At 42.2% G+C, this 46158-nt stretch carries 48 protein-coding genes, 1 tRNA gene and 1 pseudogene (1 of these 50 cut by a window edge); 30 read left to right on the top strand and 20 right to left on the bottom strand.

Features of this window, described 5'->3' with window-relative positions; all coding sequences use genetic code 11:
• From ACLS0A_RS02855 to ACLS0A_RS02945, 19 genes and pseudogenes are all read left to right on the top strand, one after another.
• A protein-coding gene (locus ACLS0A_RS02855; protein ID WP_416082327.1) for an OmpH family outer membrane protein crosses the window boundary here: on the top strand, positions 1 to 511 show its 3' portion. It extends 74 nt beyond the left edge of the window; only the last 511 of its 585 coding nucleotides appear in the window; the start codon falls outside the window, past its left edge; the stop codon is at positions 509 to 511.
• The gene (gene lpxD, locus ACLS0A_RS02860; protein ID WP_416082328.1) at positions 511 to 1542 is read left to right on the top strand and encodes a UDP-3-O-(3-hydroxymyristoyl)glucosamine N-acyltransferase; all 1032 of its coding nucleotides are present in this window, start codon (positions 511 to 513) and stop codon (positions 1540 to 1542) included. Before ACLS0A_RS02855 ends, lpxD begins: the two co-directional genes overlap by 1 nt.
• A 119-nt stretch (positions 1543 to 1661) precedes the next feature.
• The gene (gene fabZ / locus ACLS0A_RS02865; RefSeq protein WP_416082362.1) at positions 1662 to 2114 is read left to right on the top strand and encodes a 3-hydroxyacyl-ACP dehydratase FabZ; all 453 of its coding nucleotides are present in this window, start codon (positions 1662 to 1664) and stop codon (positions 2112 to 2114) included.
• A gap of 28 nt (positions 2115 to 2142) precedes the next feature.
• Complete coding sequence (gene lpxA / locus ACLS0A_RS02870) at positions 2143 to 2931, top strand: acyl-ACP--UDP-N-acetylglucosamine O-acyltransferase (protein ID WP_194751313.1); 789 nt, start codon at positions 2143 to 2145, stop codon at positions 2929 to 2931.
• A 129-nt stretch (positions 2932 to 3060) separates the two neighbouring features.
• Complete coding sequence (lpxB, locus tag ACLS0A_RS02875) at positions 3061 to 4236, top strand: lipid-A-disaccharide synthase (protein ID WP_416082329.1); 1176 nt, start codon at positions 3061 to 3063, stop codon at positions 4234 to 4236.
• Positions 4233 to 4823 (top strand): ribonuclease HII, encoded by a 591-nt coding sequence (gene rnhB / locus ACLS0A_RS02880; protein WP_416082330.1) that lies wholly within the window; start codon positions 4233 to 4235, stop codon positions 4821 to 4823. Before lpxB ends, rnhB begins: the two co-directional genes overlap by 4 nt.
• A 362-nt stretch (positions 4824 to 5185) precedes the next feature.
• Positions 5186 to 7033 carry an SLC13 family permease gene (locus ACLS0A_RS02885; protein ID WP_416082331.1) on the top strand — a complete coding sequence of 616 codons (1848 nt, stop codon included), beginning with the start codon at positions 5186 to 5188 and terminating at the stop codon, positions 7031 to 7033.
• 9 nt (positions 7034 to 7042) lie between these two features.
• Positions 7043 to 7648 (top strand): annotated as a pseudogene (locus ACLS0A_RS02890) (CDP-alcohol phosphatidyltransferase family protein); the annotation flags it as partial.
• A gap of 118 nt (positions 7649 to 7766) precedes the next feature.
• Positions 7767 to 8396: a lysophospholipid acyltransferase family protein gene (locus ACLS0A_RS02895; protein WP_416082332.1), complete on the top strand. Its 630-nt coding sequence runs from the start codon at positions 7767 to 7769 to the stop codon at positions 8394 to 8396.
• 1 nt (position 8397) lies between these two features.
• Positions 8398 to 9327, top strand: a complete 930-nt coding sequence (locus tag ACLS0A_RS02900; RefSeq protein WP_416082333.1) for a phosphatidate cytidylyltransferase — start codon at positions 8398 to 8400, stop codon at positions 9325 to 9327.
• A gap of 18 nt (positions 9328 to 9345) precedes the next feature.
• Positions 9346 to 9930 (top strand): molybdopterin adenylyltransferase, encoded by a 585-nt coding sequence (gene mog, locus ACLS0A_RS02905; RefSeq protein WP_410687620.1) that lies wholly within the window; start codon positions 9346 to 9348, stop codon positions 9928 to 9930.
• Positions 9931 to 9949: 19 nt separating this feature from the next.
• On the top strand, positions 9950 to 10288 hold the full coding sequence (gene glnB, locus ACLS0A_RS02910) for a nitrogen regulatory protein P-II (protein WP_126371742.1): 339 nt from the start codon (positions 9950 to 9952) through the stop codon (positions 10286 to 10288).
• Positions 10288 to 11340: an AI-2E family transporter gene (locus ACLS0A_RS02915; RefSeq protein WP_416082334.1), complete on the top strand. Its 1053-nt coding sequence runs from the start codon at positions 10288 to 10290 to the stop codon at positions 11338 to 11340. Before glnB ends, ACLS0A_RS02915 begins: the two co-directional genes overlap by 1 nt.
• A gap of 371 nt (positions 11341 to 11711) precedes the next feature.
• A complete protein-coding gene (locus ACLS0A_RS02920; protein WP_115249936.1) occupies positions 11712 to 12881 on the top strand; it encodes a bifunctional tRNA (adenosine(37)-C2)-methyltransferase TrmG/ribosomal RNA large subunit methyltransferase RlmN in 1170 nt (389 codons plus the stop codon).
• Between the two features lie 29 nt (positions 12882 to 12910).
• Positions 12911 to 13462: a type IV pilus biogenesis/stability protein PilW gene (gene pilW / locus ACLS0A_RS02925; protein WP_416082335.1), complete on the top strand. Its 552-nt coding sequence runs from the start codon at positions 12911 to 12913 to the stop codon at positions 13460 to 13462.
• A gap of 227 nt (positions 13463 to 13689) precedes the next feature.
• Entirely contained in the window at positions 13690 to 14739 is a 1050-nt protein-coding gene (locus tag ACLS0A_RS02930) for a RodZ domain-containing protein (protein WP_416082336.1), read from the top strand.
• 14 nt (positions 14740 to 14753) lie between these two features.
• Positions 14754 to 15860, top strand: coding sequence for a flavodoxin-dependent (E)-4-hydroxy-3-methylbut-2-enyl-diphosphate synthase (gene ispG / locus ACLS0A_RS02935; RefSeq protein WP_103854016.1), 1107 nt, complete (start codon positions 14754 to 14756; stop codon positions 15858 to 15860).
• Between the two features lie 10 nt (positions 15861 to 15870).
• Entirely contained in the window at positions 15871 to 17142 is a 1272-nt protein-coding gene (gene hisS, locus ACLS0A_RS02940; RefSeq protein ID WP_416082337.1) for a histidine--tRNA ligase, read from the top strand.
• A gap of 9 nt (positions 17143 to 17151) precedes the next feature.
• On the top strand, positions 17152 to 17763 hold the full coding sequence (locus tag ACLS0A_RS02945; protein ID WP_416082338.1) for a YfgM family protein: 612 nt from the start codon (positions 17152 to 17154) through the stop codon (positions 17761 to 17763).
• Positions 17764 to 17847: 84 nt separating this feature from the next.
• Here ACLS0A_RS02945 and rlmKL read toward each other — a convergent pair whose 3' ends face one another.
• The 4 genes from rlmKL to mltA form a co-directional block, all read right to left on the bottom strand.
• Entirely contained in the window at positions 17848 to 19992 is a 2145-nt protein-coding gene (gene rlmKL / locus ACLS0A_RS02950; protein WP_416082339.1) for a bifunctional 23S rRNA (guanine(2069)-N(7))-methyltransferase RlmK/23S rRNA (guanine(2445)-N(2))-methyltransferase RlmL, read from the bottom strand.
• Positions 19993 to 20124: 132 nt separating this feature from the next.
• Complete coding sequence (gene znuA / locus ACLS0A_RS02955) at positions 20125 to 21102, bottom strand: zinc ABC transporter substrate-binding protein ZnuA (protein ID WP_423105256.1); 978 nt, start codon at positions 21100 to 21102, stop codon at positions 20125 to 20127.
• Between the two features lie 103 nt (positions 21103 to 21205).
• A complete protein-coding gene (tcdA, locus tag ACLS0A_RS02960) occupies positions 21206 to 21979 on the bottom strand; it encodes a tRNA cyclic N6-threonylcarbamoyladenosine(37) synthase TcdA (protein WP_416082341.1) in 774 nt (257 codons plus the stop codon).
• The gene (mltA, locus tag ACLS0A_RS02965; protein WP_416082342.1) at positions 21979 to 23088 is read right to left on the bottom strand and encodes a murein transglycosylase A; all 1110 of its coding nucleotides are present in this window, start codon (positions 23086 to 23088) and stop codon (positions 21979 to 21981) included. Before mltA ends, tcdA begins: the two co-directional genes overlap by 1 nt.
• Positions 23089 to 23329: 241 nt before the next feature.
• On the opposite strand from mltA, the gene ACLS0A_RS02970 reads away from it, so the two are divergent.
• Positions 23330 to 23406: transfer RNA gene (locus tag ACLS0A_RS02970), tRNA-Met, on the top strand.
• Positions 23407 to 23537: 131 nt separating this feature from the next.
• On the opposite strand, the gene ACLS0A_RS02975 is transcribed toward ACLS0A_RS02970, so the two are convergent.
• Complete coding sequence (locus ACLS0A_RS02975) at positions 23538 to 23747, bottom strand: cold-shock protein (protein ID WP_416082343.1); 210 nt, start codon at positions 23745 to 23747, stop codon at positions 23538 to 23540.
• Between the two features lie 180 nt (positions 23748 to 23927).
• The gene (gene mpl, locus ACLS0A_RS02980; RefSeq protein WP_416082344.1) at positions 23928 to 25292 is read right to left on the bottom strand and encodes a UDP-N-acetylmuramate:L-alanyl-gamma-D-glutamyl-meso-diaminopimelate ligase; all 1365 of its coding nucleotides are present in this window, start codon (positions 25290 to 25292) and stop codon (positions 23928 to 23930) included.
• A gap of 147 nt (positions 25293 to 25439) precedes the next feature.
• Between mpl and fbp the strand changes: the two genes are divergently transcribed.
• Positions 25440 to 26441, top strand: coding sequence for a class 1 fructose-bisphosphatase (gene fbp / locus ACLS0A_RS02985; protein WP_416082345.1), 1002 nt, complete (start codon positions 25440 to 25442; stop codon positions 26439 to 26441).
• Between the two features lie 210 nt (positions 26442 to 26651).
• The gene (gene ushA, locus ACLS0A_RS02990; RefSeq protein ID WP_416082346.1) at positions 26652 to 28310 is read left to right on the top strand and encodes a bifunctional UDP-sugar hydrolase/5'-nucleotidase UshA; all 1659 of its coding nucleotides are present in this window, start codon (positions 26652 to 26654) and stop codon (positions 28308 to 28310) included.
• Between the two features lie 96 nt (positions 28311 to 28406).
• Here the strand turns inward: ushA and murA are convergent, their stop codons facing one another.
• The 7 genes from murA to mlaF form a co-directional block, all read right to left on the bottom strand.
• Positions 28407 to 29684: a UDP-N-acetylglucosamine 1-carboxyvinyltransferase gene (gene murA / locus ACLS0A_RS02995; RefSeq protein ID WP_416082347.1), complete on the bottom strand. Its 1278-nt coding sequence runs from the start codon at positions 29682 to 29684 to the stop codon at positions 28407 to 28409.
• A gap of 16 nt (positions 29685 to 29700) precedes the next feature.
• The gene (locus ACLS0A_RS03000) at positions 29701 to 29958 is read right to left on the bottom strand and encodes a BolA family protein (protein ID WP_103853262.1); all 258 of its coding nucleotides are present in this window, start codon (positions 29956 to 29958) and stop codon (positions 29701 to 29703) included.
• Positions 29958 to 30320 carry an STAS domain-containing protein gene (locus ACLS0A_RS03005; RefSeq protein WP_103853263.1) on the bottom strand — a complete coding sequence of 121 codons (363 nt, stop codon included), beginning with the start codon at positions 30318 to 30320 and terminating at the stop codon, positions 29958 to 29960. Before ACLS0A_RS03005 ends, ACLS0A_RS03000 begins: the two co-directional genes overlap by 1 nt.
• A gap of 3 nt (positions 30321 to 30323) precedes the next feature.
• Positions 30324 to 30962: a phospholipid-binding protein MlaC gene (gene mlaC, locus ACLS0A_RS03010; protein WP_115249040.1), complete on the bottom strand. Its 639-nt coding sequence runs from the start codon at positions 30960 to 30962 to the stop codon at positions 30324 to 30326.
• A 28-nt stretch (positions 30963 to 30990) separates the two neighbouring features.
• Entirely contained in the window at positions 30991 to 31494 is a 504-nt protein-coding gene (gene mlaD / locus ACLS0A_RS03015) for an outer membrane lipid asymmetry maintenance protein MlaD (RefSeq protein ID WP_416082348.1), read from the bottom strand.
• Positions 31495 to 31572: 78 nt separating this feature from the next.
• The gene (mlaE, locus tag ACLS0A_RS03020; RefSeq protein WP_115249038.1) at positions 31573 to 32358 is read right to left on the bottom strand and encodes a lipid asymmetry maintenance ABC transporter permease subunit MlaE; all 786 of its coding nucleotides are present in this window, start codon (positions 32356 to 32358) and stop codon (positions 31573 to 31575) included.
• Positions 32348 to 33148, bottom strand: coding sequence for a phospholipid ABC transporter ATP-binding protein MlaF (gene mlaF, locus ACLS0A_RS03025; RefSeq protein WP_103855856.1), 801 nt, complete (start codon positions 33146 to 33148; stop codon positions 32348 to 32350). The genes mlaE and mlaF overlap by 11 nt, the downstream gene beginning before the upstream one ends.
• A 295-nt stretch (positions 33149 to 33443) precedes the next feature.
• On the opposite strand from mlaF, the gene lptC reads away from it, so the two are divergent.
• The 5 genes from lptC to rapZ are packed head-to-tail and all read left to right on the top strand — an operon-like array spanning position 33444 to position 36695.
• Entirely contained in the window at positions 33444 to 34019 is a 576-nt protein-coding gene (gene lptC, locus ACLS0A_RS03030) for an LPS export ABC transporter periplasmic protein LptC (RefSeq protein WP_416082349.1), read from the top strand.
• Complete coding sequence (gene lptA, locus ACLS0A_RS03035) at positions 34003 to 34515, top strand: lipopolysaccharide transport periplasmic protein LptA (RefSeq protein ID WP_115249035.1); 513 nt, start codon at positions 34003 to 34005, stop codon at positions 34513 to 34515. The genes lptC and lptA overlap by 17 nt, the downstream gene beginning before the upstream one ends.
• Positions 34516 to 34524: 9 nt before the next feature.
• Complete coding sequence (gene lptB, locus ACLS0A_RS03040) at positions 34525 to 35250, top strand: LPS export ABC transporter ATP-binding protein (protein WP_416082350.1); 726 nt, start codon at positions 34525 to 34527, stop codon at positions 35248 to 35250.
• A gap of 3 nt (positions 35251 to 35253) precedes the next feature.
• Entirely contained in the window at positions 35254 to 35814 is a 561-nt protein-coding gene (gene ptsN, locus ACLS0A_RS03045; RefSeq protein ID WP_126373115.1) for a PTS IIA-like nitrogen regulatory protein PtsN, read from the top strand.
• Positions 35815 to 35837: 23 nt separating this feature from the next.
• Positions 35838 to 36695, top strand: coding sequence for an RNase adapter RapZ (gene rapZ / locus ACLS0A_RS03050; protein WP_416082351.1), 858 nt, complete (start codon positions 35838 to 35840; stop codon positions 36693 to 36695).
• 86 nt (positions 36696 to 36781) lie between these two features.
• Here rapZ and lysC read toward each other — a convergent pair whose 3' ends face one another.
• The 3 genes from lysC to ACLS0A_RS03065 form a co-directional block, all read right to left on the bottom strand.
• Positions 36782 to 38140 (bottom strand): lysine-sensitive aspartokinase 3, encoded by a 1359-nt coding sequence (gene lysC / locus ACLS0A_RS03055; protein ID WP_416082352.1) that lies wholly within the window; start codon positions 38138 to 38140, stop codon positions 36782 to 36784.
• Between the two features lie 185 nt (positions 38141 to 38325).
• Complete coding sequence (gene proA / locus ACLS0A_RS03060) at positions 38326 to 39582, bottom strand: glutamate-5-semialdehyde dehydrogenase (RefSeq protein WP_416082353.1); 1257 nt, start codon at positions 39580 to 39582, stop codon at positions 38326 to 38328.
• A gap of 21 nt (positions 39583 to 39603) precedes the next feature.
• Entirely contained in the window at positions 39604 to 40275 is a 672-nt protein-coding gene (locus ACLS0A_RS03065; RefSeq protein ID WP_416082354.1) for a trimeric intracellular cation channel family protein, read from the bottom strand.
• 145 nt (positions 40276 to 40420) lie between these two features.
• Between ACLS0A_RS03065 and ACLS0A_RS03070 the strand changes: the two genes are divergently transcribed.
• Positions 40421 to 41233, top strand: coding sequence for a hypothetical protein (locus ACLS0A_RS03070; protein ID WP_416082355.1), 813 nt, complete (start codon positions 40421 to 40423; stop codon positions 41231 to 41233).
• 36 nt (positions 41234 to 41269) lie between these two features.
• On the opposite strand, the gene cgtA is transcribed toward ACLS0A_RS03070, so the two are convergent.
• The 4 genes from cgtA to rplU all read right to left on the bottom strand — a co-directional run bounded on the left by cgtA (position 41270) and on the right by rplU (position 44151).
• Positions 41270 to 42442, bottom strand: a complete 1173-nt coding sequence (cgtA, locus tag ACLS0A_RS03075; RefSeq protein ID WP_416082356.1) for an Obg family GTPase CgtA — start codon at positions 42440 to 42442, stop codon at positions 41270 to 41272.
• A gap of 8 nt (positions 42443 to 42450) precedes the next feature.
• On the bottom strand, positions 42451 to 43371 hold the full coding sequence (locus ACLS0A_RS03080; protein WP_416082357.1) for a DMT family transporter: 921 nt from the start codon (positions 43369 to 43371) through the stop codon (positions 42451 to 42453).
• A 190-nt stretch (positions 43372 to 43561) separates the two neighbouring features.
• Entirely contained in the window at positions 43562 to 43819 is a 258-nt protein-coding gene (gene rpmA / locus ACLS0A_RS03085; protein WP_103853279.1) for a 50S ribosomal protein L27, read from the bottom strand.
• A gap of 20 nt (positions 43820 to 43839) precedes the next feature.
• Complete coding sequence (rplU, locus tag ACLS0A_RS03090) at positions 43840 to 44151, bottom strand: 50S ribosomal protein L21 (RefSeq protein WP_416082358.1); 312 nt, start codon at positions 44149 to 44151, stop codon at positions 43840 to 43842.
• Positions 44152 to 44389: 238 nt separating this feature from the next.
• Between rplU and ispB the strand changes: the two genes are divergently transcribed.
• Positions 44390 to 45361 (top strand): octaprenyl diphosphate synthase, encoded by a 972-nt coding sequence (gene ispB / locus ACLS0A_RS03095; RefSeq protein ID WP_416082359.1) that lies wholly within the window; start codon positions 44390 to 44392, stop codon positions 45359 to 45361.
• Between the two features lie 24 nt (positions 45362 to 45385).
• A complete protein-coding gene (locus ACLS0A_RS03100) occupies positions 45386 to 46129 on the top strand; it encodes an epoxyqueuosine reductase QueH (RefSeq protein WP_245872635.1) in 744 nt (247 codons plus the stop codon).
• Positions 46130 to 46158: the final 29 nt, after the last annotated feature.

Raw genomic sequence — 46158 nt, forward strand, 5'->3', positions numbered from 1 at the left:
TAATATTGCATTTGTAAATGTAGATTATTTATTTGCACATCACCCTGCGCGTCAAGTTGAATTTAAAAAATTAGATGATGAATTTAAAGCACCATCTGAAAAATTACAAGCGGCAGATAAAGCATTGCAAGATAAAAAATCCGCATTTGAGAAAGAAATTGATGCTAAAGTGAAAGCATTAGATAAAGATGCGCCGAAATTACGTCAAGCTGACATCAAAAAACGTCAAGATGAAATTGCAAAATTAGCGCAAAAACGTGATGAAGAATTTAAAAAATTAGTGCAAGAGCACCAAGAAAATATTGCTAAATTCCGCGAAGAAACACAGAAAGCAGAAATGGAAGTTGAGCGTAAATTATTAACTGACATTCAAACTGCAACTACAACAGTGGCAAAAGCGAAGAATTACAGCGCAGTGCTTGATGAGAAAGTTGCAGTTTATGCCGCTGATGGTAAAAACATTACAGAAGAAGTATTAAAAGCAATTCCAGCTCCAGCACAGGCTAAATAATGCGAAAGTCTTATTCTCTTAAAGAATTAGCACAACAAATTGGCGCTACCATTCGTGGTAACGCCAATGTGCTTATTGATAGTATCGCCCCGCTCGACAAAGCACAGTCAAACCAGCTCACCTTTATTTCAAACATTAAATTCCGTGATTTACTTGCACAATCCCAAGCAGGGATTTTAGTGGTAAGTGAAAATGATGTAGAATTTTGTTCACCTGAAAGCAACTTGCTTATTGTCAAAGATCCTTATGTGGCTTACGCCGTGCTAGCACAATATATGGATTCTACGCCAAAAGCGGCAGCAGGTATTGCACCAAGTGCGGTGATTTCTGCCTCTGCAAAATTAGGCGAAAATGTGTCTATTGGCGCAAATGCCGTGATTGAAGATGAGGTTGAACTTGGCGATAACGTGATTATTGGCGCAGGTTGTTTCATTGGCAAAGGCGCAAAAATTGGCGCCAATACTCAGCTTTGGGCAAATGTAAACATTTATCACCAAGTGCAAATTGGCGAACATTGCTTAATCCAATCTGGCGCTGTGATCGGTAGTGATGGCTTTGGTTATGCGAATGATAAAGGCCGTTGGATCAAGATCCCACAAACAGGCACCGCGATTATCGGCAATCACGTTGAAATCGGGGCTTGCACCTGTATTGACCGCGGTGCGTTAGACGCAACGGTGATTGAAGATAACGTCATCATCGACAACCTTTGCCAAATTGCCCATAACGTGCATATCGGTACGGGCACAGCGGTCGCTGGTGGTGTGATTATGGCAGGTAGCCTGAAAGTAGGGCGTTATTGCTTAATTGGTGGCGCAAGCGTGATCAATGGCCATATGGAAATTGCTGACAAAGTTACGGTTACGGGAATGGGAATGGTAATGCGACCAATCACCGAACCGGGCGTGTACTCTTCCGGTATTCCATTGCAGCCAAATAAAGAATGGCGCAAAACCGCCGCACTGACTTTAGACATTGATAAAATGAACAAGCGTCTAAAAGCGGTAGAAAAAAAGCTCAATAATGCGTAATTCGCTTAATTCCTTTCTCAAACGCGCCACTTTATGTGGTGCGTTTTGTATTAAACGATGAAATATCGTATAATTTGCATCAATTTTATTTTCTATTATTTTCAAATTAAAAAGGTACTATTGTGACAACAGAACAAACCACAAAAGTCATTGAAGCAAAAGAAATTATGACCTTACTTCCGCATCGATATCCCTTTTTATTAGTGGATCGTGTAACTGATTTTGAAGAAGGGAAATGGTTAAAAGCGATCAAAAACATCAGTGTTAATGAGCCTTGTTTTACTGGGCATTTCCCCGGTGAACCTATTTTACCTGGTGTGTTAATTTTAGAAGCACTAGCACAATCAATGGGCATTTTGGCATTTAAAACTCACGAATTGCAGGGCGGAGAATTGTTCTATTTCGCAGGTATTGATGATGCGCGTTTTAAACGTCCCGTATTACCAGGTGATCAAATGGAACTTTATGTCGAAGTGATCAAAGAGCGCCGTGGTATTACCGCATTCACAGGTATTGCTACCGTGAATGGTGAAGTGGCTTGTGAAGCAAAATTAATGTGCGCGCGCAGATAAACATTCATTACAAAAACAAGAGGTCAATATGATCCATTCAAGTGCAAAAATTCACCCTACAGCCATTGTAGAAGAAGGGGCAAAAATTGGCGAAAACGTGGTGATTGGCCCGTTTTGTATTATTGGTGCTGATGTAGAAATTGGCAAAGGCACCGTGTTGCACTCGCATATCGTGGTTAATGGCGTGACCAAAATTGGCGAAGACAATGAAATTTTCCAATTCGCCAGCATTGGTGAGAAAAACCAAGATCTGAAATACCAAAATGAGCCAACGAAAACCATTATCGGCAACCGTAACCGTATTCGTGAAAGTGTAACGATTCACCGAGGCACGGTGCAAGGTGGTGGCGTAACGCGCGTGGGTGATGATAACTTATTTATGATCAACGCGCATATTGCGCACGATTGTAAAATCAAGAATCGCTGTATTCTTGCCAATAACGCCACTCTGGCAGGACACGTTGAGCTAGATGATTTCGTGATTGTGGGCGGAATGTCGGCCATTCACCAATTTGTTATTGTGGGCGCACACGTTATGTTGGGCGGTGGTTCTATGGTGAGCCAAGATGTTCCTCCTTATGTTATGGCGCAAGGCAACCACGCGCAACCATTCGGTGTAAACATTGAGGGCTTGAAACGTCGCGGTTTTGATAAGCCAACATTGCACGCCATTCGCAACGTGTACAAATTAATTTATCGCAGTGGAAAAACCTTAGAAGAAGTGATGCCAGAAATTGAGCATTATGCCAAAACAGAAAGTGCAATTAGCTTTTTCCTTGATTTCTTCAAGCGTTCAACACGCGGGATTATTCGGTAACACCGGCTAAAAATATGACAATTTTTCACCGCACTTTATTTATTGCACAAAGCTAGCAATGATAAAGTGCGGTTCTTTTTATGAAAGAAAACGGTTTATGAGAGAAAACGGTTTATGAGAAAAAACGAAATGGAACAAACAAAACAATTTCCTACCATTGGCATTGTCGCAGGTGAAGTTTCTGGGGATATTCTCGGTGCAGGGCTAATGCGTAGCCTAAAAATCCGTTATCCTAACGCACGTTTTATCGGCATTGCTGGCAAGCAAATGTTGGCAGAAGGTTGCGAAACCTTGGTGGATATGGAAGAAATTGCCGTAATGGGGCTAGCCGAAGTGGTGAAACATTTGCCACGTTTGCTGAAAATTCGCCGTCAAGTGATTGACAAAATGCTACAAGAAAAACCTGATGTGTTTATCGGCATCGATGCACCTGATTTCAATCTTGACATTGAACTCAAACTCAAGGAACAAGGCATCAAAACCATTCATTACGTCAGCCCTTCCGTCTGGGCGTGGCGACAAAATCGCATTCACAAAATTGCACGCGCCACCAACCTTGTTCTCGCATTTTTACCTTTTGAAAAAGCCTTTTACGATCGTTTCAACGTGCCTTGCCGTTTTATCGGACACACAATGGCAGACGCCATTCCATTAAAACCTGATCGCCTTGCCGCTTGTCAAATGCTTAATATTGATCCACGACAACGCTATTTAGCGATGCTGGTTGGCAGCCGTGGCTCAGAAGTGGAATTCCTTGCCGAACCTTTCTTGCAAACTGCATTATTGCTGAAGGAACAGTATCCAGATGTGCAATTTCTCGTGCCTTTGGTGAATGAAAAACGCCGCCAACAGTTTGAACAAATCAAAGCGAAGATTGCCCCTGAGCTGGAAATGATCTTGCTAGATGGACAAGCACGCCCCGCAATGATCGCCGCCCAAGCCACCTTGCTGGCGTCAGGCACAGCGGCATTAGAATGTATGCTATGCAAATCGCCAATGGTCGTGGGCTACAAAATGAAGCCGTTCACTTATTTCCTAGCTAAACGCTTGGTGAAAACCCCTTATATTTCATTACCGAATTTACTGGCGAATGAAATGCTCGTGCCAGAAATGATCCAACAAGATTGCACGGCAGAAAAATTGGTAGAAAAGCTCACCCCTTATTTTTCCACAGAAGAAAGTGCGGTGCAAAATCGCCATCATTTAGTGCAACACTTTATTGATCTGCATAAAATGATCCAATGCGATGCAGATAAACAAGCCGCCGAAGCGGTGATTGAATTATTGCAAGGGGAAAAGCAATGAGCGAATTTGTCTATCCTGATTATGAATTGATCGCGGGCGTTGATGAAGTGGGACGCGGGCCTTTAGTGGGCGCAGTGGTAACGGCCGCAGTGATTTTAGATCCTAATAATCCCATTGAAGGCTTAACTGACAGTAAAAAGCTCTCGCACAAAAAACGCCTTGCTTTAGCGGAAGAAATTAAACAAAAAGCCAAAGCTTGGGCATTAGGGCGAGCTGAACCCGAAGAAATTGACGAACTCAATATTTTGCACGCCACAATGTTAGCGATGCAACGCGCAGTCAATCAGCTTAAAATCACACCGCACTTTGTGCTAGTGGACGGCAACCGCATTCCCCTATTGCCAATGCCCGCTCAAGCGGTGGTGAAAGGGGACAGCCTAGTGGCAGAAATCAGCGCCGCCTCCATTCTTGCCAAAGTCGCCCGTGATTTAGAAATGGAAGAGTTGGATAAACGCCACCCCCAATACGCCTTTGCCCAGCACAAAGGCTACCCAACAAAATTACATTTAGAAAAACTGGCAGAACACGGCGTTTTACCCCAACACCGCCGAAGTTTCGCCCCAGTAAGAAAACTTATTACAGAATAAAGTGCGGTCATTTTCCCAAAAAATTTAAAAAAATCCCACCGCACTTTAAATATAATTTAATACAAAATAGATTATGAACCACCGGACAATCCCCCTTGTAAATTGCCCGAATGGAAATAAAATTTTTAGAAAAGTAACGCCTGAACGCAGCGTAGCGAGTATGGGCTTACTTTTCGTTAAAAAAATTTTATTGTAATGAGGAAAAGCAATTTAGTAGGGGTTCCCTTTTCTTTGCTTCCTTTCTTTTGGAAACTCAAAAGAAAGGAAGTCGCCAACGGCGAAACCCGTTATAATTACAAAGAAAACCGTAATTAACCAAATAATAAACAAAACGACCAAAACCTTAACCCACGGAGACCCTAATGCCCACAATCACCAATATGCCCCTTGTTAGCGTTGTGATTTTTCTCGCAATCGCCGTACTCTTATTTATCCACAACAAAATCCGAATGGACGTGATCGCCCTGTTGGTCATGCTCGCTTTTTGTGTGAGTGGCATTTTGAGCGTGCAGGAAGTTTTTGCTGGATTTAGTGATCCGAATATTATTTTGATTGCCTTGCTGTTTATTGTCGGGGAAGCCTTGGTGCGCACTGGCGTAGCCTATCAAGTGAGTGAATGGCTGATGAAAGCGGCTAAAAATAGCGAAACTCGAGTACTTGTTTTAGTGATGTTAGCGGTAACGGGATTGGGATCTTTTATGAGTTCCGTAGGGATTGTGGCGATTTTTATCCCTGTGGTATTGGTGATTTGTCGGCAGATGAATATTTCACCAAAACGCCTGATGATGCCATTGAGTATGGCTGGGTTAATCAGCGGTATGATGACTTTAATCGCCACCGCCCCAAATTTGGTGATTAACGCAGAATTAATCCATCTCACCAAACAGCGTTTTGATTTCTTTTCTTTCACGCCGATTGGTATTGTGATTTTGTTGCTGGGCATTGTCTATATGTTGGTGGCTCGCCGTTGGTTAGGGCAAGCGGAAAATGAACAAAGCGAAGGCGTGAATCGTCATTCCATTCAAGATCTGATTGAAGATTATCAATTACAAGCACGCACCAAACGCTTTGTGGTGCGCGCAGGATCAGATTTTATCGGGCAACCGCTAGAAGCCTTGCATCTGCGTTCTAATTATGCTTTGAACGTGCTGGCAATTGAGCGTTGGAAGCGTTTTCGCCCAAGATTTCTGGCTGAGTCTTTAGGGAAAATTGAAATTCGTGAAAAAGATATTTTGCTGATTGATTGTGCTGATCCTGAGTTAGATATTAATGCATTTTGCCAACAACATCAGCTTGAGCCAACGGAATTGCGTCCTTACCACTTTGAACAACAAGCCAAGTTTATGGGAATGGTGGAAATCACGCCAATTCCTGAAGGGGATTATCTCGGCAAAACCGTGGCAGAAATTGGCTTTCGTTCACGTTTTGGTTTAAATGTAGTGGGCATTAAGCGTAATAATGAGATTTTGACGGGGAGTTTGATTGAACAGCCATTAAAGATCGGCGATTTGCTGCTGGTGGTGGGATCGTGGAAATTGATCCAAGCAATGCGTAATAAAACAAAAGCCTTTTTCGTACTCGATTATCCTGCGGAAATTGAACGCGCCGCGCCCGCGCAAAGCCAAGCGCCTTATGCCATTTTGTCCATTGTAACGATGGTGGCATTAATGGTAACAGGCGTTGTGCCGAACGTGGTTGCCGCACTCATCGCCTGTTTAATGTTAGCCAAATTCCGCTGTGTAGATGCCAAAAGTGCTTATGCCTCTATCCACTGGTCGAGCTTGATTTTAATTGTGGGAATGATGCCATTTTCCACCGCACTACAAAAAACAGGCGGGATTAATTTGATCGTAGAATTTATGATTAACACCGTAGGGGGAATGGGTAAACATTGGATTTTAATCAGCTTGTTTACACTGACTGCGGTGATTGGTCTGTTTATTTCTAACACCGCCACTGCGATTTTAATGGCGCCGATAGCCATCACAATGGCGCAGCATTTACAGCTTTCCCCATTGCCTTTCGCAATGACGGTGGCGATCGCTTCCTCTGCCGCCTTTATGACCCCGATTTCTTCGCCCGTAAACACAATGGTGCTGGGGGCAGGGAATTATAAATTTGGCGATTTCGTCAAAATTGGCGTGCCTTTTACTTTACTGGTTATGTTGGCAACGGTGTTTCTTGTTCCAGTATTATTTCCGTTTAAATAAGGAGAAATAATGAGTATTTACGATTTAAAACCGAAGTTTCAAAATTTACTGCGTCCAACGGTGGTGAAGTTAGAACGCAAAGGCGTTACAGCGAACCAAGTTACACTTGCAGCCTGTGGGATTTCAGTCATTTTAGGCTTATTTTTGACCGCACTTTCTGCTGTGCATTGGCTGTTTATTTTAATTCCTATTTGGCTTTTTGTGCGAATGGCGCTCAATGCCATTGACGGAATGTTAGCACGAGAATTTCAGCAAAAATCGCGCTTGGGTGGTTATCTTAATGAAATTACCGATGTGGTTTCTGATGCGGCGTTGTATCTGCCTTTCGCGTTTATCGCCCCTTTTGATCCCCTTGTTATCGGGCTGATTATTTGGCTTGCCGCCTTAACGGAATTTTGTGGCGTGTTAGGGCAAGTGCAAGGGCAAACACGCCGTTATGACGGGCCTTTGGGAAAAAGTGATCGTGCCTTTTTATTTGGCTTATTAGGATTGATTTATACCTTTATGCCGATTTTACCAACGTGGTTTTATGCGCTTGCTTGGCTTGTCGTCGCGCTGTTAATTTTAACTTGCGTGAAACGCGTGAAGTCAGGGCTGGCGGAAGGCAAGGCTTTAGATCAGAATGTTGAAAATAAACCTGATGAAGAACAAGCAGAAGACCGTGCAGACAATGAAAGTGCGGTGCAATTTTCCGCAGAAAATGCTACGCAACAAAAATCAGAGGAGAATGAAAATGCTCGCTAAACTGGTTGATTTTCTTTTATGTCGTTTTACCTCTTTTATTAGCGGTGTTCGTCCTGCGAAAAATATCGCTCTGCTTTCGGCAGATAAGCCAAGACTTTATTACGCCAATCACAATAGCCACGGAGATTTTATTTTATTCTGGGTGTCTTTGCCTTATGAAGTGCGCAAGAAAACCCGTCCTGTGGCTGGCGCAGATTATTGGACGAAAGGCAAAATTCGCCGTTTCCTAGCGGAAAAGGTGTTTAATATGCTGTTGATCGAGCGTGGCGGCAATGATCCTAAAGCGGTAACAGAACAAATTAGCCAAGCGCTGCAAGAAAATTCGTTGATCATTTTCCCCGAAGGCACAAGAAAAACCAATGATGATCTTGCCCTTCAGCCTTTTAAAAGTGGTTTATATTATTTAGCCAAAGCCAATCCTAATGTGGATCTCGTGCCAGTTTGGATCAGCAACACCCATAATTTATTGCCGAAAGGCTTTATTCTGCCAATTCCCTTGCTGTGTGACCTGTATTTAGGCGAGCCGATTCATTGGCAGCCGCAAGAAGATAAAACGCAATTTCTAGCGCGAGCAGAGCAGGCCTTGCTTAATCTTAGCCCGAAACATCAAGGAGCATAAAATGGAAATGTGGAATTTATTTTGGGGATTAATTTGCACCTTGCTATTGGCATCGGGCATTGGTTATGCGCTGAAATGGAAAGTGGGTTTTTCCACGCCCCATTCGGTGATAGACAACCTAAACGCACGCATTAATGCGTGGTGGGTGATGATTTTAATTATTTTTGCCGCCGCCTATCTTGGTTTTTATGGCGTATTGGGGTTATTTTTTATCGTTTCTTTTATGGCGTTACGGGAATTTTTATCGCTGATTGAAATTCGCCGTGGCGATCATCTCGCTTTAGTAGCCTGCTTTTATTTCATTTTGCCTTTGCAATATTATTTTGTTGCGGTGGATTGGTTTAGTATGTTCAGCATTTTCATTCCTGTTTATGCGTTCCTATTTTTACCGATTTTATCCGCATTGCTGGGCGACACGGCACATTTTTTAGATCGTTCAAGCAAAGTGCAATGGGCGGTGATGATTTCCGTGTTCTGTATTTCGCATATTCCTGCCATTCTCACCCTAAATATTGCAGGATTTGAAGGTAACAGCTTATTATTAATGATCTTTTTGATCCTTATTGTGCAAGCGAGCGATGTGTTGCAATATGTATGGGGAAAATTATTCGGTAAACATAAGATTGCGTCAACCTTATCCCCGTCCAAAACCGTAGAAGGTTTTGTCGGTGGTGTGCTGAGTGCTTCGGCGTTAGGCGGATTGCTTTCTTGGCTAACGCCATTTAGCGCTGTGCAAGCTACCTTAATTAGCTTGGTTATTTGTTTAATGGGCTTTTTAGGTGGGCTGGTGATGTCAGCAATGAAACGCAGTATGGGCGTGAAAGATTGGGGCAATATGATAAGTGGACACGGTGGTATGTTGGATCGTATGGATAGCCTATGCTTTGCCGCACCGATTTTCTTCCATATTGTGAGATATTATTGGATTTAATAAAAAACAGAGGAAAAAATGACCGCACTTTTAAAAATTGGTTTAGTTTCGGTGTCCGATCGCGCCTCGCAAGGCGTGTATCAAGATCAAGGTATCCCTGAATTACAAAAATGGCTCGAGCAAGCCTTAATTGATCCTTTTGAAGTGGAAACTCGCTTAATCCCTGATGAACAGCCCATTATTGAGCAAACCCTATGCGAATTAGTGGACGTGCACCATTGCCATTTGGTGCTAACCACAGGCGGAACAGGCCCTGCCAAACGTGATGTTACGCCAGATGCCACCCTTGCTGTGGCAGATCGAGAAATGCCGGGCTTTGGTGAACAAATGCGTCAAGTGAGTTTGCATTTTGTGCCAACGGCGATTTTATCGCGTCAAGTGGGCGTGATTCGTAAAAATAGCTTAATTTTAAATTTACCGGGGCAGCCGAAAGCCATTAAAGAAACCTTAGAGGGTGTGAAAGATGAGCAAGGCAATGTGCTGGTGAAAGGCATTTTTTCTGCCGTGCCTTATTGTTTACAGCTGATTGACGGTATTTATATTGATACCAAACCTGAAGTTATCGCCAGCTTTAGACCAAAATCTGCCAGACGAGAAAGTTAATTCCAGTGAGAAAATCAAAATGAAAAAAATTGAAGCAATTATTAAACCGTTTAAACTTGATGATGTGCGTGAAACCTTGTCTGATATTGGGATCACAGGAATGACCGTAACCGAAGTGCGCGGTTTTGGACGCCAAAAAGGGCATACAGAGCTGTATCGTGGCGCAGAATATATGGTGGATTTTCTACCAAAAGTCAAAATGGAAATTGTGATCCCTGATGAGCTGGTGGAGCAGTGCATTCAAGCCATTATGGAAACCGCACAAACAGGCAAAATTGGCGATGGCAAAATTTTTGTCTATGATGTCGAACGTGTGATCCGTATCCGCACAGGCGAAGAAAACGAGGAAGCGGTGTAATGGATAAGCGTTTGCCGATCAGCCAATTATTAATGGCATTGTCTGCCTTGGTAGTCATTCTGGCTGGGGTGAAATTGGCAGGGGAAATTGTTGTCCTATTTTTACTTTCCTTATTTATCGCCATTACTTGCTCACCTGTGGTGAAGTTTATGACACAGCGTAAAGTTCCCCATTGGCTCGCACTCACCTTGCTCTTTTTGATGATCCTGACGGTGTTTTTCTTCCTCGCCAGCCTCATTAATAGCACCGCACGGGAATTTACCCAGTCGATCCCGCAATATCGCCTATTGCTTTCGCAACGCTTAAACGAGCTTGCGACAATCACGCAAGGTTTACATTTACCCGTGAGAGATTTACAGCAACAAATTATGGATCATTTTGATCCCGCAATGATAATGAACTTTGCCAGCAGATTTTTACTGAGTTTCTCAGACGTAGTAACCGACGTATTTGTGCTATTTTTAGTGGTACTGTTTATGTTGTTAGAAGCCCCCACGGCTAAACATAAATTTGCAGTGGCATTTAGCAAACCTAACCAAGTGGCACAATACGAAGGTTATATTGATCGCATTTTGCAAGGCGTAATGGATTATCTTGATGTGAAAACCTTTACCAGCTTTTTAACGGGCTTAAGCGTATTTATTTTGCTGAAAATTTTTGGCGTGCAATATGCCATTTTGTGGGCAACGCTCAGTTTTTTACTCAATTATGTTCCGAATATCGGCTCAATTATCGCTGCCATTCCCATTATCGTGCAAGCCTTATTGCTTAATGGCTTTTTCACTGGCATAGGCGTTACTATTGGCGTTATTAGCCTAAATATGATCATCGGCAACGTGCTAGAACCTAAAATGATGGGCAAAACCCTCGGGCTTTCCACCCTTGTGGTCTTTCTTTCCCTTTTATTCTGGGGCTGGTTGCTTGGCTCGGTGGGAATGTTCCTCTCCGTCCCCCTCACAATGGTGCTAAAAATCGCCCTCGAAGCTAGCCCAGATACGGTGAAATATGCGGCGTTGCTGGGTGAAACCCAACAAGCTAAAGAGCAAGATTAATGTAAAACGAAAAATAAATAGGCGAATATTGCGTTCGCCTTTTATTGTGCTGTTTTATGCCCGTTAATTATCAGTAAAAAATTCCCCAAAATCCCACCGCACTTTGTTTTTTGAGATTTTATTGTGTTCTCTAAAATTTTTGCGATCGCTATCGCAAAGAAAGTGCGGTGGTTTTTTCTTTTATTTTTCTTTTGGCTAAAATAGCGTTCAGGTTAGGCTGAAATTGCTAGATTAATCAAATAGAACTCTGTACAATCGCAACTCATTTTTTAAGCGGTAGAAATTTTCTTAATTTATAGCGGGTAAACTTAGCCTGAAAAAGCAAAAAAGTTTCGCTATATCAATGCCGTAATGTGTAATAACGAGGCTTTATGTTAGAACAAAATACAACTCAACAAGAAGGCTGCCAGCCTTCAGCAGAACCTAAGAAAAAAATCAATTTAATGAATTTAACACGTCAGCAAATGCGTGAATTTTTTCAAGAATTAGGGGAAAAACCGTTTCGTGCGGATCAATTAGTCAAATGGATTTACCATTTTGGTGAAGACAATTTTGACAATATGACGAATATTAACAAGAAGTTACGCGAAAAATTAAAAGCCGTAGCGGAAATTAAAGCGCCAGAAGTGGCGGTGGAGCAGCGTTCTGCGGACGGCACAATTAAATGGGCAATGCAAGTGGGCGATCAGCAGGTTGAAACTGTGTATATTCCTGAAGCTGATCGTGCAACGCTTTGTGTGTCTTCCCAAGTGGGCTGTGCGTTGGCTTGTACTTTTTGTTCCACCGCGCAACAAGGGTTTAACCGAAATTTAACCGTATCAGAAATTATCGGGCAAGTGTGGCGTGCCTCAAAAATCATTGGTAATTTTGGTGTAACGGGTGTGCGTCCTATCACGAATGTGGTGATGATGGGAATGGGCGAGCCTTTGCTTAACGTGGCAAATGTAGTGCCAGCTATGGAAATTATGCTTGATGATTTTGCTTATGGTTTATCAAAACGCCGTGTTACCCTTTCCACTTCAGGGGTTGTGCCGGCCTTGGATAAATTGAGCGAAATGATTGATGTGGCATTGGCGATTTCTTTACACGCACCGAATGATGAATTGCGTGATGAAATTGTGCCGCTCAATAAAAAATATAACATCAAAACCTTGATTGATTCTGTTAATCGTTATTTATCAGTATCTAACGCTAATCACGGTAAAGTAACCATTGAATATGTGATGTTGGATCACGTTAATGACAGCGTAGAACACGCGCATCAGTTAGCGGAAGTATTGAAAAATACGCCTTGTAAGATCAATTTGATCCCTTGGAATCCATTCCCTGAAGCGCCTTATGCGAAAAGCTCTAATACACGTATTGATCGCTTCCAGAAAACGTTGATGGAATATGGCTTTACGGTGATTGTGCGTAAAACTCGTGGTGATGATATTGATGCCGCCTGCGGACAGTTAGCTGGTGATGTGATTGACCGCACCAAACGTACCGCACAGAAAAAGCGTTTTGGCAGCCCAATTAATGCAGTGCAAGTGCAATAAATAGAAATTATTAACAAAGGAGAGAGAAAATGAAAATGCGTCAATGTTATCTAGTTATGCTTTTTTCTCTCTTGCTTTGTGCTTGCGTTTCACCACAAATAAGCAAAGAAGATTTTGACAAGCAACAAGCCGCGAAAGCCAGAGTGGAGCTGGGCATTGGCTATTTAGAACAGCGAGAGCTGAGTTTAGCTAAACAAAATTTGGATAAAGCCTTGGCTTATGCGCCCGATTATTATTTAGTGCATTCGGCGTTGGCTTATTTTTATCAATTACAAGGCGATAATGAGCGTGCAGAAAATGCCTATTTAACCGCGTTAAAATTAGATGATAAACAAGGCAACGTATTCAATAATTACGCCGTGTTTTTATGCAAACAAGGTCGTTTTAAACAGGCCTATCAGCAATTTCAACAAGCCTTAAATTCCCCCAACTATTATCAACAAACGGATACCTACGAAAATCTTGCCCTTTGCGCCTTAGCAGAAAAAAATACCGCACTTTATCAGCAGTATCGGAAATTATTAGAAAAAGCAGCACCAATCCGCGCCAAATTGCTTCCTTCAAGTGTGGTGCAACAATAAATTTTTCTTAGTTTTTGGGAAAATTAAAGCCATTTTTCATTGCCGATTTACATCACCTGATTTTCTTTCTTAATTCGTAAGAAATTCATTGATTAATGGTTGCAAAACAGGAATGACAACTTTAAACTTTACCTTTTGAATTTTAACGCTGAGTGCCTTGATTTTCGCATTTTGTTAATGTGTCGCGCTGAGTGAAATCCTACAATTAAATTTTAAGAGAATTCCTTATGGCAACCTCAAATGAGAACCAAGAAACCATTCAACAAAGTTTAGGCGAACATTTTCGCCAAGCGCGAGAAGCATTAAATTTATCGTTAGAGGATGTTTCTAAACAACTCAATTTACGTCCTTCAATTTTAGAACGTTTGGAAAAGAATGAGTTTACTCATAGTTCTATTTCAGCAACTTACATCAAAGGTTATATCCGCAATTACGCAAAATATTTGCGTTTACCTGAAAGCCTTTGGTCGTCCGTGGTAAATTCCCTTGAGGAAACAACAAAAAATGATTTAACTCGTGGTGTGCGCGCGACTCAAGCTGTGAATGAATATTCTTCACATAACCGTTGGATTGGTTGGGTATCAGCGGTTGTGGTTATCGCTTTATTAGCTGTAACGGCACTTTGGTGGTGGGAAAACTATCAAAAATCGAATGCAGAACGTGATGATTTAGTGCAAAACTATGTGGAAACACAGCACACGCAAAATAATTCAACTTCACAAGAAAACCTGATTGTGCCTACACCTAAGCCGATCGAAGTAGAAAAAACAGCGCAAAATTCTACCGCACTTTCCCAACCTGTTGCGGTAGAGCAAATTGCACAAGTGGAAGAAAATAGCACAAGTGCAAAAGCGAGCGTAGAAAATGCGCAGCTGGTGGCAGCAGTTCAATCTGCGAGTGCAGAAAATACGGATCGCCAAGCGGTGCAATCTGAAACTTCAGCACAGCTATTACAATCAGAAATGAATAAAATTAATGCGGGTGAAAATCTCAGTACAATGGAAAGTGCGGTGGAAAATTCTGAAATTTCTACGCCAGCAATTCATAGTGTACTGCGTATTGAAATTACTGGTGCGAGCTGCTGGGTTCGTGTACGCGATGCCAATCGCAAAGTGTTAGCGGAAAAACTTTACAAACAAGGTGAAGTGCTGAATTTCAATCAAGACACCGCTTATGATTTAACCATCGGCGCACCAAGCAACGTAAAAATTACTTATAAAGGCGAGGCTTATCCGCTTAAAGTGGATGGTCGTGTCGCTAAATTCAAATTGCAATAAGCAAAGAGATTACAATGTCGTCATTTAAACCGAATATTAAACGTCGTGAATCGACAAAAATTTATGTAGGCAACGTGCCAGTGGGCGGCGATGCACCGATTGCGGTGCAATCTATGACTAACACGCGTACCACAGACGTAGAAGCCACAGTCGCACAAATTAAAGCGCTTGAGCGTGTTGGTGCAGACATCGTGCGCGTTTCTGTGCCAACAATGGACGCCGCAGAAGCCTTCAAATTAATCAAGCAACAAGTGAATGTGCCATTGGTGGCAGATATTCATTTTGATTATCGAATTGCCTTGAAAGTGGCGGAATATGGCGTGGATTGTTTGCGTATTAACCCCGGTAATATCGGGCGTGAAGATCGTATTCGTGCCGTGGTGGATTGCGCCAAAGATAAGAATATTCCGATTCGTATTGGTGTCAATGCAGGATCGTTGGAGCGTGATATTCAAGAGAAATTTGGTGAACCTACGCCCGAAGCCTTACTAGAAAGCGCTTTACGTCACGTTGAGATCCTTGATCGTCTTAACTTCGATCAATTTAAAGTGAGCGTGAAAGCGTCTGATGTTTTCCTTGCGGTAGAAAGTTACCGTTTATTGGCAAAAGCGATCAAACAACCGTTGCATTTAGGGATCACTGAAGCAGGTGGCGCAAGAGCAGGTGCGGTGAAATCCGCTGTTGGCTTAGGAATGTTATTGGCGGAAGGCATTGGCGATACCTTGCGTGTTTCGTTAGCCGCTGATCCCGTAGAAGAAATTAAAGTGGGATTTGATATTTTGAAATCCTTGCGCATTCGTTCGCGCGGGATCAATTTTATTGCTTGCCCGACTTGTTCTCGTCAAGAATTTGACGTGATCGGCACGGTGAATGCCCTTGAACAGCGCCTTGAAGACATCATCACACCAATGGATGTATCAATCATTGGCTGCGTGGTAAATGGGCCAGGCGAGGCGCTAGTGTCAGATCTCGGCGTTACTGGTGGCAACAAGAAAAGTGGTTATTATGTTGATGGCGAACGTCAAAAAGAGCGTTTTGATAACGAAGATTTAATCAATCAATTAGAAGCGAAGATCCGTGCGAAAGTCGCACAGCAAGATCCAAAAAATCGAATTATTTAAGGAAAATATTGTGGCAAAAACAATTCAAGCAATTCGTGGAATGAACGACTGTGCACCAACGGAAAGCCCGTTGTGGCAATGGGTGGAAGACAAAGTGCGTAACGTTCTGCAAAGTTATGGTTATTCTGAAGTGCGTATGCCGATTGTCGAAAGCACCCCGCTTTTTGCGCGCGCCATTGGTGAAGTTACCGATGTGGTTTCAAAAGAAATGTACACCTTTTGGGATAATGATGAGCAGCTTACCCTTCGCCCTGAAGGCACAGCAGGTTGCGTACGCGCTGCTATTGAACACGGTTGGATTTATAATAACGAACAGCGTTTGTGGTATATGGGGCCAATGTTCCGCCACGAACGCCCACAAAAAGGGCGCTATCGCCAGTTCCATCAAGCAGGCGTGGAAGTGTTTGGGATCGCCAATCCAGAAATTGATGCGGAACTCATTTTATTAACGGCTCGCTTGTGGAAAGAACTTGGTATCGATCAACACGTTAGCTTACAACTCAATTCTATCGGCTCTTTAGAAGCACGCAAAAATTATCGTTCGGCACTCGTTGCTTTTTTACAACAGCACATTGATTTGCTTAGTGAAGAAGAAAAAGAACGCTTAGAAAAAAATCCATTGCGGATTTTAGACAGCAAAAATCAAGCCCTGCAACAAGTGCTAAACGACGCGCCTAAATTATTAGATTACCTTGATGAAGAAAGTCGCGAGCATTTCGCTCAGCTATGTGCCTTGCTTGATGAAATGGGGATTGCTTATGCAGTGAATCCAAAATTAGTGCGTGGTTTGGATTATTACAACAAAACTGTGTTTGAATGGGTAACCAGCGCCCTCGGCGCACAAGGCACAGTGTGCGGAGGGGGCCGTTATGATGGCTTGGTTGAACAGCTTGGTGGACACGCCACCACAGGCGTTGGCTTTGCAATGGGCTTAGAGCGTTTAGTCTTATTGGTGCAAGAAGTAAGTCAGAATATTGACCTGCCAAGAGCGGTGGATATTTATGTGGTTCATACGGGAGAAGGCACAACCTTGCCGGCTTTCCAATTAGCTGAAAAACTTCGCACAGATTTACCGCACTTACGCACAATGACACATTGTAGCGGCGGAAATTTCAAGAAACAGTTTAAGCGCGCAGATAAAGTGGGCGCAAAATTTGCCCTTGTTATTGGCGAAAGTGAAGCACAAAATCAGCAAGTGGTGGTCAAAGATTTGCTTGGTGGCGAACAGCAAGTTTTAGCGCAAGCTGATGTGGTAGATTTTTTAAAAAATATATTTGAATAAGGAAAAACTATGGCTTATACCATTGAAGAAGAACAAGAACTGAATGAACTGAAAACGTGGTGGAAAGAAAATGGCAAATTAGTTGTTGCCATTTTTGTACTAACTCTTGCGGGTGTTTTTGGTTGGCGTTATTGGCAATCGCATCAAATTGCACAAAATCAACAACGTTCAGCACAGTATGAGCAAGTTGTTAGCCAATTTCAGGCGGATAAAGCGAACGTGGGGAGTGTAGAACAATTCGCACAAAGCAATGACAAAACTGCTTATGCCGTGTTTGCCTTATTAGATGCGGCCAGTATTTCTGTGCAAAAACAAGATTTCGCGCAAGCAGAAAATTTATTAAAACAAGCGTTAGCCAATGCAGATGATGATATTTTGCGTTCGGTCAGTGCATTACGCTTGGCAGCCGTACAGTTCCAACAGCAGCAATTTGATAATGCCTTAGCTTCGCTTGATCAAGTTAAAGGAGACGCGTGGAACAGTGCAGCATTCTTATTAAAAGGCGATATTCAACTTGCAAAAGGCGACAAAGAAAGTGCCAAAGCTAGTTTTGAACAAGGGCTAAAAAATGCCAGCCCAGTGGAAACGGATTTAATCCAAGTGCGGTTGAATAATTTATAATTTTTTTAAGGCTTGCAAGTGCAAGCCTTTTTTATGTATTAATAAATCGCTAAGAAAAGAAAGTGCGGTACAAAAATCCAAAATTTATTTGGCGAACGTTACTGACCAGCAATTATGAATGTGTTTATTACGTTCAAAATCCAGTGGCAAGGTTTTGGCGGAAATTTCTACCGCACTTAGGCCGAGATTGGCGATGCCGTCAAAATCCATTTTGAATTTTTGTTTATTGTTGGAAAACACAATGGTGCCGTTTGGGCGTAAAATGCGTTTTAAATGGGTGAATAATTGAATGTGATCGCGCTGTACGTCCCAGCTGTTTTCCATTCGTTTAGAATTGGAAAATGTCGGCGGATCAACGAAAATCAAATCAAATTGGCGGTCGCATTTTTCTAGCCATTGCAGGCAATCGCTTTGGATCAATTTATGCTGTTTACCTTCGATGTCATTTAAAATTAGATTTTGTTCCGCCCAGTTGAGATAGGTGTTCGACATATCCACGGTGGTGGTGGATTTCGCACCACCTAGTGCGGCGTGAACGGTGGCAGACCCGGTGTAAGCAAACAAATTCAGGAAATCTTTGCCTTGCGCCATTTCACCCAGCATTTTGCGGGTTAAGCGGTGATCCAAAAATAGTCCGGTGTCTAAATAATCGGTTAAATTCACCCAAAGTTTCGCGCCATATTCTTCCACATAGAAATAATCGCCTTTGTTGGCCAGTTTTTCATATTGGTTTGTGCCTTTTTGTTTTTGGCGAACTTTTAGCACCAATTTATTGGTTTCCACGCCTGTTACGGCAAGGGTGGCGGTTACCGCATCAAGCAAACGCTGACGGGCTTTGTTTTCATCAATATTTTTTGGTGCGGCGTATTCTTGCACCACAATATGATCTAAATAGCGATCTACCGCCACGTTATATTCAGGTAAATCCGCATCATAAAGGCGGTACGCATTAATGCCTTGCTGTTTCGCCCATTTTTCGATTTTCTTGCTATTTTTTTGCAAGCGGTTAGCGAAATCTTGCGCAACGGGCAGATTTTCTGCGGAAGAAATTTGCGAATTTTGCACCGCACTTTCCATTTGTTGCAAAGGCTTTTCGGCAATCTGATAGTTTTTCTGCACGCAATCTAGCGGGCCATTTTTTGCCTTAAATTGGCGATGAGAGCGTAAGCGCAAACAATCCAGCAAGGCAGGTTCAGCACTAAAAATAGACGCATTCCAACCACCAAATTGCTGTTTTAAGCGTTGCCCAAATACGGAATACAGGGCAATGAGCGCAGGGGTTGTGCCTAAGCGTTCGCCATAAGGCGGATTACAAATTAGCGTGCCTTTTTCTTCCGTTGGATTTTTCAGCGCTGCCACATCGCCTTGTTTCCACTGAATTAAATGGGCAACACCAGCATTTTTCGCGTTGCGTTGTGCTTTTTGTAACACACGGTGATCTGAATCAAAGCCATAAAAATGGGCTTGAGCCTGCTGTGAGCCTTGCTCGGCAAGGGCGATGGCTTCATCTTTCACTTTTTGCCAAGCTTGTGGATTATACCCTTTCCAGAAATCAAAACCCCAATGCAAGCGGTGCAACTGCGGTGCAATTTTTGCTTCCATTTGTGCTGCTTCAATCAATAACGTCCCTGAACCACACATTGGATCAACCAACGGTGTGCCTTGTTGCCAGCCAGAACGCAGCACAATGGCCGCCGCCAAGGTTTCACGCAATGGCGCAGCGCCTGTGTCTTCACGATAGCCACGCAAATGCAAAGCATCGCCACTTAAATCAAGGGAAAGAATGAAATCATCACGGTTTAAATAGGCGTGAATGCGAATATCAGGATTGTCTTTATCCACGCTCGGGCGCGCTTTGCCTTGCCGTTCAAAATAATCCACAATGCCGTCTTTTACACGCATTGCGCCAAATTGGGTATGACGAATTTCACGGTTTGTGCCGTTAAAATCCACCACAAATTGGCAGCGTTCGTCAAAAATATCCAGCCAATTTTGCCCGATGACGGTAGAGTAAAGATCCAAATCGCTATAAATTTTGCTTTGTGCCAAAGGCAGTAAAATGCGTGAGCTGAGCCTTGACCACAACAGCGTGCGGTAAAAGGTTTCTTCATCGGCTAAATAATGTACGCCCCCTTGCGCAATTTGACATTCTTGTGCGCCAAGTTCGCTGAGTTCGGTTTTTAATAATTCTTCAAAGCCACGGGCGGTGGTGGCAAATAATTTTTTCATTGGCATCTCTTGTGCTTCATCAAAAAGAATGGCGGGATTATAACAGAGCCACAAAGTGCGGTCGATTTTAATTCTGTTTTTTATATAAAAGAAAAGAGCGAACAAGGTGTTCGCTCTGAGAAGAAAATAACGTTATTTCAAACAGTTATAATAGCTGTCGGCGGTAAATTGTAAGAAATTGGCATAAGAATTTTTGCCTAATTTAACGCTGTCGCCCATTGGATCTAAGCGCCCTACATTCACTCCTGTGGCGTTGTGTAGGCTGTCTATGACTTTTGGGGTGAATTGTGGCTCGGCAAATAAACAGCTGACTTTGTGTTCTTCAATTTCTTCTTTGATTTCAGCCAGTTTTTTTGCCCCCGGTGCAACTAATGGATTAATAGTAAACGCGCCCACTTGATTTAAATCATAAGCCTTATTGAAGTAGGTGTAGGCATCGTGGAACACATAGAAACCTTTTTGCTGAACTGGCGCAAGTTGTTGTTTTATTTTGCTATTTTGCTCGCTTAAAGTGCGGTTAAATTCTGCTAAGTTTTGTGCGATCAACGCTTTTTTATCAGGATATTGGCTGGTTAATTCCTTCGCTAGTTTTTCTGCCACGAGCTGGCTAATTTGTGGGGAATACCAAATATGCCAGTTTACTTCTAAATTTGCTTGACTGTCTTTGTGTTCATCGTGATGATGAGCGTGGTCGTGGTCGTGGTCGTGGTCGTGGTCGTGGTCGTGGTCGTGGTCGTGGTGATGATGCTCGCCTTTATAAAGCATATCAACAGGAATTTCATTCATTTTGGCGATGGTGATCACTTTGCTTGAAGCCACATTTTTTTTCAACGAACCAGCCAAAAACTGATCCACATCTTCGCCGATCCATAGCACTAAATCAGCCGCTTTTAATTTCTGTACATCAGACGGTTTTAAATGATAATCGTGCGGTGAAGCGCCTGCTGGCACGAAAACTTGCGTATCGGTTACGCCGTCAGCAATGGAAGAGGCGATAAAACCTAAAGGCTTAATTGAAGTTACCACGCTTGCATTGGCACTTGTCGCGAAAAAAGTCGCAAGGGCAACGGTGCTGAGTTGAGTTGGAAAACTTGAGATGAATTTACGCATTTTTTACCTCGTGAAATAAACTGTCAAAAAAGGGGATAAAAACTGTGCTTAGCTTATCCCCTTTTAGACAAAATTGCTATCTTTTTTTTTATTGAAAAATAAGTTATTTGATCGTTGTCAGCAGTTTGTCGATCACCCGAGAAACGGCAAAAAAACCAAAAGTAGCGGTAATCATTGTTGCCGCGCCAAAGCCATTAGCGCAGTTCATTGTGGCGGAAACGGCACAATTTCCTTCTTGCTGTGGGAAAATTAATGGCTGGGTTGAGAACACACAATCCACGCCAAACTTGCGTTTAGGATTTTGGCTAAAATGATAATCTTTGCGTAAAATTGACCGCACTTTGGCCGCCAAGGGATCTTGAATGGTGCGACTTAAATCCGCAATTCGGATTTGGCTAGGATCAGTCTGACCACCTGCACCGCCCACGGTGATCACCTTGATTTTATTGCGTTTGCAATAGGCGATCAGCGCAGCTTTGGTTTTGACACTATCAATGGCATCAATCACATAATCATAGCCACGGCTAAGATAATCCGCCAAATTTTCCTGTGAGAGAAAATCATCAATAATATTCACCTTGCAATCAGGATTGATCAATGCAACACGTTCTGACATTACTTCCGTTTTCAGCTTGCCCACATTGCCTGAAATGGCGTGAATTTGGCGATTAATATTGGTAACGCAAATGTCGTCCATATCAATCATTGTGATTTCACCAATGCCAGAACGGGCAAGGGCTTCCACCGCCCAAGATCCCACGCCACCAATGCCGATCACGCAAATGTGCGCTTGGCGTAAACGTTGCAAGGCAGCGGGGCTGTAAAGTCGCCCAATGCCGCCAAAACGCTGTTCGTAATTATCAATGCGCTCTGTCATTATTGTAATAACCACACACGTCCGTAATGTTTGGATAAGCCTGCGATATGGCCTGCTTCATCACCGATCCCACGATATAAATCAAAGTGATGGCCTTTTACCGCGCCGCCCACATCTAAGGCAATCATCAAATGCAATTTGTGTTCGCCAGTCCAGTTACCTTTACGGTCAATTTGTGGTACTTCCACTAACACCACCGAGCCAGAAGGAATAAGTGAGCGATCGGAAGCAATCGATGCCATTGGCACGAGCGGCACGCCTGCCGAGCCTTTCACTTTGCCCGTTGGATCGTTTTTAAAATACACATAAGATGGATTGCGTTCTAATAAGGCTTGCAAGCGCGAAGGGTTCGCCTTTGCCCAATCTTTAATGGCTTGGATAGACATTTTTTCTTTGGCAATTTCACCATCTTCCACCAATAAACGCCCAACCGCCACATAATCTAAGCCGTTTTGCCCTGCGTAAGCGAAATAATTCAAGTCGCCGTTACCAAAATCCACATAGCCACTGCCTTGCACGCCAAGTAGGAAATTGTCGATCATTGAATCGCTATAAGCTAATTCTAAGCCTTTGCCACGCAATGCGCCGGCATAAATTTGCGCACGGCTTACACGTTTTTGCGATGGGCTTGGCATTGCGTAAATGGGTTGATTATATTTGCCTTGTTGCGTACGGCGTGCGTGGATAACTGGGGAATAATAGCCTGTCATCAACACGTTTTGATAGCCATCTTGCCCTTTCATAATCATTGGCTGAATACCAAAATTGGATAATTCATTGACGTTTGCCCCCGATAAAACCCAGTTAGTGATTTTGCCGTAGCTCACCGCAAATTTGTTGGTTAAGCGCGAAGAATATTGACGTACATTAGAAAGTTGGGTCAAAAAATCCCCTTGATTTATCACCGCACTTTGATTTTCTACGGCGGAAACTGGCATTAAGAATTGTTGCTGATAGGTGCGTCCATCATATTTTGCGCCGAAAATTTTCGGATCTGCCAAATTATTATTTGAATTTGGCATTCGGTTAGAATGATTAGAGCTTGAACAAGCGGAAAGTACCGCGATAGCTAAAAGTGCGGTGCAATTTTTGAGAATTTTTGCAGACATCGTTATTTGAAGTTCCTTAATAAAATCATTTGCAATCAAACGGCGTAAAATAACAAAAAACTGCTCAAAGTGATAGCAGTTTTTGCGTTCTTTTATTTTTCTAAAAAGAAAAGTGCGGTGGAAATTTTGAGTATTTTATCTTGAAAGCCAGCAAATTGCCGATTTTTCTATCAGTTAAACCATTTTTTTAGGATTAAGGCTTGCATTAAAAATAAAACAGCGTATAGTACGTCCGCACAGACGCGGGGTGGAGCAGCTTGGTAGCTCGTCGGGCTCATAACCCGAAGGTCGTTGGTTCAAATCCAGCCCCCGCAACCAGATTTCTAACCGCCGATTTTATCGGCGGTTTTTTTATTTATCTTTTTCCTCATTTTTTTGATCACTATTATTTAGAAATATTTTCCATAAAAAAACACCGCACTTTCGTTGCGGTGTTTTAGTAAAAAGAATTAAGCTAAAACCATTACGTTTTCTGCTTTTTTTCCTCTTTTATCATCAATAATATCAAACTCCACGGCTTGACCTTCTTTTAAGGTGCGGAATCCTTTAGATTGAATTGCTGAGTAATGTACAAACACTTCTTCTCCACCTTCTGATTGTAAAAAACCAAACCCTTTTGTTTCGTTGAACCATTTAACGGTTCCATTATTTTTAGACATTGTAAATCCTAAGTTAAATCTAATCTTAGATAACGCAATAATATTATGATGATAAAATAAAAAACTTTAAATATAGCCACAGATTATTGATTGTTATCTCTACTGCTTAAAAAGCAAAGCCATAGTAACAGCATATAGCTAAAATAGCACCTTTTATTTTCAATAAATCCTATTTATTTTTTAATTGGCTAATTTATCAAGTAATTTTTGATGAATACCACCAAAACAGCCATTTGACATCACTAAAATGTGATCGCTTGGTTTAGCTTCTGCCACAATCATATCCACTAATTTATCTAAATTTGCTGTCCAGCTAGCTGGTTGAACACATTGGTTTGCGATTTCCACCACGTCCCACGGAATGTTGTCTGGCTGTAATAAAAAGATATGATCCGCGCGAGCCAGTGCGGGTGCAAGTTCATCTTTATGAACACCCATTTTCATTGTATTGGAACGGGGTTCTAACACCGCAAGAATGCGTACACCGCCACCCACTTTATCGCGAAGTGCGGTTAACGTTGCGAGAATTTCTGCAGGATGATGAGCAAAATCATCATACACGCTAATGCCATTCACTTCGCCTTTTAGCTCTAAACGGCGTTTTGCATTAATGAAACTGCCTAACGCGGCACAGGCATTTTCAATCGACACGCCTGCGTGATACGCCGCAGCAATCGCCATTAATGCGTTGTGCATATTATGTTGTCCAACAATATTCCATTTCACTTCTGCCACTTTTTCGCCAAAATGATACACAGAAAACTCGGTGCAATCATTGGTGATGCGTTCGGCATACCATTCCTGCCCTTCTCCCAAGAATTGCTGTTCAGACCAACAGCCCATTTCTAAGGTTTCTTTTACACTTTGTTCATTGGCGAAAGATAAAATGCGTCCACTTGCCGGAATGGTGCGGATCATATGATGAAATTGGCGTTGGATTGCTTTGAGATCATCAAAAATATCCGCGTGATCAAAACCAATGTTATTGATAATCAAAGTTTTTGGATTGTAGTGAATAAATTTCGAGCGCTTATCAAAAAATGCGGTGTCATATTCATCAGCTTCAATGACAAAAAATGGGCTTTCACCTAAACGGGCTGATGTACCAAAATTGCCCGCAATGCCACCGATTAAAAAGCCGGGGTTTAGTCCATTTTTCTCTAAAATCCAGCTGAGCATACCTGTTGTGGTGGTTTTCCCGTGCGTGCCAGAAACTGCCAGCACCCAGCGATCACGCAATAAGTTATCGTGCAACCACTGCGGCCCTGAGGTATAAGGTAACCCCTTCTCAAGCACATATTCCACGCAAGGATTACCACGTTTCATTGCATTGCCAATTAACACTAAATCTGGCGCTGGCTCAAGCTGAGCTGGATCATAATTAGGGATAATTTCAATTTGATTTTCCTGTAAAAAAGTACTCATTGGCGGATATACATTAACATCCGATCCCGTTACTTTATATCCCATCTGTTTGGCAATAATCGCCACACCGCCCATAAACGTGCCGCAAATTCCAAGAATATGAATATGTTTTCGTGTCATTTTTTTATCTCTTATACAAAAAACGAAAATAAAATGTGCCTGAGATCACAAACTCAGTAGGAGATTATTTCTCTTGTTCAAAGGCTAGCTATAATAAATCAACTCTTTCAAACTGTACAATGTATTCATTCAAAATAAGGATAAATTATGAAAACGTTAGGGCAATTTATTGTTGAAAAACAAGCGGAATATCCCAATGCAAAAGGTGAGCTTTCGGGCATTCTTTCTTCTATCCGTTTAGTGGCGAAGGTGATCCATAGGGATATTAACAAAGCAGGGCTAACCAATAACATTATTGGTAATTCTGGTGTGGAAAATGTGCAAGGTGAAGCGCAAATGAAGTTAGATTTATTTGCCCACAACACGATGAAACAAGCCCTCATTGCACGCGAAGAAGTGGCAGGATTTGCTTCCGAAGAAGAAGAAAATTTTGTTGCCTTTGATACCGAACGCGGACGCAATGCAAAATATGTGATTTTAACCGATCCCTTAGACGGCTCATCAAATATTGATGTGAATGTTGCCGTTGGCACGATTTTTTCTATTTACCGCCGTGTTTCGCCTATTGGCACGCCAGTAACTTTAGAAGATTTTTTACAACCAGGGCATCGCCAAGTGGCAGCAGGCTACATTGTTTATGGCTCATCAACAATGTTAGTTTACACCACAGGAAATGGGGTAAACGGCTTTACTTACGATCCGTCCTTGGGCGTATTCTGCCTTTCGCACGAAAATATCCAAATGCCAGCAACTGGCAAAATTTATTCCATTAACGAAGGACAATATCTCAAATTCCCATTAGGGGTGAAAAAATACATCAAATATTGCCAAGAAGAAGACAAAGCCACTCAACGCCCTTATACATCACGCTATATTGGCTCTTTGGTGTCTGACTTCCACCGCAATTTATTGAAAGGTGGGATTTATATTTACCCAAGCGCCACAAACTATCCAAATGGCAAACTTCGCCTGCTTTATGAAGGCAACCCAATGGCATTTTTAGCCGAACAAGCAGGCGGCCTTGCTACCGATGGCTATCAACGCATTTTAGATATTCAGCCAACGGAATTACACCAACGCTCACCGCTCTTTGTTGGCTCAAAAGAAATGGTGGAAAAAGCGCAAGCGTTTATGCGTGAACTCAGCTAAGGAAAAATAAAGGCACAGTCTATGTTCTGCCCTCAAGAAATAACAGACTAAGGGCAGATCATAGATTCCTTTTTTACGATAAAAATTCGTAAAAATTGCACCGTACTTAAAAATATCGCAATTTCTTTTTCATTCTACGAAATAAATGATCTCTTTTTGCGCAACTTCCGCTAAAATAAATCTGCTAATTAACCAACTAGGAGAATGATTATGAAATTAGCCTCATTGTTCAAATACTCAACACTCACATCACTTTTAGCCATTTCTTCTTTCAGCTACGCTTACCAAGCCAACCACACTTATCATTTCACATTGCTTCACACGAACGATTTACACGGTCATTACTGGCAAAATAAAAATGGTGAATATGGTTTAGCAGCGCAAAAAACTTTGATTGATCGCATTCGTGCGGAAGTTGAACAGAAAGGTGGTTCAGTGATCTTGCTCAATGCAGGCGATTTCAACACGGGGGTACCAGAATCTGATTTACAAAATGCCAAACCTGATATTGAAGCATTAAATTTGATGGGCTACGAGGCATTAACACTAGGCAATCACGAATTTGATAATCCATTACAACTTCTTGAAATGCAAGAGAAATGGGCAAAATTCCCATTCCTTGCCGCGAATGTTTATAATCAAAAAACGGGGGATTTATTAGTCAATCCTTACACGATTTTAGACAAACAAGGATTAAAAATTGCAGTGGTTGGATTAACCACAGAAGATACGGCGAAGCTAGGAAATCCAGAATTTATGTCCGCAGTGAGATTTGAACGCCCAGCGGAAAGTGCAAAAACCGTGCTCGCAGAATTAGCCAAAAATGAACAGCCCGATCTCAAAATCGCCCTTACGCATATGGGATTTTACCCTGATGCGAAATACGGTTCTAACGCACCGGGCGATGTTTCAATGGTACGCGAATTGCCTGCGGGAGCATTTGATATTGTTATCGGCGGACATACGCACGACACGCTATGCATAAATGAAGACGGTTCATTTAACAGTAAATTTAAACCGGGCGATAGCTGTAAACCATTGTTTGAGAAAAACACTTGGATTATGCAAGCAGGGGAATGGGGCAAATATTTAGGGCGTGCAGATTTCACCTTTAAAGACGGCAAGCTCACCTTAGAAAATTATCAATTAGTACCAATTAACTTGAAAAAGAAAGTGAAAAAAGAAGATGGCTCGAGTGAATATGTGTTGTATCAAGAAGAAATTCCTGCTGATCCAGAACTACTTGCGCATCTTAAAAATTATCAAGATCAAGGGGATAAATTGCTTGGTCAAGTGGTAGGTAAAGTTGATGAGCGTTTAGTGGGGGATCGCGATATTGTACGTTTCCACCAAACAAACTTAGGACAACTGATTGCTCGTTCACAAGCAGAACGCGTGAAAGCTGATGTTGGAATTATGAATTCTGGCGGTATTCGAGCTTCAATTGATAGTGGTGATGTAACTTATAAAGATATTCTAACTGTACAACCTTTCGGAAATATCATTAGTTATTTTGAATTAAGTGGTAAAGATCTACTCAATTATCTTGATGTTGTGGCATTAAAAGAAGTGGATTCAGGCGCTTATCCACAATTCTACGGCATTACAATGACCGTAGATCGCAAAGCGAAAAAAGTATCTGATGTGAAAATTCAAGGAAAACCAATCGATCTTAATAAAATGTATCGCATTTCTTTACCAAGTTATTGTGCTTCAGGTGGTGATGGTTATCCAGTAATGACAGATAACCCAACCTATGTTAATGCGGGCTTTGTTGATGCAGACAGCTTGAAAGAATATTTCCAAGAACATTCGCCAATTAAAGCAGCCGATTTTGAGGCAAACAAAGGCATTATTTATAAAGAATAATTTTGTTATGGATATAAAAATAGCCAGAAGTTTTCTGGCTATTTTATTAATGGAATCACGAAAGAAAACAAGGCTTACAAAATATTTCCTTGTTTTTTATTCAAATGTATCTTTCTCCGTAAATCGCTCAATTTTCGCACCTAAGCCACGCAATTTATCTTCGATATGCTCATAGCCACGATCAATATGATAAATGCGATCTACAATGGTTTCACCACTTGCAATACAACCTGCTAGCACCAAGCTGATTGAAGCGCGTAAATCCGTTGCCATTACTTCCGCACCTGAAAGGCTTTCTACGCCGTGGCAAATCGCGGTATTGCCTTCAATTTCGGCTTTGCCGCCCATACGGATTAATTCTGGAATGTGCATAAAGCGATTTTCAAAAATGGTTTCGGTAATTTTACTTGTGCCTTCCGCCACCATATTTAATAGAGTGAACTGCGCTTGCATATCCGTTGGGAAACCAGGGTGTGGCATTGTGCGAATATTCACGGCTTTTGGACGTTTGCCTTTCATATCTAGCGTGATGGTATCTTCGGTGATCTCAATTTCAGCCCCCGCTTCACGCAATTTATCAATTACCGCATCAAGGGTATCCGCTTTGGTGTTATGGCAGACAATACGCCCACCTGAAATCGCCCCAGCCACAAGGAATGTGCCAGTTTCAATACGATCGGCCACCACCGCGTGTTCGCAGCCAGTTAAACGCTCTACCCCTTCAATCGTGATAGTATCTGTACCTGCTCCGCTAATTTTTGCGCCCATTTTATTTAAGAATACGGCGGTATCCACAATTTCAGGCTCGCGTGCGGCATTTTCAATAATAGTCGTACCCTGTGCAAGGGTGGCTGCAGTCATAATAGAAAGGGTTGCGCCCACGCTCACTTTTTCCATTACAATTCGTGTGCCGATCAAACGCCCATTGGTATGCGCTTTGACATAACCATCTTCAAGTACAATTTCTGCGCCTAAACGCTCTAAACCGCTGATATGTAAATCCACAGGACGCGCACCAATGGCACAACCACCGGGGAGCGAAACCTGTCCTTGATGAAAACGCGCCACCAAAGGTGCTAATGCCCAAATTGAAGCACGCATTGTTTTCACCAGTTCATAAGGTGCAATGAAATGATTGATTTTTGAGCCGTCTAAATACACCACGCCACCGTCTTTTTGCTCTACTTGCATACCAAGCTGACGCAAAATTTTTAGTGTGGTTTCAATATCTTTTAACTCGGGTACATTGGTTAAGGTAACAGGTTCTTCGGCTAAGATTGCGGCAAATAAAATAGGCAAAGCGGCATTTTTTGCCCCTGAGATTTTGACATCACCGCTTAAACGAGATTGCCCATAAACACGAAATTTTTGCATATCAACGTCCTAAAAATTAATTAATGGGATTAAGTAAACGCTCGCGTTTCCACTTTTCTTGGGTAAAGGTTTTGATGGTTAAGGCGTGAATTTCGCCTGAAGAAAAATATTGCATTAGCGGTGCATAAATGGTTTGTTGCTGTTTTAATCTTGAAAGTCCGGCAATTTCATCATCAATCACAATCACGCCAAAATGCGCATTTTCGCCTTGTACATAAACTTCTTCAAGCCCAAGTGCGTCTTTTAAAATTCGTTCAATTTCTTGCGTTTCCATTAATTCTTTCCACTATGTTGTAAAAACGGGTCAATCCATTTTGATAACCCAAAAAGATCAGCCAATGTGAGGAATTGCTCAGGTGCATTTTGAATGATTTGCGTCTGTGCCTGCTTTTGGCAATGATGAATAAAATCACACAATAAGGCAAAGCCTGCACTGTCAATTCGCGTTAAATCGGCAAGTTCCCAAATAAGTTGCTGGTGCGCAATTTTATCCGTAGATAAAAAAGAATAACGTTGTTCCCACAATGGCAACAACGTTTTTCTGGATAACGCCCCAGTCAAGCGGAGCGTTATCTTATCATCATTTTGTTCAAATGCCCAAGTTAAACTTGGTGCTAAACCTGATGTATTGTGCATTGATTATTTACCCAATGTAACTGGCGCATTTGCCGCTTTTTGCACTTGTTGGGTCAGCGCTTCAATGCCGTCTTTGCGTAACGTTGCACTCCATTCTTGTTTTTTGGTATTTACCATACTCACGCCTTCAGCCGCCATATCATACACTTGCCATTCACCCGTTCTGCTGTTTTTACGCCAGAAGAAGGTTAAATTAATTGGCTGCGCATTACCATTTTGCACCACTTTCACGCGAATGCTCATTTGGTTATCAGACACATTTTTCGGTTTTTCAATGTCAATTTTTTGGTTTTTATATAGGGTTAAAACTTGCGCATAAGATTGCTCAATAAATTGATCAAAGGCAGCGAAAAATTTTGTACGCTGCTCTGGCGTGGTACTTTTGAAATACTGCCCTAACACCAATGATCCCGCATAATTAACGTGTACATAAGGCATTAAATCTTTACGCACAATAGTTCTTAAATAATTTGGGTTTTGTTTAATTTGGCTTTGGCTGTTCGCAATATCGCTAAACAGTTTGTCTGATGCCTTTTGCATTAAGCCATAAGGGCTGTCGTCCGCCATTGCTTGCACCGCAAAAAGTGCGGTGAAAATTACTAAAGTTTTGCTTAACCAGTTTGTCATTGTTTGTTTTAACATTGATTCCTCCGTAAAACGAAAAAAGAAATTATTGTTGCGCTTCAGATTTGCTGTCATCAGATTTATTCTTATCCCCATAAAGGAATTGGCCGACTAAATCCTCTAACACCATTGCCGATTTGGTATCCACAATTTTACTGCCCTCTTTGAGCATTTTGGTGGTTTCACCATCATCAAAACCAATGCTCAACGCAATATATTGTTCACCTAATAAGCCTGAGGTTTTAATTGAAAGCGAGCTGTTATCAGGAATTTCGTTATATTCTTGATTGATCGCAATCTTCACCACCGGCAAATAGGTTTGTGGATCAAGCTCAATATCACTCACGCGCCCGATTACCACACCGCCAACTTTTAATGGCGCACGCACTTTTAGTCCACCAATATTGTCAAAAGTTGCACTCACTTGATAAGATTTTGCTTGGCTAAAGCCTTGCACATTTGCCACTTTTAATCCTAAAAAGACAAAAGCGCCAATGGCAAGCAATAAAAATAACCCTACCCAAAATTCATACTTTGCTGTTTGTCGCATAAAAATACCTTAAATTTACACCGCACTTTATTTTGTGCTGTTTTTAATGAAATGAAACTTTTCAGTTAATCAGCCTGATTAACTCCCACCAAACATTATCGCGGTTAAAACGAAATCTAGCCCAAGCACCACAAGGGAAGCATTTACCACGGTTTTAGTGGTGGCTTTGCTGATGCCTTCGGAAGTTGGTACGCTGTCATACCCATTAAACAGAGCAATCCATACCACGGCAATGGCGAAAAATAGACTCTTAATTAAGCCATTGAGAATATCGGTTTTCCAACTCACTGAGTTTTGCATTACTGACCAAAAACTGCCAGCGTCCACGCCTTTCCAATCTACGCCCACCAATGAGCCGCCCCAAATGCCAATAGCGATAAAAATAATGGATAAAATTGGCATTGCAATCACGCCCGCCCAAAAACGTGGCGAAATCACACGGCGCAACGGATCAACTGCCATCATTTCAAGGCTAGAAAGCTGTTCAGTGGCTTTCATCAAACCAATTTCTGCGGTTAGTGCAGAACCTGCACGACCAGCGAATAATAATGCGGTAACCACAGGGCCTAGCTCGCGTAATAAGGAAAGGGCAACCAGTTGCCCAAGGCTAGTTTCTGCAGAAAAATCCACTAGCACCACATAGCCTTGTAGCCCAAGCACCATACCAATAAACAAGCCTGAAAGCATAATAATCAGTAGAGATTGCACGCCCAAGACATAAAGCTGCTTAATCAGCAACGGAAAATGTTTTCTAATTTGTGGCTGCCCGACTAATGCGCCCCACAGCATAAAACCTGAACGCCCAATGCCTTTGCAAAAATTGATGGCACTGCGTCCCAAGGCGGAAATCATATCACTTATCATCAAATAACTCCTGAACATAATCACCTGCGGGGTAATGGAAACGCACAGGGCCGTCTGCTTCGCCTTTAATAAACTGTTGTACTTGTGGATCTTGGCTGGCGAGCAATTCGGCTGGCGTTCCTTCAGCAATCACTTTTTTATCCGCAATAATGTAGGCATAATCGGCGATGCTTAGCACTTCTTGCACATCGTGGGAAACCACGATAGAAGTGAGCTGTAAGGCTTGATTTAAGCGTTTAATCAGGCTCACAATCACGCCCATACTAATCGGATCTTGCCCTGTAAAGGGTTCATCATACATAATTAATTCAGGGTCAAGGGCAATGGTTCGCGCCAAGGCAGCGCGTCTTGCCATACCGCCAGATAATTCAGAAGGCATTAAATCCGCTGCACCGCGTAACCCCACTGCTTGCAACTTCATCAATACCATTTCACGGATTAACTGTTCTGGCAAATTGGTATGTTCACGAATAGGGAACGCCACGTTATCAAAGGTGGACATATCGGTAAACAATGCGCCTGACTGAAAGAGCATTCCGATGCGCTGACGCAATTTATAAAGCTCCGCACGGGACATTTGACAAATATCCTTACCATCGACCAAAATTTCTCCGCTATCAGGTGAAAGTTGCCCACCAATAAGACGCAACAAGGTGGTTTTCCCAATCCCTGACGGCCCCATTATGGCGGTAATTTTTCCCTGTTCAACGCGTAAATTCAGGCGATCATAAATGACACGCTCACCACGCTTAAAGGTGAGATTTTTTACTTCAACAAAAGAACGAGTCATAGCACGCTTATTCACCAGTGTTGTTCAAAATGTGGCAATGATATGCGATGCAAACAGAATGTCAAAGACTGTTTTCCTATTTTATTCATTGGTTTTATGATGCGTTAAGCTGAAAATACAATAAAAAGACGTAAACTCAGCGCTTTTTTCGTGGAATTTCGGCAAAAACAGACTTTGTAAAAAATTGTAAAAATTTACACCGCACTTCTATTTACACGGAATTGTTCTTGCTTTTAGCAAAATTATGCTATCATTTCGCACTTAATTAATCTTGAAAAAATGAGCCATTCAAACTATGAATATTCGTTGGAATATTGTTTTGTCGGTGATTGTCCTTGCATTACTCGCTTGGTTTTATAGCCTTCAGCAGAGTGATTCTGAAAAGCTTGCCGGCTTGATCAAATCAGAAGATAGCCCTGAATATATTGGGGAGAAAATGCAAACGACAGTCTATTCACCTACAGGGGAAAAACAATATTTTGCTATCGCAAACAAAGTTGAACACTATACGTCTAATGGAAACACAGATTTTCAGTATCCTGTGGTTTATCTTTATGATGTGCAAGATGAAACCTTAGGCACGCAAAGCTGGAAAATCAGTGCGAAAAATGCCAAATTAACGAAAGATAATCTTTTATATTTAGAAGGTGATGTATTTGTGCAAAGCCTCTTGAGCAATTCCCGTTTGCAGAGCGTTAGTACAGAGCGCGCGACAATAAATCTAAAGACGCAAGATATTCGCTCTGATACAATGGCAACCATTACTGGCTTGAATTTTACCTCCAGTGGCTCACAGCTCACGGGAAATTTACAGCAACAAATTGCAACCTTAAAGGAACAGGTGAAAACTCACTATGAAATTAACAAGTAAATCTCTTTTATTTTTTACCGCACTTATGACTTCAATGTCAGCTTTTGCGCTAAAAGATGATACCAATCAACCGATTAACATTGAATCTAACAATCAATCGTTGGATATGGAAAACCAAACGGTAACCTTTACCGATAATGTGGTGATCACCCAAGGTTCTATTTTGATCAAAGCGGATAAAGTGGTGATTACGCGTCCACCTGAAAATTCCAACAAAAAAGAAACCGTAGATGCCTATGGCCGTCCTGTTACCTTTCATCAATTATTAGATGATGGCAAGCCTGTGGACGGCAAAGCGAATAAAGTGCATTACGATCTTGGTACAGAATTTTTAACCTTAACGGGCAATGCAGAATTAAAACAGCTAGACAGCAAAATCACAGGGCAATTAATCACTTATGATGTGAAAAAACAACAGCTAAAAGCCTCGGGTTCAAGCAAATCTCGTGTTAAAACCGTATTAATTCCTGCGCAATTAAACAGTAAAAAGAAATAGGATAGCCTTATGCCAACGCTTTATGCAGAACATTTAGCCAAAAGCTACAAACATCGAAAAGTGGTTTCTGATGTCAGCTTAAATGTGAAATCAAATGAAATTGTCGGCTTGCTTGGGCCGAATGGTGCGGGCAAAACCACCACGTTCTATATGGTTGTGGGCTTGGTGCAACAAGATGAAGGCAAAATTCGCATTGATGATGAAGATATTAGCTTGTTGCCAATGCACGATCGCGCCAGAAAAGGTGTGGGCTATTTGCCGCAAGAAGCGTCTATTTTCCGCCGTTTAAGCGTGTACGACAACCTAATGGCGGTGCTAGAAATTCGTAACGATCTCAATGCACAACAACGCCGTGAAAGAGCGGAAGAATTAATCGAAGAATTTAACATTGGCCATATTCGCGATAACCTAGGGCAATCCCTTTCAGGTGGGGAACGCCGCCGTGTGGAAATTGCCCGCGCGTTAGCCGCCAATCCTAAATTTATTTTATTAGATGAACCTTTTGCTGGGGTCGATCCCATTTCTGTGATTGACATTAAAAAGATTATTATGGATCTGCGCGATCGTGGTTTAGGCGTGCTAATTACCGACCACAACGTGCGCGAAACCCTTGATGTGTGCGAGCGCGCTTACATTGTAAGTGCAGGAAAAATGATCGCCACCGGCACGCCTGAAGAAGTGATGAATAACGAACAGGTGAAACGGGTTTATCTCGGTGAAGAATTTAAACTATAACTTATGACAAAATTTACCCAATTACTTAGCCCTGAAAATATTCGCCAAGGACTGGTTTGCTCAAGTAAAAAGCGTGTTTTTGAAACCATTAGCCGCATTGTGGCGGATCAAATCCACGGGGAAGATGATCCCGAACACAGCAGTTTTGACTGCTTATTTAACCGTGAAAAGCTGGGTAATTCAGGCTTAGGCAATGGCGTAGCAATGCCAAAAGGGCGTTTGCATACAGGCAATAAACCTGTTGCCGTGTTTTTGCAACTTGCCACGCCGATTGATTATGAAGCTGCTGATCACCGTGATGTGGATTTAATTTTTGCCTTGCTCATTCCCGCCGAAGCTTGTGGCGAATTTTCCCAATCAGTGTTACCTGAATTAGCGGAAAAATTGCTGGATAAATCCCTTTGCAAGCAGTTAAGAGCAGCACAAAGTGCGGAGGAAATTTGGCAAATTTTTGAGTATGCGGATAATCATTCTGATGACGAACAAGAAAGTGAGCAAGAAGCTGAACTAAAAGCCGAACAACAAAATACACAGAATGAACAAGCGGTAGAAACAGAACAGTAACAATCATTCAGGGGAGAAATCAGGTGGAAATCATCATTATTAGCGGACGTTCTGGCGCAGGCAAATCCGTTGCCTTGCGTGCCTTAGAAGACATTGGCTACTATTGTGTGGATAATCTCCCCGTCACCCTGCTGCCTGAGCTGGCAACGATTCTGGCGAAAAAACAATCCTCTGTGGCCATTAGCATTGATATTCGCAATCTTCCTTCTTCAAACGCGGAACTGGAACACAGCCTTGAGCAACTGCAACAACATCATCAGGTAAAAATTATTTTCCTAGATAGTGAACGCAATGCGCTAATCAAGCGTTATAGCGATTCTCGTCGCCTGCACCCGCTTTCCGTTGATTCCCTTTCCCTTGAAGCGGCCATTGATGCGGAACAGCAATATCTCACACCACTGATTGATGCCGCCAATTTAATTATTGACACAACCCATCTTTCCACCCACGAACTGGCAGAACGCCTGCGCGAATTTTTGCTCGGGCATAAACAAAAAGCGTTAAAGATTATTGTCGAATCTTTTGGTTTTAAATACGGCATTCCGCTTGATGCTGATTATGTGTTTGATGTGCGTTTTCTGCCTAATCCTCACTGGAATCCCGAACTACGCCCAATGACTGGGTTAGAACAGCCTGTAATGGATTTTCTCAACAAGCATAATGAAGTGAACCACTTTATTTATCTCACCCGCAATTACATTGAAACTTGGCTACCAATGTTAAAACAAAATAACCGCAGCTATCTCACCATCGCCATTGGTTGCACCGGCGGCAAACACCGCTCCGTTTACATTGCCCAACAAATCGGTGAATATTTCCAAGCCAAAGGGGAAAATGTACTAATCCAGCACAAATCCTTGGAAAGTTTAAAGAAAATGTAATTCAATGATCTTAGTTTATCGAACATAGCAAAGGTAATTTTAGTTGAAACTAAAAAGGCGGAAAAATTTCCGCCTTATTTTTTATATTATTCAAACAAATTCAAATGCAATGCTCTGACTACATCATCAGCTTGTTCGCTTTGGACTAACATACAAATATTGTTGGTGCTTGCGCCGTAGCTGATCATTCGTACGTTGTAGCCTTCTAGGGTATCGAAAATTTGTTTTGCGATGCCAGAAGTGATGTGCAGATCATTACCCACCAATGCCACTAAAGATAAGCCTGTATCCACTTTCACGCTAGACACTTCTCTTAATTCCGCGAGCAATTCTGGCGAGAGCATTTCCGCGCCTGATGAAGCAGATCCTGTTTTGTCTAAAGTGAGTGCGACGCTTACTTCAGAAGTGGTGATGGTATCCACAGAAATTTTGTGTTTCGCTAAAATATTGAACACATTTGCTAAGAAACCTTGTGCGTGTAGCATACTAAGGCTAGAAAGGGTTACCAAGGTTTGATCACGGCGTAATGCAATTGCACGGAAGGTTGGACGTGGTTGTGGATCTTTGGTTACCCAAGTACCGCCATCTTGTGGGGCTTTGCTTGATCCTACGAACACAGGGATATTGCTGCGAACCGCTGGAAGCAAGGTTGCAGGGTGTAACACTTTCGCCCCAAATGTTGCCATTTCTGCGGCTTCCGCAAAGCTCATTGTGTCAATGCGTTGTGCTGCTGGCACAATGCGTGGATCGGTGGTGTAAATACCCGCTACGTCCGTCCAAATTAATACGTCTTTGGCGTTTAACACTTCTGCTAAAAGTGCCGCAGAATAATCACTACCGCCACGCCCTAAGGTGGTGGTTTTGCCTTGTGGATCGCGTCCAATAAAGCCCTGCGTGATAATCATTGTGTCGTTGTCTTGAGCAAGAATCGGTTTTAATAGCGTATCGCTATTTTTCTGCGTTTGCTCGTCATCTGGCGCGGCTTTACCGAAATGGCTGTTGGTTGCCACAATGGTACGCACGTCCACCCAAACGGCTTTTGCGCCAAGCTCTTTTAACACTTGAACGAAAAGCAAGGTGGACATCATTTCCCCTTGGCAGATCAATTCGTCTGTTAAAGCCGGTGAAGCAGCCACGCTTGCGGCATCAGCCAAGCTTTCGATATGTTTTAAAATTTCTTCAATTTTTGCCCGCACTTCGCTGTCATCTTTAAGTTCAGCTAAAATCGCTTCTTCAATTTGACGCACTTCTGCGATGAGCTTTGCTCGTTCTTCTGCGTCTTTACCATTAGCAAGCGCAACCAATAAATTGGTGATACCTGCCGAAGCCGAAAGCACCACCACACGCGTATTAGGATCTGCCGTTACAATATTTGCACAAGCACTCATTGCGCTATGATTTGCAACGCTAGTTCCACCGAATTTTGCCACAGAGAGAGTTGACATAGTTTTACCTTCCTATAAAAAATCAATGATGTTGTATTAGAATGCCCTAGAAATAACGATTTCATTAAACATTGTCAAATATTATTTTATAAAATTAAATAAAAACGTCATTTTTAAAATGACGTTTTGATATTATAAAATTTTAGCCCGAATAATCGAATAATTTTCAATTTCTTCCTAAAGGATTAAGGGCGTGCTAAATAATCCCCTACGCCCACCCATTTGTAAGACGTGAGCGCTTCTAATCCCATTGGCCCACGGGAATGGAGTTTTTGTGTACTCACCGCCACTTCCGCACCTAAGCCAAATTGTCCGCCATCGGTAAAACGAGTGCTTGCATTGACATACACCGCTGCACTGTCCACTTGATTGATAAATTGTTGCGCAAGAGGTTGCGAGCTAGTTAAGATCGCATCAGAATGTTGCGTACCATATTGATTAATAAAGGCCACCGCTTCATCAATATCTTTAACAATCACCACGTTGAGATCAGGCGAACCCCATTCTTGTTGCAAATCCTGCTCTTGCAATGGCACAACTTGCGCGCCCGCATTGCTTAAAATAGAAAGTGCGGTGGAATTTGCGTGAAATTTTATTTTCGATTGGCTAAATTCCGCCAACATAGGCAAAAATTGCGCGGCAATGCTTTCTTGCACCAACAAGGTTTCAAGGGTATTACAAGTGCTTGGGCGCTGTGTTTTAGCGTTGCTAATCACCGCTAAGGCACGCTTTAAATCGGCACTTTCTTCCACGAAAGTATGGCATACGCCCACGCCCCCAACGATCACAGGAATGGTGGAGTTTTCTTTACAAAGCTGATGTAAGCCCGCGCCGCCCCTTGGAATAAGCATATCCACATAGCGATCCAGTTTCATTAATTGCATCACTAAATCGCGGTTTGGATCAGTAATGGCTTGCACGGCATATTGCGGTAAATTGGCTTGTAATAAGGCTTGTTGCACCACTTCGACTAAAATTTTGTTGGAATGTTGGGTTTCCTTGCCGCCGCGTAAAATCACTGCATTGCCTGTTTTTAAGCATAAGCTAGCAACATCAATGGTTACGTTTGGTCGCGCTTCATAAATGGTTGCCACCACCCCTAAAGGCACGCGCACACGTTCAATTTTTAGTCCGCTGTCTAACGTACCGCCGTCAATGATTTTACCCACTGGATCGGGCAGAGAAATAATATGACGAACATCTTGTGCAATGGCGTGTAGCCGTTCTGGCGTGAGCAATAGGCGATCAATCAAGGCTTCCGACAAACCATTTTGTTGAGCGGCTTGAATGTCTTTTTCATTTTCCGCCAAAATGCGATCGGCTTGTTGTTCTAATTGCTCAGCGATACATTGCAGCGCGTGATTTTTTTCTTTCTCGCTACATTGCGCCAACACGAAAGCCGCTTGTTTGGCTTGTTTACCCATTTCTACTAAATTCGTCATTGTTTATCCTTATTTTAATTTTTATTTGATTTTTTTCGGCAGTTTGTCATCGGCTTGATTTTCGGCAATTTCCTGCTCTTGATAATCGAACACTGGCAAATGCCACTCAAAACGAATGGCGAGCAAGCGAATGGTAAAACCGCAAGCGAGCGTTACCACGATCACGATATTGTGATTAATATTCAATTGAAGCAAGCCAATATAAATACTTGCCGCCAGCAATGCAACACTGGCATACAGCTCTTTTTGGAAGACAAGAGGAATGCGGTTGCACAGTAAATCTCGCAATACGCCACCAAATGCGCCAGTGATAATTGCTGCGATAATTGCAATAATAAAACTATGCCCCATATCTAATGCAATCTGCGTACCGATAATGGAAAACACGATAAGCCCTAAGGCATCTAGCACTAAGAAAATGGTACGAAAATAGCGCATAAAATGGCGAATGAACGGTGCAATCACCACCGTTAGCACTGCGGCGCTGGCAACAATAATAAAATAATGAGGATTTTTCACCCAGCCAAGGGGATAATGCCCCAGCAGCACATCGCGCACTGAGCCACCGCCAATAGCTGTCATTGAGGCGATGATTACGACTCCGAAAATATCCATTTTTTCTCGCCCAGCAGCTAATGCACCAGTAATGGCTTCGGCGGTAATACCAATCAGATATAAAATGCTTAGTAGCATAAATTCCTTCATTAAAGTGCGGTGAAAATTTTTGTTATTTTAGGGGGGAATATGCCCTATAACAAGGAGAAAAATTTATAGATTTTTGACCGCACTTTTAAATTTCTGCATAATGTGCCACCTATTTGGATAAAAAGGAAAAATTATGTCAGAAAGCCAATCTAAATCTTTCACTTTTATGTTAAGCGCCATTCCACTTTGTTTGTTAATTTTGGTGGATAGCTTTGCATTATTTTTGCAAGGGCAACCCAAAGCCATTTCTCATTTGAGCTTAGCGGTGCTTGCGACGCAATTATTATGTGTACTGGTGTTTCATAAAGGACAAATTTGTAACGGGCAACGAGGGCGTTTGGTCAAGGTCAATGGCTATTTGTTCGTTTATTGGGGATTTTGGCTGCTGCTAAGTTTATTCTCAAATTATCATTATGTGCTGACGGATATGGTGAGCCTGTGCGGTATTGGGCTTTCACTGGCAATTTGGTTTCAACCGACAGATACGCAATTACGTCAATCTATTTTATTATTGGGTGCATTGTTAGGTGTGCTTGGCGTGGTCGTTTATTCCTTGATTTTTCTACAACTCCCTTGGCTTGCTTTACTGCCTTACAATTTCTTCGGGCAACTCTTTATGGGCGTGATTCTGGCAAATCTCTTTTTGGTGATTGCGAAAAACCGCTTGCAAGGTTTCATCGCCTTATTGCCTCTTGTGATGATGATTTTTTTATTATTGAATGGCATTTTATCTACAGTATTAATTTACCTTGCACATCAAAGTGCGGTGGTTTTTTATAACGAATTTGCCTTGGGGCTTTATTTCTTCCTACATTTAGTGCTAGTGGCAATCATTGCATTGCCGATTTTGACGAAAACTAAATTGAGTTATCCAACATTATCATTGCTCTTTTTCATCGCTTTGAGTTTGCCTATTTGGGCGAATTTTAGTTTGATTGCTAGATAAAGATAAAAAATAGGGCAGAAAATTCTGCCCTTATTGTTATGGTTTATAAATAATTTCTACGCCTTCATCATCTTCATCTGACCAATCATCCCAATCATCATCTTCATCATCAAATTGATGTTCAGCAAGTTGTTCTTGATGATAGTCATCCCATTTGAACTTCACTTCTTCTGGGTTCTCTGGTTGTTTTTCTTCCTCTCTTGGGTGAGCGTCTAAATAATCCATAATATCACGGCAGAGTGCTGGCACATTTTTTCCTGTCGCAGCGGAAATGAGGTAATAATCGCCCTCCCAACCTAAACGTTCAAGGATTTCTTTTGCTCGCTCGTGCGCTTCTTCATCGGACATTGTGTCGATTTTGTTAAACACGAGCCATTGGGTTTTCTCGGCAAGTTTTTCGCTATATTGGAAAAGCTCGCTTTCAATAATGGCAATGTTATCCGCAGGATCGCTACCATCAATTGGGTTGATGTCCACAAGGTGAATGAGGACGCGACAACGCTCTAAATGTTTTAAGAAACGAATACCTAAGCCCGCCCCTTCAGCAGCACCTTCGATTAAACCTGGAATATCCGCAATCACAAAGCTACGGTTTTCATCAACCCGAGCTACGCCTAAACTTGGCACAAGGGTGGTGAATGGGTAATCTGCCACTTTCGGCTTGGCTGCGGAAACAGCACGAATAAAGGTAGATTTCCCTGCATTCGGCAAGCCAAGCATACCCACATCAGCGAGCAACATTAATTCCAATAACAAATCACGTTTTTCGCCCGCTGTGCCGTTGGTTTTTTGTCGTGGCGCACGGTTTACTGAAGATTTAAAACGGGTGTTGCCTAAACCGTGATAGCCACCTTTGGCAATCAGCATTTTGGCACCGTGTTTGGTTAAATCCCCGAGGATTTCTTTGGTGTCGTTATCAATCGCACGCGTTCCTACTGGCACTCTTAGTGTGATGTCTTTACCACGGCGCCCTGTGCAGTCTGAGCTGCGACCATTTTCACCACGTCCTGCGGCAAAACGTTTTTCAAAACGGTAGTCGATCAGGGTGTTAAGGTTTTCATCGGCAACAAGATACACATCGCCACCATCACCGCCATCACCGCCATCAGGCCCACCTTTCGGGATAAATTTTTCGCGGCGGAAGCTCACACAGCCGTTTCCGCCATCACCAGCCTCAACACGAATCAAGGCTTCATCAATAAACTTCATTTTTTCTCCTATTTCTTATTCTTTATAAATTTGTGTCCAATTGCTGAGAACATTGCACCAAGCACCACCACGAACGCGCCAATATAGCTTAGGTTGTTGAGATCTGGCGCAGAAAAATCTTGCGGATCGATCGCGTGGAGCAAATGGGAAAACGCAATGGTAAATAATGGCACCAGCGTTACAACCACGCTCACTTTTGCCACTTCCCAGCGGTTTAAGGCTTCGGCATAAGCGCCGTAGCCGATCAATGTATTTAAACAACAGTAAATAAAACAAGCTAAGGTTAAACCACTTAGCCCCTGTACTTGTGAAACCTGCGCAAAGGGCGTAAAGACCATTGCACAACCAAAATAAAACATTAATAGCACTTGTTGTGCGGTGAATTGGCGTAGCATCAATTTTTGAGCCAACCCATAAGCGACCCAAATTAAGGCGGCGCAGATGCTTAATAATACCCCGATTAAATACCCATTTAGCTGGGTAAATTGGCCGAGCTTGTCATTAAAAAATAGCCCTAAACCGATAATTAAAATCACCAGTCCAATTTTTTGGTGCAAACCTAACCGCTCTTTGAAAACAATCACGCCACAAATCAGCATCGCAAAGGAAGAAAGGTGGATAAAAATCTGTGCGACCGAGGGTTCAATAAATTGTAATGAGGTATTAAATAAAGAGAAGTTGCCTGAAAGCCCGATAATGCCAAAAACTAACAAGCCCACATAATAGCGGTTAAGCTGTGAGAGCTTAGGCAATTTTTTGCTTAATCCTAAAAATAGCAGTAGGGCGGAACTGGCTACAATAAAGCGATACCAAACAATCGTTTGTGGTGTCATTACATTTAACACTTGCTTTAAAGCAATAGGCAGTGAACCCCAAGCCATTGCGGTGATTAAGGCAAATGTAAATCCTAATAGGGGTTGTTGTTTCATTACATTTCCTCCTTAATCTGGGCGATGTTCTCTTTTTATCTTTTACGCGGCTGAAATTGCTATATGGGGACAGCTTTGGCAATTTCTATATTAGCACGCAAAATTTTTTGAAATGATGTGGATTATATAGGCTAATAACAAAAAAAGCCCCACAAAACTGTGAGGCATTTTATTCTGTTTATTTGTAAAATTATTCAGCTACGATACTAACGTATTTACGATTTTTCTCGCCTTTAACTTCAAATTTTACTTTACCATCAGCAGTTGCGAATAAAGTGTGATCTCTACCCATACCTACGTTAGCACCTGCGTGGAATTTAGTACCACGTTGACGAACGATGATGCTACCTGCTAATACAGATTCGCCACCGAAGCGTTTAACACCAAGGCGTTTGGCTTCAGAATCGCGACCGTTACGAGTTGAACCACCAGCTTTTTTAGTTGCCATCTACTTGATCTCCTCTGAAATTATGCTTGAATCCCAGTGATTTTCACTTCTGTGAACCACTGACGATGACCTTGTTGTTTACGACTGTGTTTACGACGACGGAATTTAACGATTTTAACTTTATCGCCACGACCGTGTGAAACCACTTCAGCCACTACTTTCGCACCAGTAACAACTGGCGCACCGATTTTAACATCTTCACCATTAACGACCATTAACACTGAGTCGAATTCAACGCTTTCGCCAGTTGAAACTTCAAGTTTCTCTAAACGAACAACTTGACCTTCGCTTACTCGGTGTTGTTTACCGCCACTTTGGAAAACTGCGTACATAAATACTCCGCTATACATTGTGCTTTAATGTTTAATTCATTTAGCACATCAAAATTCATATAAATAGGTCGCAAATTCTACGGAAAAACAAACCCGATAGCAAGAATTTATTTGCAATAAAATAAAAAAAGTTAGATTTACGCTGGTTTGATTTCAGAAAGCCAAGAAAATCAGGTAAAATCAACCGCACTTTAGGCAATGATAAACAACATTCACGATGATAGATAAACGCAATCTTATGGATATAAATGCAATCCAAATGCTCATCAATGAGGATATGCAGAAAGTTAATGCCAAAATTTTGGCGCAGCTTAATTCTGACGTACCGCTGATTAATCAGCTGGGCTATTACTTAATTCAAAGTGGTGGCAAACGCATTCGCCCAATGCTTGCCGTGTTGGCTGCTAATGCGCTGGGTTATCAAGGGAAAGAGCATATTAATTGTGCCACTTTCATTGAGTTTACCCATACCGCAACCTTGTTGCACGATGACGTGGTGGACGAATCAGAAATGCGCCGCGGCAAACCCACGGCCAATAGCGAATTCGGCAATGCGGCCAGCGTGCTGGTGGGGGATTACATTTATACCCGCTCTTTTCAGCTAATGACGGATACTAACTCGCTGAAAATTCTAAAAATAATGTCCGATGCCACCAATGTGATTGCGGAAGGGGAAGTTCAACAATTGATGAATATGAACGATCCTGATACCACAGAAGAAAGCTATATGCGTGTTATTTATAGCAAAACCGCACGTTTATTTGAGGCCGCAACGCAGTGTTCCGCCATTGTTGCAGGGGCGAGCGAAGTGCAAGAGCTTGCATTGCAACAATATGGACGCTATCTCGGCACCGCATTCCAACTTATTGATGATGTATTGGATTATCAAGCTGACGCGCAAACCTTAGGCAAAAATATTGGTGATGATCTCGCTGAAGGCAAACCGACCTTGCCATTATTACACGCAATGCACAGCGGTGATGAAAGCCAACGCCAGCTTATTCGCAACGCCATTGAACAAGGCGGCCAACGTGAAATTTTAAATGACGTGCTTGCCATAATGGCACAATATGGCTCCATTGAATACACGATCGACCGTGCGCGCCAAGAAGCACAAAAAGCCATTGATGCCATTGCCATTTTGCCTGAAAGTGAGTATAAACAAGCACTGATTTCTTTGGCTTATTTATCAGTGGATAGAACAACCTAATTTTATTTTTAGCTATTATTGATTATGGAACAACAAACCAATCACGAAACAAACAAAAGTGCGGTGGAATTTTCGCAAAAATCGCACCGCACTTCGCGTAAAGCGAAAAAAGATCCGAATGCGCCTTTTGTGCGTGAAAAATTAACCTTGCCAAATGGACACCAAAAATTGCTGCTCCATTCTTGCTGCGCCCCTTGCTCGGGTGAGGTGATGGAAGCCATTTTGGCCTCTGGCATTGAATTTACCATTTACTTCTACAATCCGAATATTCACCCATTAAAAGAATATTTAATCCGTAAAGAAGAAAATATCCGCTTTGCAGAAAAATTTGGTATTCCATTTATTGATGCAGACTACGACCGCCAAAATTGGTTTGACCGAGCTAAAGGAATGGAAAACGAGCCAGAACGTGGCATTCGCTGCACAATGTGCTTTGATATGCGTTTTGAAAAAGCCGCACAATATGCGCACGAAAATGGTTTCCCCGTGTTTACGAGCTGTTTAGGCATTTCTCGCTGGAAAGATATGAACCAAATTAACGGCTGCGGACACCGCGCGGCGGCAAAATATGATGATGTGGAATATTGGGATTACAACTGGCGTAAAGGCGGTGGCTCACAACGAATGATTGAAATCAGCAAACGCGAACGTTTCTACCAACAAGAATATTGCGGCTGCGTTTATTCCTTGCGCGATACCAACAAATGGCGCGAAGCCAACGGCAGACAAAAAATCGAAATTGGTAAATTGTATTACACCAACGATTAATTGAATACATAAGTAAAAAGGGAATGATT

The organism is Avibacterium volantium (assembly GCF_049366555.1).
Lineage (GTDB): Bacteria > Pseudomonadota > Gammaproteobacteria > Enterobacterales > Pasteurellaceae > Avibacterium > Avibacterium volantium_A.

Coding starts and splice junctions, on each gene's coding strand:
- ushA (WP_416082346.1), top strand. CDS start 26,652: ATGAAATTAGCCTCATTGTTCAAATACTCAACACTCACATCACTTTTA.
- murA (WP_416082347.1), bottom strand. CDS start 29,684: ATGCAAAAATTTCGTGTTTATGGGCAATCTCGTTTAAGCGGTGATGTC.
- proA (WP_416082353.1), bottom strand. CDS start 39,582: ATGACGAATTTAGTAGAAATGGGTAAACAAGCCAAACAAGCGGCTTTC.
- ACLS0A_RS02885 (WP_416082331.1), top strand. CDS start 5,186: ATGCCCACAATCACCAATATGCCCCTTGTTAGCGTTGTGATTTTTCTC.
- ACLS0A_RS02945 (WP_416082338.1), top strand. CDS start 17,152: ATGGCTTATACCATTGAAGAAGAACAAGAACTGAATGAACTGAAAACG.
- mlaE (WP_115249038.1), bottom strand. CDS start 32,358: ATGATAAGTGATATGATTTCCGCCTTGGGACGCAGTGCCATCAATTTT.
- rplU (WP_416082358.1), bottom strand. CDS start 44,151: ATGTACGCAGTTTTCCAAAGTGGCGGTAAACAACACCGAGTAAGCGAA.
- lpxD (WP_416082328.1), top strand. CDS start 511: ATGCGAAAGTCTTATTCTCTTAAAGAATTAGCACAACAAATTGGCGCT.
- glnB (WP_126371742.1), top strand. CDS start 9,950: ATGAAAAAAATTGAAGCAATTATTAAACCGTTTAAACTTGATGATGTG.
- ispB (WP_416082359.1), top strand. CDS start 44,390: ATGGATATAAATGCAATCCAAATGCTCATCAATGAGGATATGCAGAAA.
- lptB (WP_416082350.1), top strand. CDS start 34,525: ATGCCAACGCTTTATGCAGAACATTTAGCCAAAAGCTACAAACATCGA.
- mlaC (WP_115249040.1), bottom strand. CDS start 30,962: ATGTTAAAACAAACAATGACAAACTGGTTAAGCAAAACTTTAGTAATT.
- lptC (WP_416082349.1), top strand. CDS start 33,444: ATGAATATTCGTTGGAATATTGTTTTGTCGGTGATTGTCCTTGCATTA.
- ACLS0A_RS02895 (WP_416082332.1), top strand. CDS start 7,767: ATGCTCGCTAAACTGGTTGATTTTCTTTTATGTCGTTTTACCTCTTTT.
- znuA (WP_423105256.1), bottom strand. CDS start 21,102: ATGCGTAAATTCATCTCAAGTTTTCCAACTCAACTCAGCACCGTTGCC.
- ACLS0A_RS03070 (WP_416082355.1), top strand. CDS start 40,421: ATGTCAGAAAGCCAATCTAAATCTTTCACTTTTATGTTAAGCGCCATT.
- ACLS0A_RS02920 (WP_115249936.1), top strand. CDS start 11,712: ATGTTAGAACAAAATACAACTCAACAAGAAGGCTGCCAGCCTTCAGCA.
- rpmA (WP_103853279.1), bottom strand. CDS start 43,819: ATGGCAACTAAAAAAGCTGGTGGTTCAACTCGTAACGGTCGCGATTCT.
- ACLS0A_RS02900 (WP_416082333.1), top strand. CDS start 8,398: ATGGAAATGTGGAATTTATTTTGGGGATTAATTTGCACCTTGCTATTG.
- mlaF (WP_103855856.1), bottom strand. CDS start 33,148: ATGACTCGTTCTTTTGTTGAAGTAAAAAATCTCACCTTTAAGCGTGGT.
- ptsN (WP_126373115.1), top strand. CDS start 35,254: ATGACAAAATTTACCCAATTACTTAGCCCTGAAAATATTCGCCAAGGA.
- ACLS0A_RS03005 (WP_103853263.1), bottom strand. CDS start 30,320: ATGCACAATACATCAGGTTTAGCACCAAGTTTAACTTGGGCATTTGAA.
- pilW (WP_416082335.1), top strand. CDS start 12,911: ATGAAAATGCGTCAATGTTATCTAGTTATGCTTTTTTCTCTCTTGCTT.
- ACLS0A_RS02915 (WP_416082334.1), top strand. CDS start 10,288: ATGGATAAGCGTTTGCCGATCAGCCAATTATTAATGGCATTGTCTGCC.
- ACLS0A_RS02975 (WP_416082343.1), bottom strand. CDS start 23,747: ATGTCTAAAAATAATGGAACCGTTAAATGGTTCAACGAAACAAAAGGG.
- mog (WP_410687620.1), top strand. CDS start 9,346: ATGACCGCACTTTTAAAAATTGGTTTAGTTTCGGTGTCCGATCGCGCC.
- mltA (WP_416082342.1), bottom strand. CDS start 23,088: ATGTCTGCAAAAATTCTCAAAAATTGCACCGCACTTTTAGCTATCGCG.
- ACLS0A_RS03065 (WP_416082354.1), bottom strand. CDS start 40,275: ATGCTACTAAGCATTTTATATCTGATTGGTATTACCGCCGAAGCCATT.
- ACLS0A_RS03100 (WP_245872635.1), top strand. CDS start 45,386: ATGGAACAACAAACCAATCACGAAACAAACAAAAGTGCGGTGGAATTT.
- mlaD (WP_416082348.1), bottom strand. CDS start 31,494: ATGCGACAAACAGCAAAGTATGAATTTTGGGTAGGGTTATTTTTATTG.
- rlmKL (WP_416082339.1), bottom strand. CDS start 19,992: ATGAAAAAATTATTTGCCACCACCGCCCGTGGCTTTGAAGAATTATTA.
- lpxA (WP_194751313.1), top strand. CDS start 2,143: ATGATCCATTCAAGTGCAAAAATTCACCCTACAGCCATTGTAGAAGAA.
- ACLS0A_RS03080 (WP_416082357.1), bottom strand. CDS start 43,371: ATGAAACAACAACCCCTATTAGGATTTACATTTGCCTTAATCACCGCA.
- ispG (WP_103854016.1), top strand. CDS start 14,754: ATGTCGTCATTTAAACCGAATATTAAACGTCGTGAATCGACAAAAATT.
- rnhB (WP_416082330.1), top strand. CDS start 4,233: ATGAGCGAATTTGTCTATCCTGATTATGAATTGATCGCGGGCGTTGAT.
- tcdA (WP_416082341.1), bottom strand. CDS start 21,979: ATGACAGAGCGCATTGATAATTACGAACAGCGTTTTGGCGGCATTGGG.
- mpl (WP_416082344.1), bottom strand. CDS start 25,292: ATGACACGAAAACATATTCATATTCTTGGAATTTGCGGCACGTTTATG.
- cgtA (WP_416082356.1), bottom strand. CDS start 42,442: ATGAAGTTTATTGATGAAGCCTTGATTCGTGTTGAGGCTGGTGATGGC.
- lptA (WP_115249035.1), top strand. CDS start 34,003: ATGAAATTAACAAGTAAATCTCTTTTATTTTTTACCGCACTTATGACT.
- lpxB (WP_416082329.1), top strand. CDS start 3,061: ATGGAACAAACAAAACAATTTCCTACCATTGGCATTGTCGCAGGTGAA.
- lysC (WP_416082352.1), bottom strand. CDS start 38,140: ATGTCAACTCTCTCTGTGGCAAAATTCGGTGGAACTAGCGTTGCAAAT.
- fbp (WP_416082345.1), top strand. CDS start 25,440: ATGAAAACGTTAGGGCAATTTATTGTTGAAAAACAAGCGGAATATCCC.
- ACLS0A_RS03000 (WP_103853262.1), bottom strand. CDS start 29,958: ATGGAAACGCAAGAAATTGAACGAATTTTAAAAGACGCACTTGGGCTT.
- ACLS0A_RS02930 (WP_416082336.1), top strand. CDS start 13,690: ATGGCAACCTCAAATGAGAACCAAGAAACCATTCAACAAAGTTTAGGC.